At 71.5% G+C, this 54,679-nt stretch carries 55 protein-coding genes, 1 tRNA gene and 1 pseudogene (1 of these 57 cut by a window edge); 31 read left to right on the top strand and 26 right to left on the bottom strand.

The genetic code is table 11. From position 1 onward, the window contains the following. The 4 genes and pseudogenes from ptsP to MFF64_RS38585 form a co-directional block, all read left to right on the top strand. Window positions 1-1,925, top strand: partial view of a phosphoenolpyruvate--protein phosphotransferase gene (ptsP, locus tag MFF64_RS14395; protein ID WP_099903063.1) — the 3' portion only. The gene continues 622 nt to the left of window position 1, outside the view; the window shows 1,925 of its 2,547 coding nt (coding positions 623-2,547); the start codon falls outside the window, past its left edge; it ends in the stop codon at window positions 1,923-1,925. Then, complete coding sequence (gene pfkB / locus MFF64_RS14390; protein WP_238191290.1) at window positions 1,922-2,863, top strand: 1-phosphofructokinase; 942 nt, start codon at window positions 1,922-1,924, stop codon at window positions 2,861-2,863. The genes ptsP and pfkB overlap by 4 nt, the downstream gene beginning before the upstream one ends. A gap of 233 nt (window positions 2,864-3,096) precedes the next feature. Next, window positions 3,097-3,738 (top strand): annotated as a pseudogene (locus MFF64_RS38590) (PTS fructose transporter subunit IIB); the annotation flags it as partial. 93 nt (window positions 3,739-3,831) lie between these two features. Then, the gene (locus MFF64_RS38585; protein ID WP_438823076.1) at window positions 3,832-4,821 is read left to right on the top strand and encodes a PTS fructose transporter subunit IIC; all 990 of its coding nucleotides are present in this window, start codon (window positions 3,832-3,834) and stop codon (window positions 4,819-4,821) included. A gap of 175 nt (window positions 4,822-4,996) precedes the next feature. Here MFF64_RS38585 and MFF64_RS14380 read toward each other — a convergent pair whose 3' ends face one another. After that, window positions 4,997-5,662: a response regulator gene (locus tag MFF64_RS14380; protein ID WP_093568141.1), complete on the bottom strand. Its 666-nt coding sequence runs from the start codon at window positions 5,660-5,662 to the stop codon at window positions 4,997-4,999. A gap of 253 nt (window positions 5,663-5,915) precedes the next feature. Between MFF64_RS14380 and MFF64_RS14375 the strand changes: the two genes are divergently transcribed. After that, window positions 5,916-6,743 (top strand): outer membrane protein, encoded by an 828-nt coding sequence (locus MFF64_RS14375; protein ID WP_165795522.1) that lies wholly within the window; start codon window positions 5,916-5,918, stop codon window positions 6,741-6,743. 18 nt (window positions 6,744-6,761) lie between these two features. Here MFF64_RS14375 and MFF64_RS14370 read toward each other — a convergent pair whose 3' ends face one another. The 3 genes from MFF64_RS14370 to MFF64_RS14360 are packed head-to-tail and all read right to left on the bottom strand — an operon-like array spanning window position 6,762 to window position 9,963. Then, complete coding sequence (locus tag MFF64_RS14370) at window positions 6,762-7,214, bottom strand: secondary thiamine-phosphate synthase enzyme YjbQ (protein WP_099899750.1); 453 nt, start codon at window positions 7,212-7,214, stop codon at window positions 6,762-6,764. Further along, window positions 7,211-8,905 carry a cisplatin damage response ATP-dependent DNA ligase gene (locus tag MFF64_RS14365; RefSeq protein WP_099899752.1) on the bottom strand — a complete coding sequence of 565 codons (1,695 nt, stop codon included), beginning with the start codon at window positions 8,903-8,905 and terminating at the stop codon, window positions 7,211-7,213. Before MFF64_RS14365 ends, MFF64_RS14370 begins: the two co-directional genes overlap by 4 nt. Further along, on the bottom strand, window positions 8,902-9,963 hold the full coding sequence (locus tag MFF64_RS14360) for a ligase-associated DNA damage response exonuclease (RefSeq protein WP_099899754.1): 1,062 nt from the start codon (window positions 9,961-9,963) through the stop codon (window positions 8,902-8,904). The genes MFF64_RS14365 and MFF64_RS14360 overlap by 4 nt, the downstream gene beginning before the upstream one ends. A gap of 95 nt (window positions 9,964-10,058) precedes the next feature. On the opposite strand from MFF64_RS14360, the gene MFF64_RS14355 reads away from it, so the two are divergent. Then, window positions 10,059-10,991: a class I SAM-dependent DNA methyltransferase gene (locus MFF64_RS14355; protein ID WP_099899756.1), complete on the top strand. Its 933-nt coding sequence runs from the start codon at window positions 10,059-10,061 to the stop codon at window positions 10,989-10,991. A 127-nt stretch (window positions 10,992-11,118) separates the two neighbouring features. Here MFF64_RS14355 and MFF64_RS14350 read toward each other — a convergent pair whose 3' ends face one another. Together MFF64_RS14350 and MFF64_RS14345 are read right to left on the bottom strand one after the other, a co-directional pair. Next, the gene (locus tag MFF64_RS14350) at window positions 11,119-11,364 is read right to left on the bottom strand and encodes a hypothetical protein (RefSeq protein WP_099899758.1); all 246 of its coding nucleotides are present in this window, start codon (window positions 11,362-11,364) and stop codon (window positions 11,119-11,121) included. A gap of 507 nt (window positions 11,365-11,871) precedes the next feature. After that, window positions 11,872-13,074, bottom strand: coding sequence for a pyridoxal phosphate-dependent aminotransferase (locus MFF64_RS14345; protein ID WP_238191288.1), 1,203 nt, complete (start codon window positions 13,072-13,074; stop codon window positions 11,872-11,874). Window positions 13,075-13,336: 262 nt separating this feature from the next. Between MFF64_RS14345 and MFF64_RS14340 the strand changes: the two genes are divergently transcribed. Then, a complete protein-coding gene (locus MFF64_RS14340) occupies window positions 13,337-14,464 on the top strand; it encodes a helix-turn-helix transcriptional regulator (RefSeq protein ID WP_238191286.1) in 1,128 nt (375 codons plus the stop codon). A gap of 23 nt (window positions 14,465-14,487) precedes the next feature. On the opposite strand, the gene MFF64_RS14335 is transcribed toward MFF64_RS14340, so the two are convergent. From MFF64_RS14335 to MFF64_RS14325, 3 genes are all read right to left on the bottom strand, one after another. Next, complete coding sequence (locus tag MFF64_RS14335; protein ID WP_099905716.1) at window positions 14,488-15,336, bottom strand: DUF1236 domain-containing protein; 849 nt, start codon at window positions 15,334-15,336, stop codon at window positions 14,488-14,490. Between the two features lie 127 nt (window positions 15,337-15,463). Then, complete coding sequence (locus MFF64_RS14330; RefSeq protein WP_099905714.1) at window positions 15,464-16,543, bottom strand: tartrate dehydrogenase; 1,080 nt, start codon at window positions 16,541-16,543, stop codon at window positions 15,464-15,466. Window positions 16,544-16,609: 66 nt separating this feature from the next. Continuing rightward, window positions 16,610-18,430 carry a chloride channel protein gene (locus MFF64_RS14325; protein ID WP_099905712.1) on the bottom strand — a complete coding sequence of 607 codons (1,821 nt, stop codon included), beginning with the start codon at window positions 18,428-18,430 and terminating at the stop codon, window positions 16,610-16,612. Between the two features lie 183 nt (window positions 18,431-18,613). On the opposite strand from MFF64_RS14325, the gene MFF64_RS14320 reads away from it, so the two are divergent. Further along, window positions 18,614-18,690, top strand: a tRNA-His gene (locus tag MFF64_RS14320). 136 nt (window positions 18,691-18,826) lie between these two features. After that, on the top strand, window positions 18,827-19,117 hold the full coding sequence (locus MFF64_RS14315; protein ID WP_099905710.1) for a DUF6894 family protein: 291 nt from the start codon (window positions 18,827-18,829) through the stop codon (window positions 19,115-19,117). Between the two features lie 9 nt (window positions 19,118-19,126). Here MFF64_RS14315 and MFF64_RS14310 read toward each other — a convergent pair whose 3' ends face one another. Continuing rightward, window positions 19,127-19,495 (bottom strand): VanZ family protein, encoded by a 369-nt coding sequence (locus MFF64_RS14310; RefSeq protein WP_099905707.1) that lies wholly within the window; start codon window positions 19,493-19,495, stop codon window positions 19,127-19,129. Between the two features lie 224 nt (window positions 19,496-19,719). Here MFF64_RS14310 and MFF64_RS14305 point away from each other — a divergent pair, with 224 nt between their 5' ends. Next, complete coding sequence (locus tag MFF64_RS14305) at window positions 19,720-19,932, top strand: ribbon-helix-helix protein, CopG family (protein ID WP_099905704.1); 213 nt, start codon at window positions 19,720-19,722, stop codon at window positions 19,930-19,932. Between the two features lie 7 nt (window positions 19,933-19,939). On the opposite strand, the gene MFF64_RS14300 is transcribed toward MFF64_RS14305, so the two are convergent. The 3 genes from MFF64_RS14300 to MFF64_RS14290 form a co-directional block, all read right to left on the bottom strand. Continuing rightward, window positions 19,940-20,128 (bottom strand): hypothetical protein, encoded by a 189-nt coding sequence (locus tag MFF64_RS14300; protein ID WP_238191284.1) that lies wholly within the window; start codon window positions 20,126-20,128, stop codon window positions 19,940-19,942. A 186-nt stretch (window positions 20,129-20,314) separates the two neighbouring features. Further along, window positions 20,315-20,599: a hypothetical protein gene (locus MFF64_RS14295; protein ID WP_099900280.1), complete on the bottom strand. Its 285-nt coding sequence runs from the start codon at window positions 20,597-20,599 to the stop codon at window positions 20,315-20,317. A gap of 468 nt (window positions 20,600-21,067) precedes the next feature. Then, window positions 21,068-21,367 carry a hypothetical protein gene (locus MFF64_RS14290; protein WP_099900276.1) on the bottom strand — a complete coding sequence of 100 codons (300 nt, stop codon included), beginning with the start codon at window positions 21,365-21,367 and terminating at the stop codon, window positions 21,068-21,070. 330 nt (window positions 21,368-21,697) lie between these two features. Between MFF64_RS14290 and MFF64_RS14285 the strand changes: the two genes are divergently transcribed. The 7 genes from MFF64_RS14285 (at window position 21,698) to MFF64_RS14255 (ending at window position 27,019) form a co-directional block, all read left to right on the top strand. Further along, complete coding sequence (locus MFF64_RS14285) at window positions 21,698-22,264, top strand: hypothetical protein (RefSeq protein ID WP_099900274.1); 567 nt, start codon at window positions 21,698-21,700, stop codon at window positions 22,262-22,264. Window positions 22,265-22,362: 98 nt separating this feature from the next. Next, window positions 22,363-22,587, top strand: coding sequence for a hypothetical protein (locus MFF64_RS14280; RefSeq protein ID WP_099900272.1), 225 nt, complete (start codon window positions 22,363-22,365; stop codon window positions 22,585-22,587). 261 nt (window positions 22,588-22,848) lie between these two features. Next, on the top strand, window positions 22,849-23,925 hold the full coding sequence (locus MFF64_RS14275) for a transglycosylase SLT domain-containing protein (RefSeq protein WP_425324309.1): 1,077 nt from the start codon (window positions 22,849-22,851) through the stop codon (window positions 23,923-23,925). A 102-nt stretch (window positions 23,926-24,027) separates the two neighbouring features. Next, window positions 24,028-24,660, top strand: a complete 633-nt coding sequence (locus tag MFF64_RS14270) for a NepR family anti-sigma factor (RefSeq protein ID WP_238191281.1) — start codon at window positions 24,028-24,030, stop codon at window positions 24,658-24,660. Window positions 24,661-24,823: 163 nt separating this feature from the next. Next, the gene (locus MFF64_RS14265; RefSeq protein WP_238191279.1) at window positions 24,824-25,069 is read left to right on the top strand and encodes a hypothetical protein; all 246 of its coding nucleotides are present in this window, start codon (window positions 24,824-24,826) and stop codon (window positions 25,067-25,069) included. A 195-nt stretch (window positions 25,070-25,264) separates the two neighbouring features. Beyond that, entirely contained in the window at window positions 25,265-26,071 is an 807-nt protein-coding gene (locus MFF64_RS14260; protein ID WP_238191277.1) for a transglutaminase-like domain-containing protein, read from the top strand. A gap of 297 nt (window positions 26,072-26,368) precedes the next feature. Further along, window positions 26,369-27,019, top strand: coding sequence for a L,D-transpeptidase (locus MFF64_RS14255; RefSeq protein WP_099905673.1), 651 nt, complete (start codon window positions 26,369-26,371; stop codon window positions 27,017-27,019). 78 nt (window positions 27,020-27,097) lie between these two features. On the opposite strand, the gene MFF64_RS14250 is transcribed toward MFF64_RS14255, so the two are convergent. Next, entirely contained in the window at window positions 27,098-27,409 is a 312-nt protein-coding gene (locus tag MFF64_RS14250) for a hypothetical protein (protein WP_099905681.1), read from the bottom strand. 152 nt (window positions 27,410-27,561) lie between these two features. On the opposite strand from MFF64_RS14250, the gene MFF64_RS14245 reads away from it, so the two are divergent. Beyond that, complete coding sequence (locus tag MFF64_RS14245; protein WP_099905675.1) at window positions 27,562-27,792, top strand: hypothetical protein; 231 nt, start codon at window positions 27,562-27,564, stop codon at window positions 27,790-27,792. Between the two features lie 174 nt (window positions 27,793-27,966). Here MFF64_RS14245 and MFF64_RS14240 read toward each other — a convergent pair whose 3' ends face one another. Further along, a complete protein-coding gene (locus tag MFF64_RS14240; protein WP_099905677.1) occupies window positions 27,967-28,488 on the bottom strand; it encodes a phasin in 522 nt (173 codons plus the stop codon). Between the two features lie 284 nt (window positions 28,489-28,772). Between MFF64_RS14240 and MFF64_RS14235 the strand changes: the two genes are divergently transcribed. The 3 genes from MFF64_RS14235 to MFF64_RS14225 all read left to right on the top strand — a co-directional run bounded on the left by MFF64_RS14235 (window position 28,773) and on the right by MFF64_RS14225 (window position 34,763). Continuing rightward, window positions 28,773-31,712, top strand: a complete 2,940-nt coding sequence (locus tag MFF64_RS14235; protein WP_099905679.1) for a PAS domain-containing sensor histidine kinase — start codon at window positions 28,773-28,775, stop codon at window positions 31,710-31,712. Window positions 31,713-31,774: 62 nt separating this feature from the next. Then, a complete protein-coding gene (locus tag MFF64_RS14230; protein ID WP_238191275.1) occupies window positions 31,775-33,118 on the top strand; it encodes an ABC transporter substrate-binding protein in 1,344 nt (447 codons plus the stop codon). Window positions 33,119-33,398: 280 nt separating this feature from the next. Next, a complete protein-coding gene (locus MFF64_RS14225; RefSeq protein WP_099906132.1) occupies window positions 33,399-34,763 on the top strand; it encodes an MFS family transporter in 1,365 nt (454 codons plus the stop codon). A 167-nt stretch (window positions 34,764-34,930) separates the two neighbouring features. On the opposite strand, the gene msrP is transcribed toward MFF64_RS14225, so the two are convergent. After that, complete coding sequence (gene msrP / locus MFF64_RS14220; protein ID WP_099906130.1) at window positions 34,931-35,905, bottom strand: protein-methionine-sulfoxide reductase catalytic subunit MsrP; 975 nt, start codon at window positions 35,903-35,905, stop codon at window positions 34,931-34,933. A 179-nt stretch (window positions 35,906-36,084) separates the two neighbouring features. On the opposite strand from msrP, the gene MFF64_RS14215 reads away from it, so the two are divergent. The 5 genes from MFF64_RS14215 to MFF64_RS14195 all read left to right on the top strand — a co-directional run bounded on the left by MFF64_RS14215 (window position 36,085) and on the right by MFF64_RS14195 (window position 39,083). Then, a complete protein-coding gene (locus tag MFF64_RS14215) occupies window positions 36,085-36,333 on the top strand; it encodes a hypothetical protein (protein ID WP_099906128.1) in 249 nt (82 codons plus the stop codon). 251 nt (window positions 36,334-36,584) lie between these two features. Beyond that, the gene (soxA, locus tag MFF64_RS14210) at window positions 36,585-37,385 is read left to right on the top strand and encodes a sulfur oxidation c-type cytochrome SoxA (RefSeq protein ID WP_099906126.1); all 801 of its coding nucleotides are present in this window, start codon (window positions 36,585-36,587) and stop codon (window positions 37,383-37,385) included. A gap of 53 nt (window positions 37,386-37,438) precedes the next feature. Beyond that, complete coding sequence (gene nthA / locus MFF64_RS14205; RefSeq protein ID WP_099906124.1) at window positions 37,439-38,098, top strand: nitrile hydratase subunit alpha; 660 nt, start codon at window positions 37,439-37,441, stop codon at window positions 38,096-38,098. Beyond that, the gene (nthB, locus tag MFF64_RS14200) at window positions 38,095-38,769 is read left to right on the top strand and encodes a nitrile hydratase subunit beta (protein WP_099906123.1); all 675 of its coding nucleotides are present in this window, start codon (window positions 38,095-38,097) and stop codon (window positions 38,767-38,769) included. Before nthA ends, nthB begins: the two co-directional genes overlap by 4 nt. An 11-nt stretch (window positions 38,770-38,780) precedes the next feature. Continuing rightward, window positions 38,781-39,083 carry a nitrile hydratase accessory protein gene (locus MFF64_RS14195; RefSeq protein WP_238191273.1) on the top strand — a complete coding sequence of 101 codons (303 nt, stop codon included), beginning with the start codon at window positions 38,781-38,783 and terminating at the stop codon, window positions 39,081-39,083. A 362-nt stretch (window positions 39,084-39,445) separates the two neighbouring features. Here the strand turns inward: MFF64_RS14195 and MFF64_RS14190 are convergent, their stop codons facing one another. The 4 genes from MFF64_RS14190 to MFF64_RS14175 form a co-directional block, all read right to left on the bottom strand. Beyond that, on the bottom strand, window positions 39,446-40,321 hold the full coding sequence (locus tag MFF64_RS14190; protein WP_099904058.1) for an NAD(P)-dependent oxidoreductase: 876 nt from the start codon (window positions 40,319-40,321) through the stop codon (window positions 39,446-39,448). A gap of 78 nt (window positions 40,322-40,399) precedes the next feature. Further along, on the bottom strand, window positions 40,400-40,837 hold the full coding sequence (locus MFF64_RS14185; protein WP_099904060.1) for a tellurite resistance TerB family protein: 438 nt from the start codon (window positions 40,835-40,837) through the stop codon (window positions 40,400-40,402). A gap of 367 nt (window positions 40,838-41,204) precedes the next feature. After that, window positions 41,205-42,335: a zinc-dependent alcohol dehydrogenase family protein gene (locus tag MFF64_RS14180; RefSeq protein ID WP_165795763.1), complete on the bottom strand. Its 1,131-nt coding sequence runs from the start codon at window positions 42,333-42,335 to the stop codon at window positions 41,205-41,207. A gap of 107 nt (window positions 42,336-42,442) precedes the next feature. Continuing rightward, window positions 42,443-42,709: a DUF1127 domain-containing protein gene (locus MFF64_RS14175; protein WP_238191271.1), complete on the bottom strand. Its 267-nt coding sequence runs from the start codon at window positions 42,707-42,709 to the stop codon at window positions 42,443-42,445. 106 nt (window positions 42,710-42,815) lie between these two features. On the opposite strand from MFF64_RS14175, the gene MFF64_RS14170 reads away from it, so the two are divergent. The 3 genes from MFF64_RS14170 to MFF64_RS14160 all read left to right on the top strand — a co-directional run bounded on the left by MFF64_RS14170 (window position 42,816) and on the right by MFF64_RS14160 (window position 46,124). Beyond that, complete coding sequence (locus tag MFF64_RS14170) at window positions 42,816-43,694, top strand: LysR substrate-binding domain-containing protein (protein ID WP_238191269.1); 879 nt, start codon at window positions 42,816-42,818, stop codon at window positions 43,692-43,694. Between the two features lie 373 nt (window positions 43,695-44,067). Further along, window positions 44,068-45,330, top strand: a complete 1,263-nt coding sequence (locus tag MFF64_RS14165) for a porin (protein WP_099899211.1) — start codon at window positions 44,068-44,070, stop codon at window positions 45,328-45,330. A 158-nt stretch (window positions 45,331-45,488) separates the two neighbouring features. Further along, entirely contained in the window at window positions 45,489-46,124 is a 636-nt protein-coding gene (locus MFF64_RS14160) for a LysE family translocator (protein WP_099899193.1), read from the top strand. Window positions 46,125-46,129: 5 nt separating this feature from the next. Here the strand turns inward: MFF64_RS14160 and MFF64_RS14155 are convergent, their stop codons facing one another. From MFF64_RS14155 to MFF64_RS14140, 4 genes are all read right to left on the bottom strand, one after another. Then, complete coding sequence (locus tag MFF64_RS14155; protein WP_238191266.1) at window positions 46,130-47,662, bottom strand: sensor domain-containing diguanylate cyclase; 1,533 nt, start codon at window positions 47,660-47,662, stop codon at window positions 46,130-46,132. A gap of 174 nt (window positions 47,663-47,836) precedes the next feature. After that, window positions 47,837-48,337, bottom strand: coding sequence for a hypothetical protein (locus tag MFF64_RS14150; protein WP_099899195.1), 501 nt, complete (start codon window positions 48,335-48,337; stop codon window positions 47,837-47,839). Between the two features lie 13 nt (window positions 48,338-48,350). Next, window positions 48,351-49,658, bottom strand: coding sequence for a dual-specificity RNA methyltransferase RlmN (gene rlmN, locus MFF64_RS14145; RefSeq protein WP_099899197.1), 1,308 nt, complete (start codon window positions 49,656-49,658; stop codon window positions 48,351-48,353). A 213-nt stretch (window positions 49,659-49,871) separates the two neighbouring features. Continuing rightward, complete coding sequence (locus tag MFF64_RS14140) at window positions 49,872-50,474, bottom strand: invasion associated locus B family protein (RefSeq protein WP_099899199.1); 603 nt, start codon at window positions 50,472-50,474, stop codon at window positions 49,872-49,874. Window positions 50,475-50,648: 174 nt separating this feature from the next. On the opposite strand from MFF64_RS14140, the gene MFF64_RS14135 reads away from it, so the two are divergent. Next, window positions 50,649-51,707: a phosphotransferase gene (locus tag MFF64_RS14135; protein ID WP_099899201.1), complete on the top strand. Its 1,059-nt coding sequence runs from the start codon at window positions 50,649-50,651 to the stop codon at window positions 51,705-51,707. 447 nt (window positions 51,708-52,154) lie between these two features. Here the strand turns inward: MFF64_RS14135 and MFF64_RS14130 are convergent, their stop codons facing one another. Together MFF64_RS14130 and MFF64_RS14125 are read right to left on the bottom strand one after the other, a co-directional pair. Next, window positions 52,155-52,415: a hypothetical protein gene (locus MFF64_RS14130; protein ID WP_099899203.1), complete on the bottom strand. Its 261-nt coding sequence runs from the start codon at window positions 52,413-52,415 to the stop codon at window positions 52,155-52,157. Window positions 52,416-52,634: 219 nt separating this feature from the next. Beyond that, window positions 52,635-53,228 carry a GNAT family N-acetyltransferase gene (locus tag MFF64_RS14125; protein WP_099899205.1) on the bottom strand — a complete coding sequence of 198 codons (594 nt, stop codon included), beginning with the start codon at window positions 53,226-53,228 and terminating at the stop codon, window positions 52,635-52,637. Between the two features lie 196 nt (window positions 53,229-53,424). Between MFF64_RS14125 and zapE the strand changes: the two genes are divergently transcribed. After that, entirely contained in the window at window positions 53,425-54,624 is a 1,200-nt protein-coding gene (zapE, locus tag MFF64_RS14120; protein ID WP_099899207.1) for a cell division protein ZapE, read from the top strand. Window positions 54,625-54,679 lie beyond the last annotated feature (55 nt).

Here is a 54,679-nt window from a genome sequence, read left to right as displayed (position 1 = left end):
TCGCCCTGCTCCAGCTCGGCCTGCGCGCCGGCGACGAGGCGGTGATTTCCGCCGAGGGCGATGACGCGCCCGCAGCTCTCGCCCGGCTCAAGGCCGTGGTCACGGGCCTGTCCGCCGGGGAGAAGGCCGCCGCCGCCCGCGCGGCGGACGCCGCCGCGAGGGCCGCCGCCCCGGTGGCGGGCTGGAACCCGGCCGATCCGTGCCAGGTGATCCCCGGCATCGGCGCGAGCCCGGGCCTCGCCCTCGGGCCGATCCACGTGCTCGGGCCGACGGAGGTCGCGGTGCCGGACGAGCCCGAGCCGCTGACGAGCGGCGGCGACCGGCTGCACGCGGCCCTCGAATCCACGGCGGCCCAGCTCCGGGCGCTCGCCGACGATACCGGCCGGCGCCTCGGAAAGGCCGATGCAGGGATCTTCAAGGCGCAAGCCGACCTCATCGCCGACACCGACCTGATCACGCTGGCCTGCCAGCTGATGGTCGAGGGCCACGGCGTCGCCTTCGCATGGCACCAGGCGGTGGAGCGGATGGCCGGTCAGCTCTCGGCCCTCGGCAACCCCGTGCTGGCGGCCCGCGCGGCGGATCTCCGCGACGTCGGCCGCCGGGTGCTGGCGCAGATCGACCCCGCGCTCCAGTCCGGCCATGCCCTGCCGGACCAGCCCTGCATCCTTCTCAGCCCCGACCTCGCGCCCTCCGACACGGCCGGGCTCGACCCCGCCCGGGTGCTCGGGCTCGCGACCGCGCAAGGCGGCCCGACCTCCCACACCGCGATCCTCGCCCGCACCCTGGGGATTCCGTCCGTGGTGGCGGCCGGGCCCGGCCTGCTCGCGCTCCCGGCGGGCAAGCGCGCGATCCTCGACGGCACCACCGGGCGGCTCTACGTCGATCCGAGCGAGCGCGACCTCGCCTCGGCGCAAGCGTGGCGCGACGCCCTGCGCGCGACGCAGGAGGCGGAGGCCCGCGAGCGCGGCCTGCCGGCCCGCACCCGCGACGGGCACGATCTCGCCGTCGGCGCCAACGTCAACACGCCCGATCAGGTACCCTTCGCCCTGTCGCAGGGCGCCGAGGGCGTCGGCCTGATGCGCACCGAGTTCCTGTTCCTCGAGCGCGGCGACACCCCGGACGAGGACGACCAGTACGCCACCTACCGGGCGATGCTGGAAGCGCTGGATGGCCGCCCGCTGATCGTGCGCGCCCTCGACATCGGCGGCGACAAGCAGGTGCCCCACCTCGCCCTGCCGAAGGAGGAGAACCCCTTCCTCGGCGTGCGCGGCGCCCGGTTGCTCCTGCGCCGACCCGACCTGATGGAGCCGCAGCTGCGCGCCCTCTACCGCGCCGCGAAGGATTGCGTGCCGGCGGGTGCCCCGACCGGCAAGGACGCGCCGCTCTCGATCATGTTCCCGATGATCACCTCGGTGCCCGAGGTGCTGGCCCTGCGCGAGGCCTGCGAGCGGATCCGGGCCGAGATCGGTGCGCCCGAGGTGCCGCTCGGCATCATGATCGAGGTGCCGGCGGCGGCGATCCAGGCCGATGCGCTGGCCGCCCATTGCGACTTCTTCTCGATCGGCACCAACGACCTCACGCAATACGCGCTGGCCATCGACCGTCAGAACACCGAGCTGGCGCCGGAGGCCGACTCGCTCCACCCGGCGGTCCTGCGCCTGGTGCGGATGACCTGCGAGGGCGCCGCCCGGCACGGGCGCTTCGTCGGGGTCTGCGGCGGCATCGCCGGCGATCCGTTCGGGGCGGGCCTCCTCGCGGGCCTCGGCGTGCACGAACTCTCGATGACGCCGCGCGACCTGCCGGCCGTGAAGGCGCGCCTGCGCGCCGCCTCCCTCGCCGATCTGAAGGCACTCGCCGACGAGGCCTGCGCCCAACCCGACGCCGCGTCGGTCCGCGCCCTCGACCGATCGGAGGTGCGGTCGTGACCCGCGTCCTCACCCTCACCCTCAACCCGGCGATCGACCGGACCGTCACCCTCGAGAGGCTGGAGCCGGGCACGGTCCACCGCGCCCAGGCGGTGCGGGACGATGCCGGCGGCAAGGGCATCAACGTGGCGAGCTGCCTCGCCGATTGGGGCATCCCGGTCGCCGCCGCGGGGGTGCTCGGCGCCGACAACGCCACCGCCTTCGAGGCCCTGTTCTCCGCCAAGGGCATCGAGGATCGCTGCGTCTGGGTGCCGGGCGAGACCCGCACCAACCTGAAGCTCGTCGATGCCGCCGGCACCACCGACGTGAACCTGCCGGGCCTCATCCTCGACACCGCGACCCTGCGGGCAGTGCGGGCCCTGCTGGCCGAGGCGGCCGGCCCGGACACCCTCACGGTGCTGGCCGGCAGCCTGCCGGCGGGCGCGGAGCCCGGCCTGTACGCCGCGCTGACGGCGGAGCTGAAGGCCCGGGGCGCCCGGGTGCTGCTCGACGCCTCCGGCCCGGCGCTCGCCGCCGCCCTCGCGGCCGCGACCCTGCCCGACGCGGTCAAGCCGAACCGGCACGAGCTGGAGGAATGGGCCGGCCGCCCCCTCCCCGCCCTCGCCGACGTGGTGGAGGCGGCGCAGGACCTGGTGCGGCGGGGCATCCCGCTCGTGGTGGTGTCGCTCGGGGCGGAGGGCGCGGTGTTCGTGCGCGACGGGGAGGTGCTGCACGCGCAGCCTCCGACGATGGAGGTGGCGAGCACCGTCGGGGCCGGCGACGCCCTGGTGGCCGGTCTCGTGGCCGGCCTCTGCACGGGCTCGAGCCTCGCCGACACCGCCCGCCTGGCGCTGGCCTTCGCGGCCGGCAAGCTGACCCGGAGCGGTGCCCACCTGCCGGGGCGCGAGCGTGTCGAGACGATTGCCAAGACGATCGAGATCCGCGCCCTGACGGCGTGATCCAAGGCCGCGCCATCCGATTCGCGAAGTCATCCTGAGGTGGTGGCGATCGAAGATCGCTGAGCCTCGAAGGAGGCCTCCAGACGTCACGTGATCTCGGGGGCTCTCCTCCGAGGCTGCTGCAAGCAGCAGCGCCTCAGGATGAGGCTCCGGGTGGATGGTTGGAACGACGATCAAGTCGCTCGAAGAATACTTCAGCTGGATATCACAGCAACTCCGAGGAGGAACAACGCATGACCCACTTGGTGGCCGTCGTCGGAGGCGGCGATCTCGGCACCCATGCGGTGCTGGCGGCCGAGGCCCTGCGCCGGGCGGCGGGGCGGCGCAACCAGCGCCTCGACCTCGAGGTCCGCGGCCGCGGCGCGACCGGCGCGCCCCTGAGCGAGGGCGCGATCCAGGGCGCCGACGCGGTGCTCCTCGTCGGCACCGGCGATCTCGGCGAGGGCCGCTTCGGGCGCTTGAGCCGGGCGAAGGCCGCGATCGAGGACGTGCTCACCGACGTCGACGGGGTGATCGACCGGGCGCTTGCGGGCAAAAGCCTCGGCGACAGGAGCCACGGCAGTGCGCCCGAGGCGGGCGGGCCCAAGCGCATCGTTGCCATCACCTCCTGCCCGACCGGCATCGCCCACACCTTCATGGCGGCGGAAGGGATCCAGGCCGCGGCACAGGCGCTCGGCCACGACGCGCGGGTCGAGACGCAAGGGTCGGTCGGCGCCCGCGACGCCCTGACGCCGGACGAGATCGCGGCGGCCGACATCGTGCTGATCGCCGCCGATACCGGGGTCGATCGCGGCCGCTTCTCGGGCAAGCGGGTCTACGCCGCCACCACCAAGGCGGCGATCCGCGACGGCAAGGGCCTGATCGCCACCGCCCTCAAGGACGCCGAGCTGCAAGGAGCCGAGGCCACCGAGTCCGGCCCCGCCCGCCCGGCTGCCGCCGAGAAGAAGGCCGGCGCCTACAAGCACCTGATGACCGGTGTGTCGTTCATGCTGCCCTTCGTGGTGGCGGGCGGCCTGCTGATCGCGCTGGCCTTCGCCTTCGGGGGCATCGACGCGATGTCGCCCGAGAACAAGGGCACCCTCGGCTTCGCGCTCGGCGAGATCGGCGCCAAGGCGGCCTTCGCGCTGATCGTGCCGGCGCTCGCCGGCTACATCGCCTACTCGATCGCCGACCGGCCCGGCATCGCGCCCGGCATGATCGGCGGCATGCTGGCAGCCAACCTCAATGCGGGCTTCCTCGGCGGCATCGTGGCGGGCTTCATCGCCGGCTACACCGTCTCGTTTCTCAGCCGCCACATCCGCCTGCCGAAGAACCTGGAGGGCCTGAAGCCCGTCCTGATCCTGCCGCTGATCGGCACCCTGGTGACCGGCCTCCTGATGGTCTACGTCGTCGGCGTGCCGGTGGCGGCCCTGCTGGCGGCGCTCACCGCCTGGCTCAAGGGCATGCAGGGCGCGAGCGCGCTGCTGCTCGGCCTGATCCTCGGCGCCATGATGGCGGTCGACATGGGCGGGCCGATCAACAAGGCGGCCTACGCCTCCTCCGCCGCCCTGATCTCCTCGGGCATCTATACTCCGATGGCCGCCGTGATGCTCGCCGGCATGACCCCGCCGCTCGGCATCGCCCTCGCCACCCGGCTCTTCCCCGGCCGCTTCACCGCGGCCGAGCGCGAGGCCGGGAGCGCCGCGGCGGTGCTCGGCGCCGCCTTCATCACCGAGGGCGCGATCCCCTTCGCGGCCGCCGACCCGCTGCGGGTGATCCCGGCGCTGGTGGCGGGCTCGGCGGTGGCGGGCGCCCTGTCGATGACCCTCGGGGTCGCGCTTCGCGTGCCCCATGGCGGCCTGTTCGTGCTGCCGATCCCGAACGCGATCACCCCGGTGCTGGGCGCCGTGGTGGCCCTCGTCGCCGGCACCGTGATCACGGCCGTGCTGGTGGGCGTATTCAAGAAGCGGGCGGCCTGAGCGGACGGCCTCGGCGGCGACGGTCCCGGACTGGTCTCGAGCCATCCGGATCGTCGCCGCTCGGGGCATGTCCCGATCGACGACGGCGCGCAGCCGCGGTCCCATGGGTCGTTGCTCGACCTCCGTCGGAACCGGCGAGGCTGCGACGCGAGTCCTGGGGACGTCGTGACGCGCCCTACTCCACCCCGGCCGGGGGCTTCAGCGTCGCGCCGATGCGCGAGGAGACGATCACGGCCTGGGTGCGGCTCTCGACGCCGAGCTTCTGCAGGATCGCCGAGACGTGGGCCTTCACAGTCGCCTCCGAGACGCCGAGCTCGTAGGCGATCTGCTTGTTGAGCAGGCCCTCGGACAGCATCATCAGCACCCGCACCTGCTGCGGCGTCAGGGTGGCGAGGCGGCGCATCAGGTCGGCCGTCTCCTTGTCCTCGGAGGCCGACAGCTCGATGTCGGGCGGCGACCAGTTGCCGCCGGCGAGCACCTGGCCGATCGCCTCGCCGATGCGGTCGACCTCGAGGGATTTCGGGATGAAGCCGGCGGCGCCGAAATCGAGGGCGCGGCGGATCACCACCGGATCCTCGTTGGCCGAGACGATCACCACGGGGATCGCCGGGTGCTGCGCCCGCAGGTAGATCAGGCCGGAGAAGCCCTGCACCCCCGGCATCGTCAGGTCGAGGAGCACGAGGTCGATCTCGGGCTCCCGGTCGAGGATCGCCGTCAGGGGCTCGAGCCCGCTCGCCTCGATGATCCGGGCGCCGGGCATGATCGCCGTCACGGCGCCGCGCAGGGCGCCGCGAAAGAGCGGGTGGTCGTCCGCGACGACGATGGTGGTCTCGGAACCCAACTCACTCCCCGCCACGGCACCCGCGCTCCTTGGCGCTTCTCGGCCTACTTCTTTTGTCTCTATAGCTTTTTTGCCGGGCTTGGAACCGGGCGCCGCGCGATCTCCACGTCGGAGAGAGAATCCGCGGACTGCGCGGACGGCGGTTCCCCGGCGGTCCGCGCCGCACCTCGTCCGACAATGGATCGCATCGGCATTAATTCGCGATTAACCATATTTGCGACTTATCGTCGGTGAGACTATGTTAGAGGCTTCGGTGAAGACATTTCTGGCCGTGATCCCGGCGCTCCTCGCACACGTCACGCTCGCGAACGCCGCGGATCTCCCGTTCCGTGAGACGGTGCTGCGGCCGTCCCTGCCGGCGAGCGAGCCGGCGGGCTGGTCCGGCGCGTATGTCGGCGTCCAGGTCGGCGCGGCCGCGGAGGGTGCCTTCCGCGGCGAGACGTTGGCGCCGCTGCCGACCGTGAGCGGCCGCACCTCCCTCGGCGGCTTCGCCGGCGGCGGCACGGTGGGTTACAACATCCAGCTTCCACCGCACATCCTCGGCGGCGGCGTCGTGCTCGGCATCGAGGCCGATGGCGGCTACGCGTCGTTCCGATCGGAATCCTCGGTCGCGCTGCCCAAGCTCGGCTTCTCGGCGGAGGGCGGCCTCGGTACCGACACCTACTTCGCGACGCTTCGCGGCCGTCTCGGCTACGCCTGGGGGCCCCTGCTCGCCTACGCCACCGGCGGCTGGGCGGTGTCGGAGATCGGCGTCAGCGGCGGCGTCACGGTCCCGGGCTTCTCGGTGCCGTTACCGGTCAAGAACCTGCCCGCCGGCCTGCCGGTCGCCATCCCGGGCGCGATCTCGTTCGGCGGCTTCTCGGCCGCGGGTGGCCGGTCGATGCCGGTCGACGGCTACGTCGTCGGCGCCGGCCTCGAATACGCCGTGATGCCGAACTGGACGGTCAAGTCGGAATACCTCTACGCCGACCTCGACCGCACGGTCGCGGTCCGGGCCGGACCCTACACCGCCCGCTTCAATGCCGGCTTCGACGTGCACCAACTGCGCATCGGCGTGAACCACCGGCTGAACTGGCTCTGAGGGTATGCCGGCGCGGATTCACTGGCCGACGAGGTGCAGCACGATCTCGCGCCGGTGCGGCCGGTCGCGGTGTTCGATCAGGTAGATCCCCTGCCACGTGCCGAGCGCCAGCCTGCCATCGACGAGAGGAACGGTCAGCGCCGCATCGGTCAGAAGGGTGCGGATGTGCGCCGGCATGTCGTCCGGCCCCTCGATGCCGTGGACGTAAGAAGCGTTCCGCGGCGCCAGCCGGTCGAGGGCGGTCATCAGGTCGGTGCGCACGTCCGGGTCGGCATTCTCCTGGATCGTCAGGGAGGCCGAGGTGTGGCGGCAGAACGCCGTGAGCAGCCCGTGCCGCAAGGCCGCCTCGCGCACGAAGCCGGCGACCGCGTCGGTGATCTCGGTGAAGCCCTGGCCCTTCGTGTCGACCACGAGGCGCCCGGTGGCCTGGCGGGTCACGGCGCCGCTGTCCAGCATCTCGACGCGTCTCATTCGGCGATCTCCCGTCCGGGGTGAACTTCCTTCTCGCCGCGGGCCAGGATGCGCTCCAGCGCCTCGATCCGGTCGGCCTCGGCCGGCGGTTTGTCCCAGCGGATGCGGCTGACCCGGGGAAAGCGCATCGCCACGCCCGATTTGTGCCGGGTCGAGCGCTGCACGCCCTCGAAGGCGATCTCCAGCACCAGCCCCTTCGTCACGCCGTACTCGACCTCCCGCACCGGGCCGAAGCGCTTGGTGGTGTGGTTGCGGACGTAGCGGTCGAGCTTGGCCAGCTCCTCGTCGGTGAAGCCGTGATAGGCCTTGCCCACCGGCACCAGCTCCTCCACCCCGTCCGGCGCCTCGCGCCAGACCCCGAACGTGTAGTCGGAATAGAACGACGAGCGCTTCCCGTGGCCGCGCTGGGCGTACATCATCACGGCGTCGACGAGGTAGGGCTCGCGCTTCCACTTCCACCACGGGCCCTTGGGCCGGCCGGGCTGGTAGGGGCTGGTGAGCCGCTTGAGCATCACGCCCTCGATGGCATCCGCATCCGGCCCGGCGCCGACCGAGGCCGGATCGGCCCGGGCGGCGGCGAGGGCCTGCCAGTCCGCGAACGGCACCAGGGGCGAGAGGTCGATGCGGGCATGGTCGAGCCCGGCGACGAAGCGCTCCAGCCGGGCCCGGCGCTCGGCGAAGCCCAACGGCCGCAGGTCCTCCTCGCCCTCGGCCAGGAGGTCGTAGGCGCGGACATGGGCGGGGAAGTCCTGGAGCAGCTTCGGGGTGACGGCCTTCCGGTTCAGGCGCTGCTGCAGCACGTTGAAGCTCTGCACCCGCTCCTCGCGCAGGATCAGCAGCTCGCCGTCGAGGGCGCCCGAGAAGGTGATCGCCTCGGCGAGGTCCGGGAAGGCGCCGGAAATGTCCTCGCCGGTGCGCGAGTAGATTTTCTGGACCTGCCGCCCCTCGCGGTCGCGCCCGCCGGCGAGCTGGACCCGGATGCCGTCCCATTTCCACTCGGCCGAGAACGCGTCCGCGTCGAGCTTCTCCAGATCCGCCTCCTCCTCGATCGGATGCGAGAGCATGGCTGGGCGGAACGGCGCCGGGTTGACCGATTCCGGCGGGCCGGACCGGCCCTCGACCCAGGCGAACAGCTCGAGGTAGGGCGCCTCGAGACCGTGCCAGACCTCCTCGACCGCGTCGGCCTCGTGCCCGCCGAGGCTCGCCACCGCGGTCTTGGCGAGCCGCGCCGACACGCCGACGCGCAATTCCCCGGTGATGAGCTTGAGGAGCGCCCAGCGCCCGGTCTCGTCGAGGGCGTCGAGCCAGGCGGCCAGCCGCGCCGGCAGCTCGCCCTTTCCGATCGTGCCCAGAGCCTCCACCACCTCGGACAGGGTCGGCACCGGCGGGTTGTTGTGGCCCGGGCCCGGCTCGTCCCCTCTCCCCGGCCAGATCAGGGCGGTGGCCTCGGCGAGATCGCCGACGTAGTTGTGCGACATCCGGAACAGCACCGGATCGACCCGCTCCTCGACGAGGCCGCGGATCAGGCCGGGCTTCGCCTCGCGGAAGCTGAGCGATCCGGTCATGGCGGCGAGCGCGTAGCCGCGGTCCGGGTCGGGGGTGTGGCGGAAGAAGTCCTGGAGCAGGCGCAGCTTGGCGTTGCGCCGCGGCTCGTAGGCGAGGCGGTCGAGGAGATGGGCGAAGTCGTTCACGCGGCACTCTCCGCGGCGGGCGTCCCGGCATCCTGCGGCTCGGGCTCCGCCTCGCCCTCGTCGCCGTAGCCGAGCATGTGCAGGGGCTTGGCGCGGATCCCTTGCGTGCCGCACCAATGGACCAGGGCGTCCTCCTGGCCATGGGTGACCCAGACCTCGCCGGCGCCGGTGTCCCGGATGGTGCGGCAGAGGTCGTCCCAGTCCGAATGGTCGGAGATGACGAGCGGCAGCTCGACGCCCTTCTGGCGGGCGCGGGCGCGCACCCGCATCCAGCCCGAGGCGAAGCCGGTGACCGGATCGGGGAACTTGCGCGACCACAGGTCCTGGATCGCGGAGGGCGGGCAGATCACGATCTTGCCGCCGAGCTTCGGCCGCTCCGCCGCCACGACCTTGATCGTCTCGCCGAGCGGGATGCCCTCGCGCCGGTAGAGATCGGTCAGCTTCTCCATCGCGCCGTGGAGGTAGATCGGATCGGAAAAGCCCTCCTCGCGCAGCAGCGCCATCACCCGCTGCGCCTTGCCCAGCGCGTAGGCGCCGACGATGTGGGTGCGCTCGGGAAAGAGCCGGACCGAATCGAGCAGCTTGCGCACCTCGTCGCGGGCCATCGGGTGGCGGAAGACCGGCAGGCCGAAGGTGGCCTCGGTGATGAACACGTCGCAGGGCACGACCTCGAAGCCGAGGCAGGTCGGGTCGCGGGCGCGCTTGTAGTCGCCCGAATTGACGATCCGGCAGCCGCCCTGCTCGATCGCGATCTGGGCCGAGCCGAGGACGTGGCCGGCGGGGTGGAAGCGCACCGTGACGTCGCCGAGGCGGATGGCCTCGCCGAGCCGCGCTTCCTGGCGGGTCTCGCAGAAGTTCTCGCCGTAGCGCACCGCCATGATGCGCAGGGTCTCGGGCGTCGCCAGCACGGCGCCGTGGCCCGCCCTCGCGTGGTCGGCATGGCCGTGGGTGATGAGCGCGCGCGGCACCGGGCGGACCGGATCGACGTGGAAATCACCCGGCGGGCAGTACAGCCCCTCGCGGGTCAGGGTGAGGAGCTCGGTGGGGCGCGGGGCCATTGATCCTCTTGAACGGTGAAGCCTCTTCCCGGCGGCGGAGCCGGGTATATAGGCGGCCCGTCCCGTCCGTCCCGCCCGAGAGAAGCCCCTCAGCGATGCCTGCGCCCGCCCGCTCCTCCGGCGATCTCCTCGCCGACCGCCGCTACGCCTGGGCCGAGGCCGCCCTGGCCGAGGGCGATGCCGGTGCCGCCGCCGACCTCGCGGCCCAGGTGCTGGAACGCGCGCCCGGCTACGGCCCGGCCTGGCTGCTGCTCGGCCGCGCCCGCGCCGCCGACCCGGCTTTGCGGGGAGAGGCCGCGGCGGCGTTCCGCGCCGCGCTCGCCCTCGATCCGGAGGATCCTCTGGGCGCCCGCCTGCATCTGGCGGAACTCGGCGAGGGGGAACTCGATTTGGCGGCCGAGGAGGCGATCTCGCCGGCCTACGTCCGGGCGCTGTTCGACGGCTATGCCGGCCGCTTCGAGCGTCATCTGGTGGAGGGTCTGGGCTATTGTGGCCCGGCGCTGATCCGGGCGGCTCTGGAGCGGCTGCGGGGGCCGGACGTCCAGTTCGGCCACGTCCTCGATCTCGGCTGCGGCACCGGCCTGATGGCCCGGGCCCTCGACGGCATGGCCGGCACGCTCGCCGGCGTCGATCTCTCCCCGGGGATGCTGGCCGAGGCTCGGCGCAGCGGCCTCTATGCCCGTCTGCACGAGGGCGACCTGCGGGACGTCCTGACGACCGAGCCGCCGGAGAGCGCCGACCTCGCGGTGGCGGCGGACGTGTTCATCTACCTGCGGGAGATCGGCCCGGTGCTGCGGGAGACCGCCCGGGTGCTGGTTCCCGACGGCTTGCTCGCCTTCACATTGCAGGGGCATGCAGGCGAGCGCGACGCCGTGCTCGGGGCGGACGGGCGCTACGCGCACGGCGTCGAGAGCCTGCGGGAGGATGCGGCGGCGGCGGGATTGACGGTCGCGCTGCTGGAGCCGGCGGAGATCCGGCGGCAGAACGGAGCGGGCGTGCCGGGGTGGCTGGTGGTGCTGGCGCGGTGAGGCTGCGCCTCACGGGGGTGTCTGCCCAACAGTCCCGCCTCCGAGGTCAATTCGGGGCCGCGCAGCGGAGCCCCGAATGATGAGGGAAATTTGTTGAATCCTGTTGGCGGAGGACCTGAGCGTTCGCTCAGCGCCGGCGTCCGTCACTCGACGCGTCCGACATCAACCGGCCGAGGCCGCGCTGGTCGAGGCGGGCCGGCGCGGCCTCGGCCCTGCGGGGCTGGATCGTGCCGGTGGTCGGCGGATCGATCGCGGCCGCCAGCGCCGGGCTCGGCGCCCGGTCCTTCTCGCGAATCGCGATCCAGTTCGCGGCCGTGGTCAGCGCGGCGATCGCGATGATGACTTTGATTCCGCCGGTGAGGAGGCGCCACATGGCTGGTCGGGACCCACGATCTCGATGGGCCGCCGATCCGACCCGTGCCGGCACTCTGGGCCACAATGCTTAACGCGCGGCCCCTCGCGGCCTCGGCGCGGCCGTCCCACAACGGGAGGCGACGCAGGATCGGAGGGCGGATGCCGATGCCCGAAGGACTCTGGTGGGCCATGCGCCAGGGTCGCGGTTCCTGTTCCCCGAACCCGTGACGCTCCTGCGACTGCTCGGCCCACTGAGCCTCACAGGAATGGGTTGCAGAGAACTGGTCCGCCCCACCCCGTCATCGCCGACCTCTTTGCCGCACAGCCCGGATGGGTTCCGGAAGCCTCCGGGCGCGCCGGCATCGAGGACGGCCCGTGTAAGCCAGACCGGGCCGGGGGAGCAACCGGAATGCGGGCCTCAGGCTTGCGTCTAAACGCGCGGGCTGGAGAGCTTGACCGCGCCGAAGAAAAAACCCCGCGGGCACGGGCCCGCCGGGTCGAATCAGGCGATCCGCCTATGCCCGCTTCAGCGCAGCGAGCCGCAGAAGCGCTGGATGCGGCTGCAGGCCTCTTCCAGGAGCTGGTTCGAGGTCGCGTAGGAGATGCGCAGGTTGGGACCCAGGCCGAAGGCCGAGCCGTGCACCGAGGCGACGCCCTCGGCCATCAGCAGCTCGGTGACGAAATCCTCGTCGGTCTCGATCACCTTGCCCTCCGGCGTGCGCTTGCCGATCAGCTCGGCGCAGGACGGATAGACGTAGAACGCGCCCTCCGGCGTCGGGCAGCGCAGGCCGTTGGTCTGGTTCAGCATCGACACGACGAGGTCGCGCCGGGTCTGGAACGCGGCCCGGAACTGCGCCAGGTGGTCCTGCGGCCCCTCGAGGGCGGCCACCGCCGCCCATTGCGAGATCGTCGCGGCGCCGGAGGTCTGCTGGCCCTGGACGAAGTCCATCGCCTTGATCAGCTGCTCGGGGCCGGCGGCGTAGCCGATGCGCCAGCCGGTCATCGCGTAGGACTTCGAGACGCCGTTCATGGTCAGCGTCCGGTCATACAGAGCCGGCTCGACCTGGGCCGGGGTCACGAAGGTGAAGTCGCCGTAGACCAGGTGCTCGTACATGTCGTCGGTGAGCACCCAGACGTGGGGGTGGCGCACCAGCACGTCGGTCAGGGCCTTCATCTCGGCGTGGCTGTAGGCGGCGCCGGACGGGTTCGAGGGCGAGTTGAGGATCACCCACTTGGTCTTGCTGGTGATCGCCCGCTCCAGCTCCGCGGCCTGGAGCTTGAAGTCCGTCTCCATCGTGGTCTCGGCGAAGACCGGCGTGCCGCCGCACAGGCCGACCATCTCCGGGTAGGACACCCAGTAGGGCCGCGGGATCACCACCTCGTCGCCCGGGTTGAGGGTGGCGAGCAGCGCGTTGTAGATCACCTGCTTGCCGCCGGTGCCGACGATGGTCTGGCTCGGCTTGTAGTCGAGCCCGTTCTCGCGCTTGAACTTCTTGGCGATCGCCTCGCGCAGGGGCACGATGCCGGAGACCGGCGGATACTTGGTCTCGCCCCGGCGGATGGCCTCGACCGCCGCCTGCTTGATGTGCTCGGGCGTGTCGAAATCCGGCTCGCCGACCGACAGGCTGATGACGTCGCGCCCCTGGGCCTTCAGGTCCCGCGCCTTCTGGGTCATCACGATGGTGGCGGAGGGTTTCACGCGCGAGAGGGCGTCGGCCAGAAAGCCCATGATGATCGACTCCAAAGAAGCTTGAAAAATGCCCGGCCGGGCCGAGGTTTGGCCGTCCGGGTCTTCGAGCGGCCGGGACCCTAGTCCCGCACGCCACCGCGGGCAAGCGGCGCTTTGCCCGAAGAAGCGGCTGTCCCGCCTCGCGAAATCGACGGTTTCGGGCTCGGGTTCTGGACTCGCGCGCCGGCGCCGTGACACCGTACCGGACCGGCGCGACAGCTCGGGTCATGCGGAATCGACGGCGATGGGCGAGGCGGAGCGCGTGCGCAGGGTGAGCGAGGAGATCGGCCTCGCGGTCGATCACGCCGCCTGCGACCCCGCGGCCTGGGACGCCGTGATGGCCGAGATCGGCCGCCTCCTGCCCGGGGTGTGGCCGGTGCTCCAGGTCGTCGACGCCGCCGCCGGAACCGGCCTGCCCCTGGTCCAGTGGGGGTGGGACCCCGCGATCATCCAGGCCTACGAGGCACATTTCGGCGCCGTGAACCCGTGGATCTCGGTCGTCCTGTCGACCCCTGCGATGGTGTCGATGCATTCCGAGGAGCGGATGCCGGCCTCGTCCTTGAGCCACACCGAGTTCTATGCCGACTGGCTGTCGCGCCTCGGTGGCATGACGGCGTCGAGCGGGATCAAGCTCATCGACGCCGACGGCCGCCTGGCGGTGCTGAACCTCCAGCACGACCTCGCCCGGGCGACGCGCGAGCACGGCCGGCTCGCCGCCGTGATGGAGCAGATCGGGCCGCGGATGCGCCGGGCGATCGAGACCAACCGGGCCTGCTTCCCAGCCAGCGCCGCCTTCGCGGCCAGGGAGACGCTGCTCGACCGCGTGGCGGACCCGGCCTTCGTGGTGACGCGGGACCTGCGCCTCGTCGAGGCGAGCCGCGCCGGCCAGGCCCTGCTGGCCGCGGGCGACGTCCTGCGGGTCGGCGCCCTCGACCGGATCCAGGTGCGGGATCCGCGCCTCTCCGCGGCGATGGCCCGCGAGGCGGCCCTGGCCTACGGCGGCGCCCCGGCGCACGGGATCCCGCCGGGCCCGGTGCGGATCGGCGCGGAGACGTGGCAGGTCACGGCGATCGGCCTGCGCCAGGACCTGCGCGGCGTCCTCGGGATGGCACGGCTGCTGATGCCGGACCAGCTCGCCCTCCTGGTGCTTCGCCGGGCCGCGGCCGCGGGCGACGGGCAGGACCGGCTGGCCGAGCTCGGGCTCTCGCCGGCGGAGGCGCGGCTCGCGCTCCTGATGGACGGGTCCCGCTCCCTGGTCCAGGCTGCGGAGAGCCTCGGCATCCGTCACGAGACCGCCCGCTCGCAGCTGCGCCAGGTCTTCGCCAAGCTCGGAGTGTCGCGGCAAGCCGAACTCGCGGTGTTCATCCTCCGGCTCAAGCAAGGCGCCTGAGCCGGAGGCATTGTTCGGGCGCCTCAGCCCGGGATCACGTCCACGATCTCGTAGGTGTCCGGATCGATGATGACGATGTCGTCCTGCACCAGCACGTAGCGGAAGCCGCGATAGGCCGGCACCAGCGTGAGGATCGCCGGCGGCAGGGCGTGCAGCGTCACCGAGCGCGGCACCGCGGTGCCGACATTGAGGCTGAAATTGACGTTCGTCACCGGCCGCACGCCGGAGCGCACGATGGTCTGGCGGAACTCGGTGCGCTGGGTGGTGTCGAGCCGCGAGACGGCGCCCCGGGCCTCGGACCGACCGCCACCGCCGCGCTCACCGCGTTCTGCTCCGCGCTCGCCCCTCTCGGCACCGCGCTCGCCACGCTCGCCGCGTTCCCCGCCGCGCTCACCCCTCTCGGCACCACGCTCGCCGCGCTCCGCGCCACGCTCGCCACCCTGCTCGGCGCCGCGTCCACCGCGCTCGCCCTGCTCGGCCCCGCGCCCGCCGGCGCCCGGCTGAGCGCCCTCGCCACCGGCCCGGCCGCCGGCACCGCCCGGCTGCTGGCCGGCACCGCCCGCCGGTCCGACTCCGCCGCCCGGCTGGGCGGCTCCGGCGCCACCGCGAGGTCCGGCCGCACCGCCGGCCCCACCGCCGGCCCCCACGCCCGCGCCGCCGGCACCACCACCGGCGCCACCGCCCACGCCCGCTCCGCCACCCGCGCCGCCCGCGGCCCCGCCGGCCGCACCCGCACCGCCGCCCCCGGCCCCACCGCCGGCACCGCCCGCGCCGCCCGCGCCACCCTGCGCGAACGCCGTGGCCGCGCCGAGCGCCAGCACGGCGGCCGTCATGGTTCCGCGAAGCACCTTGCCGCGAATCAGCTTGCTCATGACCCTCTCCCAGCACCGCATCCGCGCCGCCGACGGCGTGGGTTGCTGCAGTGCCGGGCCGCAACGGAGAGGTGTGGGAAATGGTTCCGGGGCAGCGCCCGGCTCCGCGGAGCCGGGCACGCCGGCCTCAGCCGATCGCCTCGGCCACCGCGAGCCCGCAGGCCGCCGTGTCGGCATTGCCGCCGAGGTCGCGGGTGCGCAGGGTTCGCTCGGCCAGCACCCGCTCGATGCCCGCGACGATCTCGGCCGCGGCCTCCTTCTCACCGAGATGCTCCAGCATCATCGCGCCGGACCAGATCTGGCCGATCGGGTTGGCGATGCCCTGGCCGGCGATGTCCGGCGCCGAGCCGTGGACCGGCTCGAACAGCGACGGGAAATCCCGGTCCGGGTTGATGTTGCCCGAGGGGGCGATGCCGATCGTGCCGGTGCAGGCCGGGCCGAGGTCGGACAGGATGTCGCCGAAGAGGTTCGAGGCCACCACCACGTCGAACCAGTCCGGATGCAGCACGAAATGGGCGGTCAGAATGTCGATGTGGTACTTGTCCCAGGCGACGTCGGGATAGTGGCGCGCCATCGCCTCGACCCGTTCGTCCCAGTACGGCATGGTGATCGAGATGCCGTTGGACTTGGTGGCCGAAGTCAGGTGCTTCTTCGGCCGGGAGCTCGCCAGGTCGAAGGCGAATTTCAGCACCCGGTCGACGCCGCGGCGGGTGAAGACCGATTCCTGCACGGCGAATTCGCGGTCGGTGCCCTGGAACATCCGGCCGCCGACCGAGGAGTATTCGCCCTCGGTGTTCTCGCGCACGACCCAGAAATCGATGTCGCCCGGCTTGCGGCCGGCGAGCGGGCTCGGCACGCCCGGCATCAGCCGCACCGGGCGCAGGTTGATGTACTGGTCGAACTCGCGCCGGAACAGGATCAGCGAGTTCCACAGCGAGACGTGGTCCGGGATCTTCTCCGGCCAGCCGACGGCGCCGAAGAAGATCGCGTCGTGCCCGCCGATCTGCGCCTTCCAGTCCTCCGGCATCATGCGGCCGTGCTTGGCGTAATAGTCGTAGGACGAGAAGTCGAACCAGTCCTGCTGCAGCGTGAAGCCGTGGCGCTTGGCCGCCTGCTCCAGCACGCGCACGCCCTCCGGCACCGTCTCCTTGCCGATGCCGTCCCCGGGGATCACGGCGATGCGGTAGGTGCGCTGGGCTGACGGCATGGGGGTCTCCTCCTGTTTTGATCGCGTTCCCGCGTCGCGCATCGGGCGGCGCCGGTCAATCGCCGTTCACGCCACCTCTCCGACGCTCGCCCTGCGTTGGCGGTCGAGCTCGTCGCTGTAGCGCTTGAGGGTGTGCTTCTCGCTCAGAATGCCGATCACCCGGGCGGCCTCGCGGCTCTCGACCACTGCCAGCGCCTCGCTCTCGGCCTTGTCGAACAGGGCGACCGCCTCCTTGGCGTTCATCTGCGGCACCAGAACCTGGTCGCGGTAGCGCAAGAGGTCGGCGACCCTCGTCTCGGCGGCCTTGTCGTCGATCGGTGCGGCATGGGCCTCGGCCACCAGCACGATGCCGGCATAGAGCCCGGCCTCGTCGACGGCGACCACCTGGGTGCCGGAACCGAGCGGGAAGGCGCGCCGGAACGCCGCCAGGGTGGTGTCGCTGCGCACCGTGCGCACCTCGCGCCGCATCAGCTGGCCCACCGTCAGGGTGCGGATCCAGCCGACGTCGTGGGCGCTGCGGATCGACTCGCCGCGCAGGTGGAAGCGCCACGTCGCGAAGGAATAGCCGAAGGTCTTTCGCACGGTGAGCGAGGAGGCGATCACCGCCACCAGCACCAGGCTGGCGATGGGAAAGTCGCCCGTCACCTCGAGCGCCAGGAACGTCATCGTCATCGGCCCGCCGATCACCGCGACGGCGAGCGCGCTCATCCCCACCACCGCGTAGGTCACCGGCGGCAGCACCATGGCGACGAGGGGCGGGGCCAGCATCACGAAGATCTTGCCGGCGAGCGCGCCGAGAAAGAGCGAGGCGAAGAACAGCCCGCCCCGAAACCCCGTGCCGATCGAGATCGCCGAGGCCAGGGCCTTGGCGAGGAACAGGAAGATCAGCCCCGCCGCGCCGATCGCCGCGCCATCCTCCGCCAGGTTGAGGTGGAGCGCCCCGTGGCCGGCGGAGAGCACCTGCGGCGTCGCGACGAGCGCCAGCGCTCCGACCGCGAGACCGCCGAGGACCGGCCTAGCCAGCGGCGGCACCTTCGTGCGGCGCACCCCCTCCTCCACCAGCGTGACGCCCTGCATGATCAGGATGCCGAGCCCGGCGCAGATCAGCCCGAGGCCCAGCGTCGGCAGGTAGTCGGCCGGACCGACCGGCGGGGTGGCCCCGAGGGTGATGACCGTCTGGTGCCCGAGGATCGCCCGCGACACGAAGGCGCCGGCGAGTGCCGCCGTCACCACCGGGGTGAGCGAGGCGATGGCGTAGGTGCCGATGATCAGCTCGAAGGCGTAGAACGCCCCCGTGAGCGGCGCTCCGAACGCCGCCGCGATGGCGGCCGCCGCGGCGCATCCCACCAAGATCCGCATGTCGTTGCGGCGCAATTCGAAGCTGAGGCCGAGCCGCGAGGCGAACCCGCCGGAGATCTGGGTGTAGCCGGCCTCGAGTCCGACGGACGCGCCGCAGCCGTTCGAGATCAGGTTCTGCACCGCCACCAGCACGGAATCCCGCAGCGAGAGGCGGCCGCCATGGAGCGCGTTGGCCTCGATCGGGTCGATCACCGGGCTGCCCGGCACCCGCCGCACGCGCCCGCCGAGCCAGACCGCCAGGCCGAGCAGCGCGCCGCCGAGGGCCGGCACGCCGAGTGCCACCACTGGCGGCACGTGAGGCGTCGCGCTCAAGCGCTCGTCGAGATCGAGGCCGAACAGCAGCTCGTGGGCTCCTTGCGCCGCCCAGCTCATGGCGCTGACAAGCAGCCCCGACACGCAGCCGACCAGGGCGGCGAGCAGGATCAGGCCGATCTCGCCGCCGCGCACCCAGGCGCGCAGCGCGCCTGGCGCCAGCACGAGGGCGCTCTCCGTGAGGGAGCGGCGGACCGTCTCGGATTTCGGCGTCATCGGACCGTCGGGGCGGGCTGGCGGGGATTGGCGGGCGCCTGCCGGGGTTTAGGGCGCCGGAGCCGGCCGGTCGACCGGCATCCCGGGTGGCGCCTGCACGGTTTCCCACCCTTTCCGACGCGAAAGCCGCGGATCGGCGCTTGCCACGGCGCTCCGGCCGGACTACACAGCCCCCCGTCGCGAGCCGCCATAGCTCAGTTGGTTAGAGCGCTAGATTGTGGATCTAGAGGTCCCCCGTTCGAGCCGGGGTGGCGGTACCACGGACTCCCATGGATCGAGGCCCGGGCGCAACACGCGCCGGTTGAGCGGATCGATCCTGACCAATCCTTTCAAATTTGTTAAAGCACTGGCCAGCTGGTCTGTGCACAGCTCTCCCCGGAACGAGGGGAGGACGGTGTGCAGCGCTACTTCTTCGATCTGAGTGCCGGTGCCTGGCAGTGCCAGGACGATATTGGGCTTATTCTCTGCAGCCAGGACGAGATTCGCAGCGAGGCGACCCGGACGGCGATCGAGTTCGCCGGGGCCGGCCTGCCCGGTGCCGATCTCTCCGATCTGAAGGTCCGGGTCCGCGACCGGACGGGCGACCCCGTCATGACCGTGAGTCTCGCCCTCACCGTGCGCGGGCCGGAGGAGCCGGTGCGGTTGGCGTCGCGGCCGCCCCGGCCCCGCATGGTGCGGGCGGCCTGACGAAGGATCCTACCCGGCCGCGATCCTGCGGCCGGCGAGGGTGCGCGCGGCGGCAAGCCCGAGCAGGGCGCCGCCCGCGCTCGCCGCGAAGTCGATGATCTGCGCGGTGCGGCCCGGGACCCAGATCTGCCCGATCTCGAGGATGCCCGCCAGGACCGCGAGAGCGAGCCCGAGCCGCCAGGCCGGCACGCGGGGGAAGCCGAATCCGAGGAGGCCGGCCGTGCCCGCATAGGCGAAGAGATGCTCCACCTGGCCGGCCGCGCCGGTGCGCAGCTCCCAGTCCTTGGGGATCCAGGACAGCCAGACCAGCACCGGCAGGCAGGCGAGGCCCACCATCCCGGCGATGCGCCTCAGCTCCGGCCGCGCGATCGGTCCCATGCCGTCTCTCCTCCGCCCAGATTCATGCCGCCCAACTCGCCGCTCAACTCGTCCCGGCTTACCGCCGATCGTCCGCCGGACGGCGCCGGTCGGGCAAGAGCGCCATCCGGTGCGGCACCCACCCCCTGCCCGCTCCGTCGGGCAGCCCGCGGGGTCATCCGATGGCCGTAGGCGGAACGATCCGCGCTGCGGCGCGATACCCGGGAGACAGCCGGAGGTGCCCGATGACCGAGACCGCCGAGACGTCCCTTCCACCCGGCGATGCCCAGCGCGAGAGCGTCCGGGACGAGGAGGCGTTCCACATTCCCGACGACCTCGCGCGAGCGCTGACCGAGTTCGCGGCCGTGGAGCAGCTCTCCCGCGGCGAGGCGATCTGCCTCATCCTGCGGGAGTACCTGCGGGCGAAGGGCTACCTGAAAGGGGCGCCCTCCGCCTGACCCATCGTCAGGCTGCGCCGCGCAGCTGGATCTCCAGGCGGCCGATATCCTCCATCAGCCGCTCGACCGTCCGCTGGATCTCGCTGTCTCCGGGCGATGCCCGCAAGGCATCGGAGGCCGCCACGAGCGAATCGCGCTTGGCCTGCAGCGCGTAGGCGATCTGGGCCCTGGCCATCTCGGGTGTCCTGTCGGCCATGTCTCTCCTCCCTTCCTCTCCAACTGAGCGGCGCGGCGCGCCGAAGGATCGTCGAGCCAACGCGTCCGGCGCGGCCGGGATGCCGCTGCGACCGCTCTGCGACGATCCGGGCCCGTGACGCGAAGCGCAGGCCCCTCAGAAGAGGAGCCTGCGCAGGTATCGGGGTCTGGCGGCGGGGATCCCGCGTCAGCAGTCGTTGGCCTGCTGTGCGGCCGTCTTCTCGCCCTTGGACTGTCGGCTGACGTCGGCCGGCGAGGTCGCGGTCTGCGAGCCGAGATTCTGCATCGCCCCGACCGTGCCGGGCGATTCGGCCCGCGCGCCGGGCGTGACCGAAGCGGTCGAGGGCGGATCGACGTTCGAACTCTTGTCCATCTTCTGCGCGGTCTGCCCAGGCGCGCAGGGACCGGCGGCCGCACCGAGCGTTCCGGCGAGCAGGAAGAGTCCGGCACCGAGCGCGGTAAAGCGTGTCATCGAATTTCCTCCGAGGGTTGTTGTCTCCGCTCAACACGGGCCGCACAGGACCGGTTCCTCACCCCGTTCCTCGCCCATTGGGCTGCGGCACGCGGTTCCCACCTTCGCGTCCGCGCCAATTCGAACCCTGGATCGAAAGCGGTGCCCGGGGTGCAGCGCTGCCACTCGTTGCGATCGCCCACGGAACCGAAAATATCGCTTGCCTTTTGTGCGGCGCACGCTAGTTTGTGCATCGCACGGTCGCGATGGCGTCGCGGCCTTGCTGCCCTCTTTGGGCGTTTCCTCCCTAGACTTCGGGCCGCTCGCGAGAGCGGCCTTTTTTCTTGGGGCCGATTTTCCTGGTGCCGCCGGCCGGCGTTCCAGACGACACCGCGGGCGTTTCATGACCGCAAACGCAGCGAGGGGCCGCGCGGCGCGGCCCCTCGACGACGACATGTCAGGATGGTCGGTTCGGTGAGTGCCGGCGCCTCAGCTCGGCAGCGCTCCGGCCGGACGCGACTGCGCGTAGAGGCTCGCTCCCGCATCGGCCCCGACGACACGCACCAGGGCGGCCTCGTCGCAGGTGCCGGCGATGCGCAGGCCGAGCTGGTGCAGGTGGTCCTTGTCGGTGCAGTAGGCCGCCAGCCGCGCCCGTCCGGTCTCCGGCATGCGCGAGACCAGGGCATCCACGTCGTCCTCGCTGGCGCGATGCAGGACGGCCAGGAGTTCGAGCGGGATCGGATAGCGTGCGAACGCCGTGGGCAGCGGGCGGGTCTGAGCTTGCGGCATGGATCACCTCGATGCGGTCAGGTTCGCCCGATCCTCCGACGAACATGGTTAGCGATCGGTTAAGGACCGCCCAATACTCTCCGCGGCCATTGCCGAAGAGAAATGCGGCGGTTGCCATCGATCCCGTCGGGCCTTCAGACGCGGCGCCAAGTCGCAACAATTAACAACATGCGACGATCAGGTCGGCGATTCCGCTCCCGTTACGGCGTCACACCTCACCACGGTAAGGTAGCGCGACGTGCCATGATAGGCATAACGTATGGAGCAACCTTTCGCGCGAAAGATTGTAGTGGACGTCCCGCGCATATTGCCGGACCGGACTGACAGGTAATGAACGAAGAGACCAGCACGGAGACTGTTTCCGCCGAGGCCGTGCGCCACAGCCTCGACGGCTGCCTGGGTGCGCCCGCGTTCCGGCGCTCGCAGAAGCTGGCCGCCTTCCTGAGCTACATCGTCGAGGAGGAGCTGGCCGGGCGAGGCGAGGCCATCAAGGCCTACACCATCGCCACCCAGGCCCTCGGCCGGGCCGACAGCTTCGACCCGAGCAACGATCCGAGCGTACGGGTCGAGGCCGGCCGCCTGCGCCGTGTCCTCGACGAAGTCTATGCCGACGAAGGCCGGCAATGGCCGGTCCGGATCCTGGTGCCGGTCGGTGCCTACCGTCCGATCTTCGAGCCTCAGGCGGCGGCTGTGGCCGAGCCGGCGCAAGCGCCGCCTCCGGCGCCGGTCCGGGTGCCGACCGCGGCGGCCATGGGGCCGACGCGGAGCATCGGCACCCAGGCCCTGGCGCTGTTCGAGACCCGCGGCCAGGCCGTGCTGGCCCTGCTCCTCGCGGTGATCGCGTTCCTGCTCGCCGTCGAGGTCGCACTGGAGATCTACGCCCTCACCCATATCTGACCGCGATCACGCCTGGGCTGAGATCACATCGGTGACGGAACCGGATCACGCCTCGTGCTGTTCAGTGACGTCGATGATGTGACGCAAGGGAGACTGCCATGCGCAAGATGATCGCCTGCACCGTGCTGGCCCTGGCTCTGGCCGGGTTCGCCGGCGCCGCGGAGGCGAAGGGCTGCATCAAGGGCGCGGTCGTCGGCGGCATCGCCGGCCACGCGGTCGGCCACACTTTCGCGGGCGCGGCCGCGGGCTGCGCCATCGGCCGCCACCAGGCCAACAAGCGCCAGCGCGACCGCGACACGGCCGGTCAGCCCGCCACTCGCTGAGCACAAGGCCTGCTGCTGCGCTGCACCATCGTGCGCCGCAGTCACCGACCCGGTCCCGCAGGTCGAGCTTGGCCGTAAAGAGGCCTGAATGCTCGGATCACCGTACGGCGAAGCTTGTGTGAAACGACGCTGAGCTGTGCGAGCGTCGCCGTTTTATCGCCACATCTCACCGGCTTCTTGCGCCTCAGAGGCGTGGAAACCGGGGCGAACCATCACATGCGACGTCGAGCGGACGGACCTGCACAGCGCGGCGGCCTGCGGATGGCGGGGGCCCAGGGGAACGTTCTGTCGGGGCACGTCCTCTCGGGAGATGTGCTTTCGCTCGGTGCTCGCGCCGCCCACGGGGGCGTGCCGGTCATGGCGCGGACGCTGCTCGCGGCGGGGTGCTTCGCCGCGGGCCTCTCCGCGCTGCTGCACCAGTACGGCGCCGATCTGATGGCGGCCCGCCCGGCCGTCACCATGATGGCCGACCTCCTGGTGATGCCGACCCCCAAGATCCAGACCGTCAAGACCCAGCCGGCCGCCCGCGAGACCGCCACGATGGCACCTCTTCGCGAGCCGGTGCACGACCTCGACACCGCCCTCGGCTCGGCCGGCGTCGACCGGGTCTCCTACGACGACCTCCTGGCCGCCAGCACTGGGGGCGACCCCAACGAGGTGCTGAGCTTCGGCCCGATGCGGATCCGCCGCCACCTCGTCCAGACCATCGTGCGGGCCGCCGCGACCGTGCGCACCGACCCGGTGCTGCTGATGGCGGTGGCCGACAAGGAATCGAGCTTCCTGACCGAGGTCCAGGCGCGGACCTCGTCGGCCACCGGCCTCTACCAGTTCATCGAGCGCACCTGGCTGCAGGTGATGCGGGAATTCGGCGCCCAGCACGGCTACGCGCGCGAGGCGGGGCTGATCGGCGAGGACAACGGCGTCGCCGATTCGTCCGAGCGCGCGCGCATCCTCGACCTGCGCCGCGATCCCTCCCTCTCCGCCCTGATGGCCGGCGAGATGCTGAAGCGCGATGCGGCCCGCATCGCCGCCCGGATCGGCCGCGAGCTCACCCTTGGCGAGACCTACCTCGCCCACTTCCTCGGGCCGGACGACGCCGAGCGCTTCATGGCCAAGGTGGTCGAGGAGCCGAAGGCCGAGGCCGCCGCCCTGCTGCCGAAGCCCGCCAAGGCGAACCGCCCGATCTTCTACGAGCGCGTCGGCCGCCGGAAGGCCCGCAGCCTCACGGTGGCGCAGGTCCACGACAAGTTCGAGGCGATGATGAGCACCCGCGGCGCCCGCTATCGCGACGTCGGCGCCCTGATGGGCGTGATGGCCTACGCCGCCGATACCCCCTGAGAGCTTACGAAAAAGCCTCGCCGGCGCGCCTCCTGCTGGGGAAACCTCGCCGCGCGTCAGGATTTATTCTCCTGATCGAGATGAGCGAATCAGGAGGTGACGATGGGCGCGGCGGGCGCCGGGTGCCGGTCGGGCGGCACGCAACTCACACCCACCCTCTCCCTCGACGCCCTCGGGGCGGGCCTCGCCGCGGCCTATGACGGCTTGGTGGCCGAGGCAGTGCCGGAGCGGCTGAGCGCCCTGCTGCGCCAGCTGGAGGCGCGCGAGGCGGAGTCGGGCCTGGGGATCGGCCGCGTGATGCGGCCGGGCGACGACGGGAACGATTCCGCCGGATGTCCGGCCGGGATCCCCGCCGGCCGTCTGGCCCTTCTGGTCGGTGACGTGCCGGGGGCGGGCGAGGCCGCCATGCTCCTGGGGCGCGCGGGCCTCGAGACGATCCGCTGCCTCGACCCTGATGCCGGGCTTGATTCCTTGCGCCTGCATGGCGGCGAGGTCGCCCTGGTGTTGATCGGCCTGCCGACCGAGCGCGACGGCGCCCTCGACGGGGCGGGGCTCGCCCGGGCCGTCGCGACGCTCTGGCCGACCATCCACCTCGTCGTGGCGCAGCCGCCGCGGACCGAGGCCCACGTGCCCCTGGGGCAGCTGCCGCCGCAGGCGGTGCCGCTCGAGCGTGCGCCGGACCTGCTGGCCCTTGCCGAGCACGCGGCGCGCACGCCGCGTCCACCGGTAGCGTAAGGCAGACCTCTCCCCCGTCGGACGGTTTCCCCTTCCGGCGGATTTGATCGGCGCGGCGCTCGTGCCTTAGTGTCGGTGTGACGGGCCGGGTGGACGAGAGCCGCGCGGCCTCCAGGAGATCGCGGGCCGGGAGAACCGGCCAAACAGATCGGGGGATTTGGAGATGAAGACGAACGAGCGCGACAGCTACCGGGCCGAGTACGCCGCGACGGCGGGACAGCAGGCCGCCTTCTTCCGCGAGCAGGCGGAGCGCCACCGCCGACAGGCCGAGCAGGCGCGGGTCTTCGCCGAGCTGAGCCCCAGCGAGGAGAGCCTGGAGCAGAGCCGGCGAGCCGAGCGGCTCGAGACCTTGGGCCGCCACGACGACACGATGGCGGAAGCGTTCGAGGCCCGGGCCCGGCGCGGCTGACGCGGGAGCGCGGCCCATGCCCGGCACACCGGCGACGGGCGGTTTCGCGCGCATCTGGTCGCGGATTGACCTGGGCGGCGAAACTTCGCTCAGCTCCTGCCGATTCTTCGGGCAGCCCGCGGCGACGCCAGGGCCTTACCCTATGTTGTCTCGATGGCATCGGCCGATCGGCAGCATCAGGGAGCCAGCACCGTCATGAGGATCAGGGCCGGGTACGCAATCACCTTCGATTCCCCGGCTCCGACGCCGATGCTGCTGATGCTCAGCGTGCATCCCTCGCGGCTCGGCGACTGCCTCACCTCGCCGGCGATCCGCTTCGACCCGCCGATCCCGGCGCGGGACTACCCCGACCGCTACGGCAACACTTGCACCCGCATCGTCGCACCGCCGGGGCGGCTGACCATCTCGGCCGACTTCCTGATCGAGGATAGCGGCTGGCCGGACGATTATGCGCCGGACGCGGTGCAGCATCCGGTGCAGGACCTGCCCGACGAGGTGATGGTCTACCTGCTCGGCAGCCGCTACTGCGACACCGACAAGCTGTCGAACACCGCCTGGCAGCTCTTCGGCCATACCCCCGAGGGCTGGGCCCGGGTGCAGGCCATCGTCGATTACGTCCACAACCACATCCGCTTCGACTACCAGCGCGCCGATTCGACCCGCAGCGCCCTCGACGGCTTCAACCAGCGCGAGGGCGTCTGCCGCGACTTCGCGCACCTGGCCGTCACCTTCTGCCGCTGCATGAACATCCCGGCACGCTACTGCACCGGTTATCTCGGCGATATCGGCGTGCCGGCAGTGCCCGACCCGATGGACTTCTCGGCCTGGTTCGAGGTGTATCTGGGCGGGCGCTGGTACACGTTCGACGCGCGCCACAACAAGCCGCGGATCGGCCGCATCGTCATGGCCCGGGGCCGCGACGCCACCGACGTGGCGATCTCGACCAATTTCGGCCCCTCGCTGCTCGCGGGTTTCCAGGTCCATACCGACGAGGTGATCTGATACCGCAGCACCTTCGAACGGACGCGCTCGAAGGTGCCAGGCAAACCCGAACGGGCGCCGGCGCTGATGCGACGGTCGCCTTCGCAGCGACGCGTCGATGCGAAGGCGCGAGGGTCTGACTCATCCGATCGGTGGTGGAGCCCCATCGCTCGGATGCCGCCGAACCGGTCAACCGGCCATGAACCGTTCCACCGAACTCGGTACTCCACCTTCGCCGTTAGCGTCGCTTTAACCGGGAACCACTGGGCCGGGACAGCATTGTACAGCAAAGGTAACTGCTGAGGTAAGGCTCCGGCCATGAAGATCTTCGCTACCGCCCTGGCGGGCGCTCTGAGCGTGTGCGTGCTTGCCTCCGCGCCGGCCAAGGCCGCGCCCTACGACCCCTTCGACGCCAATCCCGGCGAGGATTACTACGCGAGCCAGCCCTACGGCGCGCCGAGCTACCGCACGCAGGGCTATTACGGTCAGGGCCAGTCCGCCGGCAGCACCGATCAGGCGCAGGTCGCCCCGATCCCGCGGGAGCTGGTGCCGTTCGACGGCCGCTACGCGCCGGGCACGATCGTGGTCTCGACCGCCGAGCGCCGGCTCTACCTCGTCCTGGGCGACGGCATGGCCCTGCGCTACGGGGTCGGCGTCGGCCGCCCGGGCTTCACCTGGTCGGGCACGAAGACGATCACCGCGAAGCGCGAATGGCCGTCCTGGACGCCCCCGAAGGAGATGCTGGCCCGCCGCCCCGACCTGCCGCGCTACATGGCCGGCGGCATCGACAACCCGCTCGGCGCCCGCGCCATGTATATCGGCGGCACCCTCTACCGCATCCACGGCTCGAACGAGCCCGACACGATCGGTCAGGCCGTCTCCTCCGGTTGCATCCGCATGACCAACGACGACGTCACCGACCTGTATTCGCGGGTCAAGGTCGGCGCCAAGGTGGTGGTGCTGAACTAGAGCCGACCAAGCTGGCCCCGCCAGGGTCCCTCGCAGCGATCCCGGACAGGGCCGCCACTCGGCGGCCCTTCTGCTGTATCAGGGCGCCACGCGACCCGGGGCGGGCGGCTGCGGCGCGCTGAAGCTTGCGAGCGGCACGTCGCAGAAGCAGCGGGCGCCGAGCGGCCGCGGGCCGGGCAGCGGGCAGGAATAGGGCCGCGGGCCGGTGAGGCCGCGCTGCACCGCATCGCAATTGTAGCCGACTGCGCGCCGCGGCGGCGGGCGCTCGTACCGATCGTAGCCGTAGCCGGGCGGCGTATCCTCCCGATAGTACTGCGCGTGAGCCGAGCCGGCCAGGACCGCGACCAAAAGGACGGCCGACGACAGGCCGGCGCGAACGAACCCTCGCATCATTGCGTTCCTCTCTGGCGGGGAATTACCCCGCGTGACGCCGCGAGCGGGGCGCCCCGGTGCCGCATCGGTAGCCGAACCGCCCCGGTCCGGCAAATCGGGGCCGGTGCAACCCGGTCCCACGCCTCGTGATCGAGCCAGGGAGTTCCGCCGTGACCAGCTCGGCCCAGTGGCAGCGCACCCTCGACGCCGTCCTCGAACTCGCGGAGGACATCGCCCGCATTTCGCCCGATTGCGCCGACCGGGCGATGCAGATCGTCCGGCTGATCCGCGCCTGCGACCCGCCGGTCCGCCGGGTGGGCGACCTCGATGGCGATGACGGGCTGGAGGAGATGGAGTTCGGCATCGGCCCGCTGCACCGCAGCAAAACGTCCGATGCATGAGGACCGATCCGGCCCGGAAAGCCCTGCCGTCCACGGGGAGAAAGCCCGCGCCTCTTTCTCCCCTGGATGGCCCGGAGGAATGACAAGCGGGCGTCACTTCCGCGACGCAACAAAAAGGCCGCGCCCCTCGCGGAGCGCGGCCGTCGCCGTCCCGAGCCGGTCCGGAGGCGCGTCTTAGGACGCGGCGTCCTTGGCGGCGTTGGTGGCCTGGTCGGTGGCGCTGCGAGCCGCGTCGGCGCCCTTCTGCATGGTCTGGCGCGCCTGCTCGGCGCCCTGCTGCATGGCGTTGCGGGCGTGCTCGGCGCCCTGCTGCATCGCCTGCTTGGCGTTCTCGGCGCTCTGCTGCATCGCGTTCTGGGCGAGACCGCCGAACTCGCGGGCCTGCGTCTGCATGGCGGCGAACTGGCTGCGCACGAACTCGGCCTGATGCTGCATCGCCTCCTGCACGTCCTTCGAGCGGACGAGCTTCTGGGCGAGGTCGAACGCGGCGTTCACGTTCTGCTCGGCGAAGGAGAAGCCGCGGGTCGAGGCGTCCTGGGCGTTGGTGCGGGCCATCTCGGCCGAGCCCTGGAGCGTGTCGGCGGTCTTGCGCGCCGCGCCGAGGAAGGAATCGAACGCCTTGCGGGCCTGCTCGACGCTCTTCTCCGCGAAGTCCCGCATCTCGGTCGGGATCTCGTAGTTCGGGGTCTGGGTCATGTTCGTCTCCTCAATGTTTGGCGCGGCCCCTGGCGCGGCACGCTGTGGGCCCGGCACGTTTGTGCACTGCACAATAGCATGCTTCGGGCGAATTGCCACCTTTTCGAGCGTCGTTAAGGTTGACGGTGAGATAACGCTGCGACTGCGCATTTCGTGCCGGTGCGGGAAAGGGTCAGTTGGTTTAAAGCAGTGGGGCGGGTCCGGTTCTCGCATGGGGCCGGTCGCGGGGCCGGTCGCGGGGCCGGTCGCTGGGTCAGGCGCGGCGCGTTGCGTGGGGAGAGGCAGTGGGTCGGAACGTGCTCTTCGAGACGACGATCGAGGCCCTGCGGGCCGTTCCGGCCTTCGGGCAGCGGATCGCCGGCGACGATCGCGCGTTCCTGCTCCTCGACCGCACCGCCACGCAGCTGCTCCATGCCTCGCCGGCCGCCGCCGCGTTCCGCGACGCGATCGCGGATCGGGACGGGAGGATCGACCCGTCCCTGGGCCTCCCAGCGCAACTGCGCGGATCGTTGAGCCTGCCCGTCGGGACCCCGCAGCCGCGGCTCGAGCGCCTGCGCCTCGCCGGACGCCTCGCCCCGCCCCTGCTCTGCGCCTGCCTGCCCGCCGCCCTGCCGGATGGCGAGCCCGTCTTCGCCGTCGCGATCCTCGACCCGCTGCCCGCGCGCCGCCCCCGCCGTGCACCGGCGTCGACGGTTCCCGCCGCCGTGCCGAGCCCGGATCCCGAGCCCGCCCCCGAGCTGGTGGAGCCCAAACCCCATCCCGCGCCTGGCCCCGCCCTTCGCTTCCTGTGGCGCAGCGACGCCCGCGGCTGCCTCGTCGAGGTGACGGGGCGGCTGCCCGAGACCATCGGCGCCTCCCCAGTCGGCCGGAGCTGGGACGACCTGCTCGCCGGCCCGGTCGAGGCCGAGCCGGCCCTCGGCGAAGCCCTGGCGCAGCGCAACACCTTCCGGGCCGTGCCGGTGCGCTGGCGCATCGCCGGGACCCGGGACGCCGTCATGGTCGATCTCTCGGGGGCGCCCCGCCTCGGCGCCGGCCGTGCCTTCGCGGGCTTCAGCGGCTTCGGGGTGGTCCATCCGGAGCGGGTCGTCCCGGCGGCCGACCGGCCGGACGCCGCCGAGCCGAAGCCGCTCCGCCCGACCCTGCGCGAGCGCGCCGCGGCGGTGATCGCCGTCGGACGCCTGCCCACCGGGGAGCCGATCGCGCCGCCGCAGGCTGCCCCCGAGGCCGCAACGCGACCCGACCCGGCTCCCGCACCGGCGCCGGATCCGGACACGCCCGACCTCGCCTCCCTCGCCGGGGCGACCATGGCGGAATTCGCCGGCCTGATGGCGGCGCCCTTCGCGCATCTCGGGATGAGCTGGGGCTTCGGCACGCGCCCGTTCCCTCCGTCGGCGGGGGTGCCCGACGCGACGGCGCAGGCTGCGCGGTCCGAGCCGTCGCCGCTCCGGGACTCGTCGCAGGAGGATGCGCCGCCCCTCCCGGCGGCCCCCCTCGCGTCTCCGCCGGAGGATCCCTCCCCGCCGGCCGAGCCCGCGGCGGAGGAGCGGCCGCGCACCGCCTCCCTCTCCCTCAACGAGCACGCGGCGTTCCGGGAGATCGCCCGGGCGCTCGGCGCGCGCTTCGCCGGCGATCCGGAGGGGGTCGAACCGGTGCCGTCCTCGCCCCCGGCCCAGCCCATCGCGCCGGCCCGGGGCGCCGTGACCCCGTTCCGCGGGGCGCAGGCGCTCGCCCGGCTGCCCGAGCGCGGCGCCGAGGCGGCGCTGGCCCGCCTCGTCGAGCGGCTGCCGGTCGGCCTCCTGGTCCATCGTGGCGACGAGGTGCTGCTCGCCAACCGCCACCTTCTGGCCCTGTCGGGCTACGACAGCCCCGAGGCTCTGGCGGCGGCCGGCGGTCCGGGGGTGATCTTTCGCGGCCGCGATCCGTCCGCCTCGCCCGGCCCCGGCGAGGGGGTGCCGGTCGCGCTGGCGACCCGGGCCGGCGGCAGCGTGCCGGTCGGCGTCAGCGTCGGCGCGATCGAGTGGGACGGCGCGCCCGCGAGCCTGCTGACGATCCGGCGCCTGCCGGACGCCGATCCAGCCCAGTCCCTGGCGGCGGCCGAGGCCCACCTCGCCCACCGCGACGCGCATCTGCGCGAGACCACGGCGATCCTCGACGCGGTCACAGACGGCGTGGTGGTGCTCGACGAGGAGGGCCGCATCGTCGGGATGAACCGGGGCGCGCAGGCCCTGCTCGGCGCCGATCCGCGCGAGGTCGCGGGCGAACCCCTGATCGGCCTGTTCTCTCCCGAGAGCCGGCCGGCGGCCCAGGCCGCCCTGCTGCGGGCCAGCGCGGGCGCCACCGCGACGACCGGCGACGAGGTGATGGCGCGGGGACCGGACGGCCCGCTGCCGCTCCTTCTCACCCTCGCGCCCGTGGCGAGCGGGCCGCCGCGCCGCGTCGCCGCGGTCCTGCGCGACGTCTCGGCCTCCCGGCGCACCGAGGCCGAGCTGGTGCGCGCCCGCCGCGAGGCCGAGCGGGCCAGCGCCCAGAAATCCGACTTCCTGGCCACGATCAGCCACGAGGTCCGCACCCCGCTCAACGCCATCATCGGCTTCGCCGAGGTGATGCTGGAGGAGCAGTTCGGCCCCGTCGGCAGCGACCGCTACCGCGATTACCTGCGCGACATCCGCGCCTCCGGCGAGCACGTGGTCAGCCTGGTCAACGACCTCCTCGATCTCGCCAAGATCGAGGCCGGCCACCTCGACCTCGCCTTCGCGGGCGTCGCTCTCAACGATCTCGTGGCGGCGTCGGTTGCCCTGATGCAGCCCCAGGCCGCCCGTCAGCGGGTGGTGATGCGCACGAGCTTCGCCCCCGGCCTGCCGGCGGTGCTGGCCGATCAGCGCTCGTTGCGCCAGGCCGCCCTCAACGTGATCTCGAACGCGATCAAGTTCACCGATGCGGGCGGGCAGGTGATCGTCTCGACGGCGGTGACCGACCGGGGCGGCGTGGCCCTGCGGGTGCGCGACACCGGCATCGGCATGAGCCCGGAGGAGATCGAGACCGCGCTCCAGCCGTTCCGCCAGATCGCCACCGCCCAGCGCCGCGGCGGCGGCACGGGCCTCGGCCTGCCGCTGACCAAGGCCCTCGTCGAGGCCAACCGCGCCGCACTGACGATCACCAGTCGCAAGGGCGAGGGCACGCTGGTCGAGGTGCTGTTCCCGGCCGCCCGGGTGCTCGAATCCTGAGCTATCGCCCGGGCGGTCCCGGGCGTAGGCTCCGCCGGCTCAAGCCCCGTCAGGACCCGGCCATGCCGCCCCGCCCCGCCGTCATCGCCGCCCTCCTCGGCCTTCTCGCCGGCCCCGCCGCCGCGGCGGAGGGCCTGCCGCTGACCGTGCTGACCGAACGCACCGGCCCCATGGCCGCCTCGGGCACGCCCCTGGCGAACGGGCTGACCGACTATCTCACCATGCTCGACCGGCGCGACGGCGGCGTCGGCGGCACCCGCCTGGCCGTGGAGGAATGCGAGACCGGGGGCGAGCCGGCACGGGCGCTGGCCTGCTACGAGGCGGCGGTCGCCCGCGGCAGCGTCGCGCTCGTGCCCGGCAGCGCCGACGCGGCCCTGGCGCTGCTGCCGCGCCTCGCCTCCGACCGGATGCCCCTCGTCGCCGCCGGCTACGGCCCGGCCGCGATGGCGCGGGGCGACGTGCTGCCCTGGGCCTTCGCGCCGCCGGCCACGGTCTGGGATTCCCTGAGCGCGGCGCTCGTGCATCTCGCGCAAGGTGGCAGCGAGGACAGTCCGCAGGGCCGCAGCCTCGCCTATGTCCACCGCGACAGCCCGGCCGGGCGCGAGCCGGAGCCGGTGCTGCGGGCGCTCGCCGCCGAGGCCGGCCTCGCCTTCCGGGCCTACGCGTTGCCGGACGGAGCCTCATCGGACGAGAACACGGCTCCCTGGCGCGCCATCCGGGCGGCGGATCCCGACACCGTGATCCTCGACGCCACCGCCGGCCTCTCCGGCACCCCCCTGCGGGACGCGGCCGCGGCGGGGCTGCCCCTCAACCGCGTCGTCACGGTGGGCTGGACTGGCGAGGACGACCTGCTGCGGCCGGGGGCCGGCACCCGGGACCTCACCGCCAAGGGCCTGCGCACCGTGACCTGGCACGCGCCGGGCGACAGCTTCCCGGCCTTCGACCAGATCGACCTCCTGGTGATCGATGCCGGGCTGTCGCGCACGCCCAAGGAGGAGAGCGCCGGCCCGCTCTACAACCGCGGCGTCTATGCCGGGGTGATCCTGGCCGAGGGCATCCGCAACGCGCAAGCCCTCGCCGGCAAGCGGCGGATCGACGGATCCGAGATGCGCCGCGGGCTCGAGGCGATCAACCTCGATCCGGTGCGCTGGAAGGAGCTCGGCCTCGTCGGCTTCGCCCGCCGCATCCGCCTGTCCTGCAGCGACCATAGCGGCCGCCGTCCGCTCACCGTGCAGGAATGGACCGGTGCCCGCTGGGTGCAGGTCGGCGACGAGATCCCGCCGCCGCGCGAGCGCCTGAGCCCTCACCTCGACGCCGCCGTGGCGGCCCTGGCCGAGCGCGTCGCCGCCGAGACCGGGACCGCCGGTGCGAAGCCCCGAGAGACGTGCCCGGCCGGCCAGCAATAAGTCTTCGCGAGATTGCTGCATTGCAGCAGGACGTCTGCCCTGTTCCGGTTGGTTTCCATCCACCGTCCGGACGTCTCTCAAGGCACAGGATTCTGTCGGAGCGACCTTGCGTCAGGACCCTATCCTTGGGACAGATGGTGGCGACAACGCGAAAATGCGGGAATGGTGCGGTGCGGGGCTGTACCCCGGCCCGGCATTCTCCTAGTCGGTGCACGGCGCGATGCCCCAACGGCCCGCGCACGCCGCCATCGCTCACCCCCGGGAGGAGATAGACCCCGCGATGACCACCACCGCCCAGAGCCGGCCCGGGGCCGCGCGGCCGCCCGCCGCCGACAGCCTCGCTTCATCGAACCCGACCATCGCGGCCTACGACAACAAGGCCCGCATCAAGGCCATCATCGGCTCCTCGTCGGGCAACCTCGTCGAGTGGTACGATTTCTACGCCTATGCCTTCACGGCGATCTACTTCAAGGACGTGTTCTTCCCGGGCGCCGACCCGACGGTGCAGCTCATCAACACCGCGGCGGTGTTCGCCATCGGCTTCCTGATGCGGCCGATCGGCGGCTGGGTGTTCGGCCGCGTCGCCGACCGTTACGGCCGCAAGACCTCGATGCTGATCTCCGTGATGATGATGTGCGCCGGCTCGCTCGTCATCGCGATCCTGCCGACCTACGCGCAGATCGGGATCTTCGCGCCGGTCCTTCTGCTGCTCGCCCGCATGGCGCAAGGCCTCTCGGTCGGCGGCGAGTACGGCACCTCGGCGACCTACATGAGCGAGGTGGCGCTCAAGGGGAAGCGCGGCTTCTACGGCTCATTCCAGTACGTCACGCTGATCGGCGGCCAGCTCCTCGCCTCGCTCGTCGTGGTGCTGGTGACGCTCTCCCTCGACGACAAGGCGATGACTGCCTGGGGCTGGCGCATCCCGTTCTTCATCGGTGCCGCGGCCGCCGTGGTGGCCCTCTACCTGCGGCGCTCGCTGCACGAGACCTCGACCGCCGAGACCCGCACCTCGCGCGAGGCCGGCAGCATGGCGTCCATCTGGCGCAACCATCGCCGCGCCTTCCTCACCGTGCTCGGCTACACCGCCGGCGGCTCGCTGATCTTCTATACCTTCACCACGTACATGCAGAAGTACCTGGTGAACACGACGCACATGGACAAGAAGACCGCCAACCTGGTGATGACGGCGGTGCTGTTCACCTACATGGTGGCGCAACCCTTCTTCGGCATGTTCGCCGACAAGTTCGGCCGCAAGACTGCGATGCTGCTGTTCGGCGGCCTCACCACGCTGCTGACGGTGCCGCTGCTGCACGCGATCGCCGACGCCCAGAACCCGATCGTGGCCTACCTGCTGATCACCGCGGCGCTGATGTGCGTCTCGTTCTACACCTCGATCAGTGGCCTCGTCAAAGCCGAGATGTTCCCGGCTGAGGTGCGCGCGCTCGGCGTCGGGCTGTCCTACGCCATCGCCAACGCGATCTTCGGCGGCTCGGCGGAGTTCGTGGCCCTGACCTTCAAGGAGGCCGGCTACGAGACCACCTTCTACTGGTACGTGACGGCGATGTGCGCCGTGGCGTTCCTGGTCTCGCTCCAGATGCCCGACAGCCGCCGCTCCGGCTACCTTCAGGGCGACGGGACCGCGTGAGACCAAGCTGACGGCGTGCTCTGGTCGAGCGATCGCCGGCGCCCCGCCTCCCTCAGGGGCATTCCGGGCTCCGCTGCGCGGCCCCGGGATGACGACGAAGGGGGAGAAAGGCGGTCGTGAGAACTCTGGAAGGGCCGGCGCGTCGTGGGGTGCGCCGGCCTTCTTCGTCAGGCGAACAGGCGCTCCTTCTCGAGCCCCTTGTACAGGTCGGCGACCTGGGCGCCGTAGCCGTTGTAGATCAGCGTCGGCACCCGCTCGTCGGTGCCCAGCACCCGCTCGCTCGCCTGGCTCCAGCGTGGATGCGGCACCGCCGGGTTCACGTTGGCCCAGAAGCCGTATTCCGAGGCCTGAAGGCCCTCCCAGAAGGTCTTGGGCCGCTCCGCCGTGAAGGTGATGCGATTGATCGACTTCACCGACTTGAAGCCGTACTTCCACGGCACGGCGAGGCGCAGGGGCGCGCCGAACTGGTTGAGCAGCGGCTTGCCGTAGACGCCGGTCACCATGAAGGCGAGTTCGTTGTTGGCCTCGGCCAGCGTCAGGCCTTCGGTGTAGGGCCAGGGATAGAAGAAGGCCCGCTGGCCCGGCGCCATCGCCTTGTCCAGGAATGTCTGCATCTGGATGTACCTGGCATCGCCGGTCGGCTTGGCGAGCGCCACCAGGGCGGCGAGCGGGAAGCCGGTCCATGGCACCGCCATCGACCACGCCTCGACGCAGCGGTGGCGATAGAGCCGCTCCTCCAGCGCCATCTTGCGCACCAGGTCCTCGAAGCCGATTTCGAACGGCCTCTCGACGAGGCCGTCGATCTTGATCGTCCAGGGCTGGACCTTCAGCGCGTTGGAGCCCGGCGTGACGGTCTTGTTGGTGCCGTACTCATAGAAGTTGTTGTAATCGGCGCTGTAGCGCTCCGGCGTCACCGGGCGGTCGAGGATGTAGGCCGGGTTCTGCTTGGCCGGATAGAGATCGGCGGTCTTCACCGCGCCCGTCCCCTCCCCCGGCATTGCGGCGAGAGCCGGCCCGCCGGCGAGCGACGCCGCGGCCATCCCGAGGCTGCCGCCCAACAGCGCCCGGCGGTTGAGGAAGATCGATTCAGGCGTGGCGAGGCGCTCGGGCATCTCCCAGCCGCGCTTGACCTTGATGTGCATGACGTCGTTCCCTGAAGGTCCGAGTGTTGCAGCGGACATCGGGGCGAACGGTCCGCTACGCAAGTCACGGTTCAGCGAGGCTGGCGCCTCGTGTCGGCGAGGCTGCGCCAGGGTGGGAAACCGGGCTGCCACCGCAGCGGGAACGGCGACAGCGGCGCGGCAGCGTGCGATAGAGCCTGATGCCCGCCAAGAAGCCGCCCGCGAAGAAGCCGAAACACACCGCCTTCACCGTCGCCGTCTCGGCCGCCGACGACGGTACCAGCGCCCCGGGCCTGCGGGTCTACGTTGCCATGGCGACCGGCCCCCTCGCCGCCGTGACCGCCGTGCAGGCGGTGATGCCGGAAGCGGCAGTGGAGCTGAGCGGCACCCTCTCGGACCGCCTCGCCGCCCGGCTGAAGCTGAAGCCGGGGGAGGTTCGGCCGATCTGATTCCGCCGCACCTTCGAACGGACGCGTTCGAAGGTGCAAGGCAAGCCCGAATGGGCCCCGGCGCTGATGCGCCGGTCGCCTTCGCATCGACCCGTCGATGCGAAGGCGCAAGGGTATGAGACATCTTGCACCGTCGCGCGGGCGCAAGAGGATTGATCGCCGTCGATCCATCGCGGAGCGATGACGGACGAGTCCCGCGTGCGGGCGCGCCCGTTCCCATGCGCGCCCGTTCCCATGTAGATTGTCGCGCCATGAGGGACGCAGCCAGGACACGCGCAACCATCGGACGAACCGTCGCCGGCCTCGCCCTCGTCACGCTGCTCCTCGGCGGGGCCTCGGCGCAAGGCATCCCGCCCGCCGAGCGCCGCTCCGGCTTCGACCAGATGGCGCCCGAGACCCGGGCGATGCAGGCCGACGACACCGCCAATCCGGGCATGCTCTGGGTTCAGGACGGGGCGGAGCTGTTTACCCGGCCTCCCGCCCCCGATGCTCGGCCGTGCGCCGGCTGCCACACCAAATCGGCTCTGCGCGGCGTCGCTGCCCGCTACCCGGCCTGGGACGAGGCGACGGCGCGGCCCGTCGACATCGAGGGCCGGATCACTCTCTGCCGGACCCGCCACCAGGCCGCGACGCCGCTGCCGCGGGAGGGACACGACCTCCTGGCGCTCACCGCCTATCTGGGCCACCTCTCCCGCGGGCTGCCGGTGGCGCCCCCGGACGATCCGCGTCTCGCACCGGCCCGGGCCGAGGGGCGAAAGCTCTTCGAGACGCCGATGGGCCAGCTCGGCTTCTCCTGTGCCGGCTGCCACGACGACCATTGGGGCCGGCGCCTCGGCGCCGCGACGATCCCGCAGGGACACCCGAACGGCTATCCGCTCTACCGGCTCGAATGGCAGGATCTCGGCTCGCTGGAACGGCGCCTGCGCAACTGCCTGACCGGCATGCGGGCCGAGCCGTTCACGCCCGGCTCGGCGGAGGCGGTGGCACTGACCCTCTACCTGATGCAGCGCGCCGCGCCTTTGCCCGTGGAGAGCCCTGCCGTGCGCCCGTGACGGTGGCGGCGTGAGGGCGAGGCGCGTATCCTCGAGGCCCCGGGAGGCCCCGCATGGCGCAAGACCACGATCATCACGACCATCATCACGACCACGACCACGACCACCCGCACGGCAGCGAATTGTCGCCGATGGACCTGCGGGTGCGCGCCCTCGAATCGATCCTGGTCGAGAAGGGCTACGTCGATCCCGCTGCCCTCGACACCCTGATCGAGACCTACGAGACCAAGGTCGGGCCGCATAACGGCGCCCGGGTGGTGGCGCGGGCCTGGGTCGATCCCGCCTTCAAGGCGCGTCTCCTGGCCGATGGCAGCGCCGCGATGCGCGAGCTCGATGTCGGCGGTCGCGGCGGCGAGCACATGGTGGTGGTCGAGAACACGCCGGAGGAGCACAACCTCGTCGTCTGCACCCTGTGCTCCTGCTATCCCTGGCCGGTGCTCGGCCTGCCGCCGGTCTGGTACAAGTCGCCGCCGTACCGCTCCCGCGCTGTCATCGACCCGCGCGGGGTGCTGGCCGAGTTCGGCACCGAACTGCCCGCCGCGACGCGGATCCGCGTCTGGGACTCGACCGCGGAGCTCCGCTACATGGTGCTGCCGATGCGTCCCCCGGGCACCGACCACCTCGACGAGGCGGCGCTCGCCGACCTCGTCACCCGCGATTCGATGATTGGCACCGGGCTTCCCTTGAGCCCCGACCAGGTGGTGCACGCATGAACGGCGGACAGGATCTCGGCGGCATGCAGGGCTTCGGCCCGCTGGGTCTCGAGGCGGACGAGCCCTGGTTCCACGCTCCGTGGGAGCGGCGGGTCTTCGCGATGGCGATGGCGATGGGGCTGACCGGCACCTGGAACCTCGACGCCAGCCGCGCCGCCCGCGAATCGCTGCCTCCCGGCGAATACCTGACCTCCAGCTACTACCGGATCTGGTTCCGGGCCCTGGAGAAGCAGGTGCAGCAGCACGGCCTCGTCGAGGCCGGCGAGCTCGCCGCCGGTGCCGCGATGACGCCGCCGGCCCCGGTCGCCCGGGTGCTCAAGGCCGAGGAGGTGGCACCACTCTTCGCCCGCGGCTTCCCGAGCGACCGCCCGGTGGCCCATCCTGCCCGTTTCGCGGTCGGAGACGAGGTGCGGGCCAAGATCGTCAACCCGACCGGCCATACCCGCCTGCCGCGCTACGTCCGCGGCCGCACCGGCACGGTCGAGCGGCTCCATGGCGGCTTCGTCTTCCCGGATTCCAACGCCGCCTTCGCCGGCGAGGCGCCGCAATGGCTCTACACCGTGCGCTTCGCCGGGACCGAGCTGTGGGGCGAGGACGCGGAGCCGGGCCTGACCGTCTCGGTCAACGCGTTCGAGAGCTACCTCGAACCCGCCCGGGGCGACGCCGCATGAGCCGCCCGCAGATGAGCCGTCCACCTGAGCCCCCGGTCTTCGCCGCCCCCTGGGAGGCGCAGACCTTCGCGCTGGTGGTGTCGCTGCACGATGCCGGCCTGTTCACCTGGTCGGACTGGGCGCAGGCCCTCGGCCGGCACGGCGACCGCACGGCGGATTACGCGCTGTGGCTGGAGACGATCGAGGCGTTGATCGCCGAGCGCGGCCTGACCAGCGCGGCGGCCCTGGAGGCGCGCCGCGCGGCCTTCGCCCGTGCGGCGGCGGCGACGCCGCACGGGGAGCCGATCCTGCTGGAGAACGATCCGGGGGTGTGAAGAGGCCGATGGTCTCGCATCTCTACAGTAATACCTTCGCGCCTTGCCATCGACACGTAGATGGCAAGGCGTCCGGCGCATCAGCGCCGGCGCCCGTTCGAGCTTGCCTTGCGTCTCTGAACGAGTCCGTTCGAAGGCGCGGCGGTATAACCCTTCGGCTTTCCGGATCCGTTCCGGACCTGCGCGCATGCAGAGTCAGCGGAATGCGACCCCGGAACCAGCACAGGAAATCGCGAAGCGTCCTTACGTCTGCAACGTTGCAGCATAGAGAACCGCTTTGCGGAACTTCGCCTCCTGGACCCGGATCTCTTTCCGCTTCGCCTCGGTCGTGCGGGAAAGGGCGGCGGGAGTACCGTCGAGTACTATCTCTGCCCCGCCCGCCGCGCCGACACGGTCGCCAAAGCCGCCAGATCCTTCTCCCCGTCGCCATGCGCGAGCGCATCGAGCAGGCTGTCGCGCAGGACGCTGGCGAGCGGCATCGGAACCCGGGCGGTCTCCGCGGCGGCAAGGGCCAGTCGCACGTCCTTGGCGCCGAGCGCCAGCCCGAAGCCCGGCGGCTCATACCGGCCGGCGGCGATCGAGGCGCCGTAGTTCTTGTAGACCGGGGCGGCGAAGATCGTGCTGGTGAGAAGGTCGAGCAGGTCGGCGGCCGCAACCCCGTGCGCCTCGGTCAGCGCCGCCGCCTCGCCCATCGCCTCGATCGCCGCGACGATCATCATGTTGCCGGCGAGCTTGACCGCGTTGGCGCGGGCCGGCGTCTCGCCGAAGCGCCAGGTCTTCGCCCCCATCGCGTCGAGGAGCGGCTGCGCCCGCGCGATCGCGTCCTCCGGGCCGGCCGCCAGGATGTTGAGCTTGCCGAGTTCCGCCACGTCGGGCCGGCCGAAGACCGGCGCCGAGACGTAAGGCACCCCCGCCCGGCCGTGCACCGCCGCCAGTTCCTCGGCGAGAGCGACCGAGATGGTGCTGGTGCCAATATGGACGCCCGGCTTCCCGGCCTGGTCGAGCAGGCCGCCTTCGACGATGACGGCGCGGAGCGCGGCATCGTCGGCCAGCATCGTCACCGCGGCGTCGCCCCGAAACGCCTCGGCGGGGGTCGCCACCGGCACGGCGCCGTGGGTGCGCAGCTCTTCCGCCGCCTGGGGAGAGCGGTTCCACACCCGGACCCGGTGACCGGCCCTGACTAGGTTGAGCGCCATCGGCCGGCCCATCCGGCCGAGCCCGAGAAATCCGACATCCATCGCGACACGCTCCCCACCCTGACGATGGGGATGAGATATGGCGGGCCTGCCCGGTGTCAGGCCCTCACACGCCCGACCTCACACCCCCAGGAGGACCGCCTTCTCGACGCCGAGCACCTCGGCGATGTCGTCGAGGGCCTTGTGCTCCAGTTCGCTGATGCCGCCCTGGTCGGCGACGTCGGCGGCGATGAGGAAGACGTCCTGGCGCTGCTCCAGCGGCCGGTCGGCGATGGCGCCGACGAAGCGCAGGTTCTCGAGCCGTCCGGCCCGGCTCTTCGCCCGGGCGATCGCCTCGTGCAGTTCCTGCTCCAGCTTCAGCACGCCGTAGGACTTGTGCAGGATCGGGTTGTTGCTGAGGTCGGCGAGCGCCGTCTCGATCTCCTCCTCGTCGATCTCCTGGTCGGCCAGGATCACGGTAGCAGCCGCCGAACAGGCGGCGTGGAGGAAGGCGGTGTCGCCGGCATAGGACATGACGACCCGGCCGAACCGGGAGAAGGCATCCTGAAACAGCCCCATGGCACGTCCTTAGGTAAAAAATCCCTCGGGCCGCAGTGAGCGGCCCCTCGTTGCATTCTCCCATCGATGCATGGGCGCGCGCCCCGGGACAAGGGCAGCACGGCTGCGTTTCGCGCCGGACGCGATGACGTGCCGAGGTCTAGGCAAGAAAAGCCGCCAGCGTGCTCCATCCGACACGCTTGTCCCAGCCGCGAACGCTGCGATGCGGCCTCGTCGGGATCACGGCGCGATTGGCGCCGTGACAGCAAGACCCTGTCGGGCTCTGCTCGACGAAACTGCCATCCGGCGTCGTCATCACGCGGCCGCGAAGCGGAGCCCGCAATGCTCCGGAGGGTGTCGGCTCCACCGGGCAGGGCGGAACAGCCTCCTACATCGCGATCACCTGCCGGATCGCCTCGCCGCGATCCAGCCGGTCGAAGCCCTCGTTGATCTGGTCGAGGGTGAGGGTGCCGGTCATCAGCTTGTTCACCGGCAGGCGGCCCTGCCGATACATCGCGATGTAACGCGGGATGTCCCGGGCCGGGACGCAGGAGCCCATGTAGCTGCCACGCACCACCCGCTCCTCGCCGACGAGCCCGACCGGCGGCAGGGTGAAGCTGTGGTTCGGATTGGCGAGGCCGGCGGTGGCCGTGGTGCCGCCGCGGCGCGTGATCCGGTAGGCGGTGTCGAAGGCCTTGACCGAGCCGGCCATCTCCAGCGCGACGTCGACGCCGCCATCGGTGGCGTCGCGGATCGCCGCGACCGCGTCGGGGTCTGAAGCCAGGAACGTGTCGGTGGCGCCCAGCTCCCGGGCGACCCGGAGCTTGTCCTCGGAGAGATCGACCGCGACGACGCGGCCCGCCCCGCAGGCCACGGCACCGATCAGCGCCGAGAGACCGACGCCGCCGAGGCCCACCACCGCGACGCTCTGGCCCATCCGCACCTGGCAGGTATTCACCACGGCGCCGACACCGGTCATCACCGCGCAGCCGAACAGGGCGGCCTCGACGAGCGGCACCTCGGGATCGATCTTCACGATCGAGCGGCGCGAGATCACCGCGTACTCTCCGAAGGCCGAGACGCCGCTGTGATGGCTCACCTCGGCCCCGTCGCAGCGGATGCGCTTGGCGCCGGACAGCAGCGTGCCGCTGGCATTGGCGGCGTTGCCGGGCTCGCACAGGGCGCCGCGCCCCTCGCGGCAGGGCGCGCAGCCGCCGCAGGTCGGCACGAAGGACATCACCACGTGGTCGCCGCGCTTGAGGTCGGTGACGCCGGGCCCGGGCTCCTCGACGATGCCCGAGGCCTCGTGCCCGAGCGCCACCGGCACCGGCCGGACCCGGTCGCCGTTGATGACCGAGAGATCGGAATGGCACAGGCCGGCACCGGCGATCTTCACCAGCACCTCGTCCGGCCCCGGCGGATCGAGCTCGATCGTCTCGATGCGCAGCGGACGGGTCTCGGCATAGGGCCGCCCGACGGGGGCATGGTGCAGGATGGCGGCGCGGACGCGTAGGGACACGGTTGATCCTCCCGGCGGGGCGTCTTCCGGCCCCGGTGGGAGCAGGCTGGCAGCGGTGCCGCGGCCGGTCAACCGGCCGCGGGCGCCGAAAGTCAGGCCGCTCGTGCTCAGGCCGCGTCGTCTACACCGGCCTGCCAGAACGGGCGGCGCGCCTCGGCACGCGCCTCCGCACGGGAGAGGCCGACATCGGCCAGGGTCTCGTCGGTCATGAAGGGCAGCTCGCGCGCCAGGTGGCGACGGGCGGCCCAGCGCCGGAACCAGGCTTGCAGGATCGCCACGCCGGCGAGGCGCGGTTCGTGCGCATGGCTCACGGTCAGCACCCGCGGAGCGCCGGCGACGCGGTGCATCGGAAACGGGATGACGGTGGCGGCCACGGCAGATCTCCTCCTGTGTCGGGCACCGTAGAGGTACCCGGAACACCCGCCGCCGTATATTGAGTTCTTCAGCGCGCTTCGTGCGCGAAACTCACAGAAGTCCGCCATGCGCCACCTGCCGCCCCTCTCCTCCCTGCGGGCCTTCGAGGCCGCGGCGCGTCTCGGATCGGTCACGAAGGCGGCGAACGAGCTCGGCCGCACCCACGGGGCGGTGTCGCGCCAGGTGCGGGCCTTGCAGGAGCAGGCCGGCACCGCCCTGTTCGAAAAGGCCGGCACGGGCCTGCGGCTCACCCCCGCCGGCGAGGCGTTCCGGACGGTGGTGACGGGGGTGCTCGACGACCTGGAGCGGGGCTACCTGCGCCTGCGCGATGCCGGGCGCGGCGCCACCGTCCACCTCGCCTGCGGGGCGACCTTCGCGATGCGCTGGCTGGTGCCGCGCCTGTCGGGCTTCTACCGCGAGCGGCCGACGGTGCAGGTGCGCCTCTCGATGACCTCGGCCCGGGAGACCCGCGACGACGGCGCCGACCTGGTGCTGAGCTGGGACCGGCTCGCCCATCCGATCCGCGACGAAGCGCGCGCGATCCGCCTCGGCGACGTGGCCTTCGGGGTGGTCTGCGCGCCCGGTTACACGATCCGGGTCGAGGGCGGGCGGCTCGCCGCCGAGACCCGGATCGTCCACGAATACACGCCGCATTCCTGGCCGGCCTGGGAGGCGACGACGGGCAAGCGCGTCGCGGCGGAGCGGGACATCGCCTTCCCGCATAACGGCCTGTGCATCGAGGCCGCCCTGTCGGGCCTCGGCGTCGCCCTGGTGGAGCAGGTGCTGGTGCGCGACGACCTCGCGGCGGGCCGCCTGGTCGCGCCGAGCGGCTTCCACCGCTTCGCGAACGGCTTCGCCGCCGTGCCGGCGGCGGACCGGCCGCTCTCGCCAGCCGCCTCGGCCTTCATCGACTGGCTGCGGCGGATGCTGGCGGAGGAGGCGTGATCTCCCCGGCCCTGCCACTCTCCGCGCTTCTCACCGCACCCTCCGCTGCCGCGGACGGATGCCGCGAAAGGCTCCGGGCTCACGAAAGCGGCACATCCGGGGCGGGCGCATTCGACATGCCGCAACGCCAACGTGTCGCGCGACAACGTCAATCCTACGTGGGTCAAGTATCCACTCGCGTTGCGCGAAAGACACGGCCCCGGATACACCTTCGCAACAGAGCGTAGATTGCCTAATTTTTGAGCAAACGCCCAACAAAAGGTTTTGCCACGTTGCCGCCACACTGCCAGCTTGGCCGCAGTTGGCCCCGGCCACAATTGGCCTCGCCGCACTCGGCACTGGCCAAACCTGGCCTCAGATGGACTTTTCGACCGTGGCAATGCGCTTCACCCTCAGCAGCCTGACCGTCGCCCTGCTGTCGACCGGGTCCGCCCTGGCCGCCGACCTGGCCGCCCCGGCCCCTGCCCCGGTGGCCGTTGTCGAGCCCTGCAAGGCGACCCTGTCGCTGCCGGCCTATGGCGGCATCATCAAGCCGAACCCGAACCCGTCCTGCTTCACGCTCGGCGGCTTCGGCGACATCTATGTCGGCGGCGCGATCACCGGCTACGCCTATACCCAGACCAATCCCTTCCCGTTCTCGGCCGCGCCGCTGCCGAGCGACCGGGCGGCACGGGTCGACTTCACCAACATCCAGGGCTGGATCCAGAAGGCCGACGGGCCGTTCCAGTTCTACGTCCAGGCCGGCGCCTACGCGATCCCGGCCCTCGGCTTCCTCAACTACAGCGCCCTCGACCAGACCGACCTGCTGTTCACGCCGCTGCCGGTCGCCTTCGGCAAGTACGTGTTCAACGACAACTGGTCGATCCAGGGCGGCCGGATGCCGACCCTGATCGGGACCGAGGCGCCGTTCACCTTCCAGAACCTGAACATCTCCCGCGGTCTCCTGTTCAACCAGGAGAACATCATCAACCACGGCGTGCAGGTGAACTACAGCGACGGCCCGTGGTCCGCCTCGGTGGCCGGCACCGACGGGTTCTTCTCCGGCAACATCAGCTGGCTCACTGGCGCCGTCACCTACAAGCTCGACGACAACAACTCCTTCGGCATCAACGGCGGCCTCAACCTCGACCGCACCGACGTGCTGTCGCGCAGCCTGCGCTATTCCTTCGCGACGCCGCTGTTCCAGCAGAACAGCGGGATCCTGTCGATCAACTACACGTACTCGAACGGGCCGTGGACGATCACGCCCTACTTCCAGTACACGAACGTCGCGCGCGACTTCAAGATCGGCATCACCGAGGGCGCCTCGACTTATGGCGGCGCGGTCCTGGCGAGCTACGCCTTCACCGACAACTTCGCGCTCGCCGGCCGCGTCGAGTACATCAGCCAGACGGGCACCCCGTTCTCGGGCGGCACCAGCCTGCTCTACGGCGCGGGCAGCTCGGCCCTGTCCTTCACGATCACCCCGACCTTCACCTTCGACCGCTTCTTCGTCCGCGGCGAGTACTCGCGGGTCCAGCTCTACGACATCACCCGCGGCGACCTCGCCTTCGGCACGCTCGGCTCCGGCTTCGGCCGCACCGGCAACCGCACCTCGCAGGATCGCTACATGATCGAGGGCGGCATCACCTTCTGACGCCTCCCCGATCACCCGGCGTCCCCCGCGCCCGCCCGGCACCCCCGGGCGGGCGCACGTCGTTTCGCGGGCTCGCGCCGGACCTTGGACCGCCTTTCCCGGCTTGCGCGCGACCCGGGGGCGGATACAGACCGGGGCAGCCTCCGCGGAGCCGTCCGATGAGCTTCCTGCCCGATACCCCGACGCTCCTGGCCTATCTCGCCGCCTGCCTGGTGCTGTTCGTCACGCCTGGGCCCGACATGAGCCTGACGCTCGCCCGCACCATCGGGTCGGGGCGGCGGGCCGGCATCGTGACGGTGCTGGGCACGAGCCTCGGCACCCTGATCCACACGCTGGCCGCCGTGCTCGGCATCTCGGCCCTGATCGCCGCCTCGGCCACCGCCTTCACGGTGCTGAAGGTGGTGGGCGCGCTCTACCTCGCCTGGCTGGCGATCGACGCCCTGCGCCGCGGCTCGGCCCTGAACGTCCGGGCCGAGCCGGTGCGGGGCGGCCTGTGGCGCACCTTCTGCCTCGGGCTCGGCGTGAACCTGACCAACCCCAAGGTGGTGCTGTTCTTCCTGACCTTCCTGCCGCAATTCGTGCGCGCCGACGCCCCCGACCCGACCGGTCAGCTCGCCTTCCTGGGCCTGGCCTTCATCGCCCTGTCCCTGCCGCTGGGGATCCTGATGGTGCTCGGCGCCGCCCGGGTCACCGGCGCGCTCCAAGCACGGCCGCGGTTGATGCGGGGGATCGACTGGCTCTTCGCCGGGCTGTTCGGCACCTTCGCGGCCCGCATCCTGCTCACGGTGCGCTGAACGGATCAGGAGGCGGCAACGTCCGACGCCGCGACCAGGCGCAGAGGGGCGGCCAAGGGGCGCGCCTCGGCCCGGCAGGTGCGGTTGCGGCCCGCCCCCTTGGCGGCGTAGAGCGCCGTGTCCGCCGCCCGGTGGAGCTCGGCCTGCGAGCCGCCGGCGGCCTCGGCGAGCCCGATGCTCACCGTCACCGCACCGGCCGGAAGGCCGGCCGACGCCACCGCCAGGGTCGCCACCTCGTCGTGCAGGCGCGCGGCGACCTGCGCCGCCCCCTCCGCGTCGGTCTCCGGCAGGATCACGCCGAATTCCTCGCCGCCGATCCGGCAGGCGAGGTCGTGCGGCCGGTGGATGCAGGCCGACAGGCAGCGCGCCAGCCCGCGCAGGATCTCGTCGCCGACCGCGTGCCCGTAGCGGTCGTTGAAGCGCTTGAAATGATCGGCGTCGACGATCAGCAGCCCGACGGGCCGATCGCTGCGGGACGCGGCCCTCAGCGCCAGGTGCAGAGCTTCGTCGAAGCGGCGCCGGTTCGGCAACCCGGTCAGCCCGTCGGTCATCGAGAGGCGGGCGAGCGCGGCCTCGACCGCCTCGCGGCGGCGCAGCTCCCGTCCGCACAGCAGGGCGAGCAGGACCGCGAGGCCGAACAGGGCGAGGAGCGTGACGCCGATCATCAGCGCCTTGGCGCGCCACCCGGCCTCGATCTCTTCCGTGCTCAGGCCGATCGACAGGATGAGCGGCAGCTCGCCGACCTGCGTGAAGGTGAAGAGCCGGTGGACGCCGTCGCGGTTGGCCCGCTCGGCGAAGCTCCCGTCCCGCTCGCGGATGAAACGCTGGAAGTTCGATGCCCCGGAGACGTCGGACCCGACGTCGCGCACGTCGTAGGGGAAGCGCACGATCCGGATGCCGTCCTGGCGGATCAGGTTGATGGCGCTGTTCGGCCCGAGGCCGATCTTCGCGAGCATCTGGGTGAAGTGCGACAGCTTCAGCGTGGCGACCGCGACGCCGCCGAACGACCCGTCCGGCTTGTTGACGCGCCGGCTGAACGCGACCGTGTAGGCGCCCGACATCCGCGACTGGTACGGCTTGCTGATGTAGAGCCCGGCCTCCGGATCCCGCTGATGGACCTGGACGTAGTCACGGTCGAGGAACGTCCCGCCGGCATTCGCGGGGAAACGCGAGTTCAGGATGCCGTGGCCATGCTCGTCGAACAGCACGAGGACTCCCATCCCCTCGGCGGTCACGACGCGGTCGAACAGCAGCAGCTGCCGCAGGCTCTCCGGCGCAGTGGCGACGAGAGGATTCTCGACCTTGGCGATCATGCCCCGCAATGCCAGGTCCATGATCTCGACGTTGCGCACGATGTCGGTCTCGATCACCTGCAGCAGGTTCTGGGAGGTTTCCGCCGCCCGGGCCCAGATCTCCCGTCGCAGCTCGTACAGCATGAAGCCGGAGACGAGCAGCATGCCGAGGGGGGCCAGCACGCCGAGCACGACCCAGACCCGGACGGTCTTGATCGTGGCGAGGAGGCGGCGCGGCGACGGCATCGGCGGAATTCTTTCGGGAAGGTCCCCTCAGGAACTCGACCGTGCCTCCGCGACTCTGAACGAGCCTCTCACGAACCAGGCAATCCCGGAGTTCTTCCACAGCGACCGCGAGCCGAAGACTGCGTTAACATGTGAGATCACCGAGACGGACACGCCGGCAGGATGGGTGTCGGGTCACTGCCGCCGCGGCGCGGCCCACATCGTCGCCGGCCCGCGCCCGGCGAAACGCCCGGCGGCGAGCCAGTAGACCAGGCCGGCGATGCCGCCGGCGCAGAACAGGATCGCCGTGACCCGGCCCTCCCCAGCCCCTGCCGGCCCGGCGCCGCCGCGCATCAGCCAGGGCAGGAGGGCGGTGAGGAGGCCGGTGGCGCCGCCGTACCAGGCGAGCGAGCGCCAGCCCAGCACCTCGCCGACGATGGCGTTGAGGACCGGCGGCACCGCGACGAGGAGCAGGATCGCCCGGCCGAGATTCACCGCCCCCTCGATCATCGCGGGGTCCGGCGCGTAGCCCTCGGCGAGATCCGACAGCACGGCCTCGAGCCCCGACAGGCCGAGAGTTCCCAGGAGATCGCGCAGGACCGGGTCCATCACGACGCCGATCCCGAGGGCGAGGCCGCCGCAGGCGATCGCCATCAGGAGCGCGGTCGCGACGGCGAGGAGACGGCCGAGGGACATCGTTCGTCCCGCCTCAGTCGTCGTCGTGGCCTGCGGCGTAGACGCCTTCCGCGCCGATGCCCTCCTCCAGCATCAGCCGGGCGCGGGCGCGCAGCTTCTCGGTCTCGCTCTTGAGCTGGCCGCAGGCCGCCAGGATGTCGCGGCCGCGCGGCGTGCGCACCGGCGAGGCGTAGCCGGCATTGAACACGATCTCCGAGAAGCGCTCGATCCGCTCCCAGTCCGAGCACTCGTACTTGGAGCCGGGCCAGGGATTGAACGGGATCAGGTTGATCTTGGCCGGGATCCCCTTGAGCAGGCGCACCAGCTCCTTCGCCTCGGCGTCGGAATCGTTGACGCCCTTGAGCATCACGTACTCGAAGGTGATGCGGCGGGCATTCGACACGCCCGGATAGTCGCGGCAGGCCTGAAGCAGGTCGCGGATCGGGTATTTGCGGTTGAGCGGGACCAGCTCGTTGCGCAGGTCGTCGCGCACCGCGTGCAGCGAGATCGCCAGCATGGCGTTGGCCTCGAGGCCGAGGCGCTCGAATTGCGGCACCACGCCGGAGGTCGAGACGGTGATGCGGCGGCGCGACAGGCCCAGGCCCTCGTGGTCGCTCATCACGCCGACCGCGTCGATGACGTTGTCGACGTTGTAGAGTGGCTCGCCCATGCCCATGAACACGATGTTCGACACGAAGCGCGAGCCGTCGACCGGCACGAAGGCGCCCTTCGGCGGGGTCCTGCCCGGCCAGTCGCCGAGGCGGTCGCGGGCCACCACCAGCTGCGAGACGATCTCCTGGCACGACAGGTTGCGCACCAGGCGCTGCGTGCCGGTGTGGCAGAACGAGCAGGTCAGGGTGCAGCCGACCTGAGACGAGACGCAGAGCGTGCCGCGGTCGTTGGCCGGGATGTAGACGCACTCGATCTCGGCGCCACGGTTGTGATCGTGCCGGCCGGTCGGCGGCATGCGGATCAGCCACTTGCGGGTGCCATCGCGCGACACCTGCTCGCTCACCACTTCGGGCCGGTCGAGAGTGTGGATGCCGGCGAGCTGGTTCTTCAGCACCTTGCTGACATTGGTCATCTCGTCGAAGGACGAGGCTCCGCGCACGTTGATCCAGTGCCAGAGCTGGCCGGCACGCATGCGCTGCTCGCGCTCGGGCACGCCCAGACCCGCGAGGCGCCCCTTCAAGGCTTCGCGGGTGAGGCCGACGAGAGAGGTCGGGCCGGTGGTCTCCAGCGCCTCGGGACGGATCTCGGGCGTCTTCTCGATCGCCGGGGCTTGTGCTGCTGGTACGGCGCCATTCCCGCGCCGGGCGGTGTCGAACGACGCCGTCGCCATGATATCGCAGACCTTCGAGTGAAACGGATTACAGCGGCATATAGGGGTATTCGGGCCGGAACGCGATGGGGCGGCGGTGAATCCCCGGGAAACGAGGCGTGTCAGCAGAGACTCAGCGGAGAAGGAGCGGAGCAGGATCTCCCTCCCTCTCCCGTGTGGGAGAGGGGATCCCGCGCCCGTCCTATGACGCTGTATTTACAGGATATTCTCTGACTACTTGCACTCCTCGCGGGTGCGCTTCATCGCCTCGCCGAAGCCGTCGAGGGCGTATTCGTCGGTCGAGGCATTGCCGCGCTGCGAGACGGCCTTGACGATGACCTTCTTGCCCCGGCCCATCTCGGCCACGACCTTGGTCTCGTCGGCCGGGTTCTGCACCCAGGCATTGGCGCCCTTCACCACCAGCGCGTAGCGGGCCGAGCCGATCGCCAGGCTGGGATCGGAGGCGCTGGAGGCGGGGGTTGGCACCGCGCCGTTCGCCGCGGCGGTGGTGGTGGCCTGGCCGCTGCCGGGCTTCGGCGCGAAGCCCAGCATCACCGCGACCTCGTTGTTGACCTTCTCGCCCTTGCGCACGGTGACGAAGAGATAGGCCGGATCGCGCTTGAGGCTCTTCGGCAGGCGGACCTGCGGCTGGCTGATGGCGTAGCAGATGCGCGACTTGCCCTCGCCGGCGGCGAAGACGTTCCAGTCGCCGAAGGTGCCGATCGGGCTGGCCTGGAGGCTCGGGGGCGCGGCCTCCGCCTTGGGCTTCGGCTTGGCGGAGGCGGGCAGAGCGAAGGCGAACAGGCCGAGGGCGGCGAGGAGGGATGCGCGAATCATGCGGGCACTCTAGTCGCGGGGGGTACGCTTGCCCACCCGATTGCCGGAAAATGCGGCGAAATCAGTGGGGTACAGAGCCGCGCCGACGAATTGCTGCACTGCAGGAATGACCCGCGGCCACCGGTGGGGCATGGTCCGGCCAGGAAACGCACGCTGAGAGGCCGCGAAGGTCGCATGACTGCCCCATCCCCGTCGGATCTGCCCGAGACCATCCCGGTGCGCGAGGCGCACCGCTTCCCGACCGAGGCGCTGGAAGCGTTCCTCGCCCAGCAGGGGCTGGGGCGGCTGAACGAGCTGCGCCAGATGCGCGGCGGGCAGTCGAACCCGACCTTCCTGGTGATGGCCGAGGCCGGCGAGTACGTGCTGCGCAAGCAGCCGCCGGGCAAGCTCCTGCCCTCCGCCCACGCGGTCGACCGGGAGTTCCGGGTGCTGCAGGCGCTCTCCCGCACCGACGTGCCGGTGCCGCAGGCGGTGGCCTATTGCGCCGATCCGGGCGTCATCGGCACGCCGTTCTACCTGATGGAGCGGCTGCACGGCCGGGTGTTCTGGGACCCGATGCTGCCGGAATTGCCGCGCGAGGAGCGGGCGGGGATCTATTACGGCATGAACGAGGCGCTGGCGCGCCTCCACCTCGTCGATCCGGCGGCGATCGGCCTGTCCGATTTCGGTCGCGCCGGCAATTACTTCCAGCGCCAGATCGAGCGCTGGTCGAAGCAGTGGGTGGCCTCGAAGACCCGCGAGAACGTCGCGATCGACCGCCTGGCCGAGTGGCTGCCGGCCCACATCCCGGCCGACAGCGACGAGACCCGGATCGTCCACGGCGATTTCCGCCTCGACAACATGATCTTCCACAAGACCGAGCCGCGGGTGATCGGCATCATCGACTGGGAGCTGGCCACGCTCGGCCATCCGCTCGCCGATCTCGGCTATAACTGCATCGCCTACAACACTGCACCCACCGCCTATCGCGGCGTGCTCGGGCGCGACCTTCCCGCCCTCGGCATTCCGACCCAGGACGAGTACGTGCGGCGCTACTGCGAGCGCACCGGGCGCAGCGACGGCATCACCCCGTTCCACGTCGCCTTCGCGCTGTTCCGCCTGGCCGTGATCCTGGAGGGCGTGCTCGCCCGCGCCCAGGCCGGCAACGCCTCCAGCGACGAGGCGAGCCAGAAGGGCGCGCTCGGCATCGCTCTTGCCGAGCGGGGCTGGGAGCTGGCGCAGAGTCAGGCTTGACGAAAGCGCTTTCGCCAAGTCAAGTCTTGGCTCTCAGCAGAAGGATGGCAGACGATGGTTCGCGCTCTCGCACAGATGGGGTCCCCCACCCGGTGACGGGAGCGCACGCTCGATGTCTGCAGGCAACCCCGTCGGCGCGAGCCCTCGGGTTTTTCTGTGTCCGAACACGGCTGCTGCGCCCTCGCAGAAGAGGAAAGGTCATGTCCACGAACGACGTCCGGTGCGAGCTGTCCCGCCATCGGCTCGTGCAGGTGACCTGCCTGCCGGAGCGGTTCGCCCGCGTCGGCGGAGACGTGAAGCTGAAGGAAGAGGGCGGCCGGCAGGACGGCTGGCGGGTCGCCACGAGCTATCCGGGGGCGCGGCTCAGCCACGAGGTGCTGATGGAGCGCAGCCAGGACTACATGCGCACCCGCGCCGCCTCGGACATCCGATTGTTAGGGCGGGCTGTTACATTCCAGCGTTGCTCGTGCCGGCGGTGCCCTCGCGCTCCCGCCGCCGCTGGAGGCGGGTGACGCCGTAGATCGTCGCGAGCCGCAGGCGGGCGGAGCGGACCGGGGCTGCGCTGCGCTCCGCCTGGACCGCCGCGATGGTGCGGAGGGCCGCCGCCACGGAGCGCTCTAAGTTCGATTGAATTTGACTCGACTGAATCTGGTTCGACTGGATCTCGGCGGCGGTCTCCTGGCCGCGCGTGGTACGGGCGGACTGCATCCGGTTGTCCCCTCCTGCTGTCTTGCCTCCGGTTTGAGCAACACAATCCGGCATGGACGGGGCCGGATGGTGGCGAGTCCAGGCCTCGATTAAGACTTTATTCATCTCTCCACAGATCGTTGCCGCCTCCCGGACTCGTCCGAGTTCCGCATCTCGGCTCCTGGACAAGTCCGGGATGCGTCACGGTCGGCGACGATTCGGTTTCCCGGCCGGAGGGCGTCAGACGACCGGCACGATCGGCCACGTTGCCGAGCAAGCTGCCGAGGCGGCCGCCGCGACATCGAACAGGCCCTCCACGCCCTCGCGCCAGAGCGAGAAGAGCGTGGGCGGGCTGAGCGCCAGGACGGCGTGGACCTCGCGGCCGCCCGAGCGGAGTTCGGCGCCGAGGCGCTGGGCCAGCGCCCGCATCCCTCGGTTGCCGGGCAGGCAGCGCAGGTGCAGCCGGCGCGTGCCGCCGTTGCGGGCGGCCTGGGCCAGGCGTGCGCCGAGGGCGGCGCCGAGCCCGCGGCCGCGATGGCCAGGCGCCACCGCGAAGGCGATCTCGGCCTCTGCGGTAGCGCCCGCGGGGCGCAGCTCGCCGACGCCGCGCAGGATCCCGTCCGTGAAGGCGCCGAAGATCAGGCCTTTGGCAGCGACGGCGTGCGATGCGTAGGCCGCCGCTCTGGCCTCGCTCACAGCGCCCATGAAGCGGTCGAAGCGGGAATCCGGGTCGAGGCCGCGGAACAGGGTGACGACCGCGTCGCGGTCGGTGGACCAGAGGCGCCTGACCAGGGTGCCAGCGGGCAGTTGAGTGCGCAGGGGGTGATCTTGCATTCTCGAGGTGCACTCCGAACAGGGGACGGCGCGATCTCGAGCGTTTCCTCATCCCGGCCGAGACCGGGATTGTGCAATGCAGCAGGTCGGTGCGCCGTTCCGATGCTGCACGGCGCAACGGCCGTGCTGCCGGCGCATGCGGCCGCCTTGATCTCACCGCATTGCGCGGACCGGCCCCGCGCGATAAGCCCCGCCGGTGACCCAAAGCCCCGTTCCCGCCGCCCGCGGCCCGGTCGCCGCCCGCTACGACGCCCTGGTCGAGTCGGGCGCGATCGAGCGCGATCCCGCCCAGACCGACCTCGTCTCCCGCCTCGACGGGCTGATCCGTGACCTCGCGGAGGTGCCACCGCCCGCGAGCCCCGGCGTCCTCGGCCGGCTGTTCGGCCGAAAGCCCGAGCCGATCGCCGGGCCGCGCGGCCTCTACGTCTGGGGTCTGGTCGGCCGCGGCAAGACCATGCTGATGGACCTCTTCCACGAGGCGGCCCCTCCCCCGAAGCGCCGGGTGCATTTCCACGCCTTCATGGGTGACGTGCACGAGCGCATCCACCGCCACCGCCAGGCGGTGAAGCAGGGTACCGCCAGGGGCGACGACCCGATCCCGGTGGTGGCCGAGGCGCTCGCGGCCGAGGCGCGCCTGCTCTGCTTCGACGAGTTCACCGTCACCGACATCGCCGACGCGATGATCCTCGGGCGTCTCTTCACCGCGCTGTTCGCCCGCGGCGTGGTGATGGTGGCGACCTCCAACGTCGAGCCCGACCGGCTCTACGAGGGCGGGCTCAACCGCGCCCTGTTCCTGCCCTTCATCGACCAGCTCAAGGAGCGGGTCGCGGTGGTGCGGCTCGATTCGCGCACCGATTTCCGCCTGGAGAAGCTCGGCGGCAGCCCGGTCTACCACGTGCCGGCGGACGAGGCGGCCGCGCAAGCGCTCACCGGCGCGTTCCGGGCCCTGTCCGGCGAGCCGCAGGGGCGGCCGACGACGATCCAGGTCAAGGGCCACGACGTGGCGATCCCCGAGGCCGCCGGCGGCGTCGCCCGCTTCACCTTCGCGGATCTCTGCGCCCGGCCGCTCGGCGCCGCCGACTACCTGGCTTTGGCCGAGCGCTTCCACACCGTGATCGTGGAAGAGATCCCGGTGATGGACATGCCCCAGCGCAACGAGGCCAAGCGCTTCATCATCCTGGTCGACGCGCTCTACGACACCCGCACCAAGCTGCTGGCCTCCGCGGCCGCCGAGCCGACCGGTCTGTACCTCGCCGATTCCGGCCGCGAGGCGTTCGAGTTCGAGCGCACGGTCTCGCGCCTGATCGAGATGCGCTCGGAGGAATACCTCGCCCTGCCGCATGGCCGGCCGGATTCGGAAGCCTCGGGCAGCACGACGGGGCTGGTGGAGACGTAGTACCGCCGCACCTTCGAACGGACGCGTTCGACGGTGCCAGGCAAGCCCGAACGGG

The organism is Methylobacterium frigidaeris (genome assembly GCF_022179185.1).
Lineage (GTDB): Bacteria > Pseudomonadota > Alphaproteobacteria > Rhizobiales > Beijerinckiaceae > Methylobacterium > Methylobacterium frigidaeris.
Note: the sequence above shows the minus strand (reverse complement) of the source record. Positions and strands in the feature narration are given on the sequence as shown.

Coding starts and splice junctions, on each gene's coding strand:
- MFF64_RS14370 (WP_099899750.1), bottom strand. CDS start 7,214: ATGAGACGCGTCGAGATGCTGGACAGCGGCGCCGTGACCCGCCAGGCC.
- MFF64_RS14195 (WP_238191273.1), top strand. CDS start 38,781: ATGAGCCGTCCACCTGAGCCCCCGGTCTTCGCCGCCCCCTGGGAGGCG.
- MFF64_RS14305 (WP_099905704.1), top strand. CDS start 19,720: ATGACCGAGACCGCCGAGACGTCCCTTCCACCCGGCGATGCCCAGCGC.
- MFF64_RS14285 (WP_099900274.1), top strand. CDS start 21,698: ATGAACGAAGAGACCAGCACGGAGACTGTTTCCGCCGAGGCCGTGCGC.
- MFF64_RS14260 (WP_238191277.1), top strand. CDS start 25,265: ATGAGGATCAGGGCCGGGTACGCAATCACCTTCGATTCCCCGGCTCCG.
- MFF64_RS14255 (WP_099905673.1), top strand. CDS start 26,369: ATGAAGATCTTCGCTACCGCCCTGGCGGGCGCTCTGAGCGTGTGCGTG.
- nthB (WP_099906123.1), top strand. CDS start 38,095: ATGAACGGCGGACAGGATCTCGGCGGCATGCAGGGCTTCGGCCCGCTG.
- MFF64_RS14155 (WP_238191266.1), bottom strand. CDS start 47,662: ATGCCGTCGCCGCGCCGCCTCCTCGCCACGATCAAGACCGTCCGGGTC.
- MFF64_RS14295 (WP_099900280.1), bottom strand. CDS start 20,599: ATGACACGCTTTACCGCGCTCGGTGCCGGACTCTTCCTGCTCGCCGGA.
- MFF64_RS14270 (WP_238191281.1), top strand. CDS start 24,028: ATGGGCGCGGCGGGCGCCGGGTGCCGGTCGGGCGGCACGCAACTCACA.
- nthA (WP_099906124.1), top strand. CDS start 37,439: ATGGCGCAAGACCACGATCATCACGACCATCATCACGACCACGACCAC.
- MFF64_RS14345 (WP_238191288.1), bottom strand. CDS start 13,074: ATGGGCTTTCTGGCCGACGCCCTCTCGCGCGTGAAACCCTCCGCCACC.
- MFF64_RS14265 (WP_238191279.1), top strand. CDS start 24,824: ATGAAGACGAACGAGCGCGACAGCTACCGGGCCGAGTACGCCGCGACG.
- msrP (WP_099906130.1), bottom strand. CDS start 35,905: ATGCACATCAAGGTCAAGCGCGGCTGGGAGATGCCCGAGCGCCTCGCC.
- MFF64_RS14290 (WP_099900276.1), bottom strand. CDS start 21,367: ATGCCGCAAGCTCAGACCCGCCCGCTGCCCACGGCGTTCGCACGCTAT.
- MFF64_RS14125 (WP_099899205.1), bottom strand. CDS start 53,228: ATGCAAGATCACCCCCTGCGCACTCAACTGCCCGCTGGCACCCTGGTC.
- soxA (WP_099906126.1), top strand. CDS start 36,585: ATGAGGGACGCAGCCAGGACACGCGCAACCATCGGACGAACCGTCGCC.
- MFF64_RS14140 (WP_099899199.1), bottom strand. CDS start 50,474: ATGATTCGCGCATCCCTCCTCGCCGCCCTCGGCCTGTTCGCCTTCGCT.
- MFF64_RS14350 (WP_099899758.1), bottom strand. CDS start 11,364: ATGTGGCGCCTCCTCACCGGCGGAATCAAAGTCATCATCGCGATCGCC.
- MFF64_RS14240 (WP_099905677.1), bottom strand. CDS start 28,488: ATGACCCAGACCCCGAACTACGAGATCCCGACCGAGATGCGGGACTTC.
- MFF64_RS14135 (WP_099899201.1), top strand. CDS start 50,649: ATGACTGCCCCATCCCCGTCGGATCTGCCCGAGACCATCCCGGTGCGC.
- MFF64_RS14150 (WP_099899195.1), bottom strand. CDS start 48,337: ATGTCCCTCGGCCGTCTCCTCGCCGTCGCGACCGCGCTCCTGATGGCG.
- MFF64_RS14190 (WP_099904058.1), bottom strand. CDS start 40,321: ATGGATGTCGGATTTCTCGGGCTCGGCCGGATGGGCCGGCCGATGGCG.
- MFF64_RS14215 (WP_099906128.1), top strand. CDS start 36,085: ATGCCCGCCAAGAAGCCGCCCGCGAAGAAGCCGAAACACACCGCCTTC.
- MFF64_RS14185 (WP_099904060.1), bottom strand. CDS start 40,837: ATGGGGCTGTTTCAGGATGCCTTCTCCCGGTTCGGCCGGGTCGTCATG.
- MFF64_RS14325 (WP_099905712.1), bottom strand. CDS start 18,430: ATGACGCCGAAATCCGAGACGGTCCGCCGCTCCCTCACGGAGAGCGCC.
- MFF64_RS14360 (WP_099899754.1), bottom strand. CDS start 9,963: ATGGCCCCGCGCCCCACCGAGCTCCTCACCCTGACCCGCGAGGGGCTG.
- MFF64_RS14250 (WP_099905681.1), bottom strand. CDS start 27,409: ATGCGAGGGTTCGTTCGCGCCGGCCTGTCGTCGGCCGTCCTTTTGGTC.
- MFF64_RS14355 (WP_099899756.1), top strand. CDS start 10,059: ATGCCTGCGCCCGCCCGCTCCTCCGGCGATCTCCTCGCCGACCGCCGC.
- MFF64_RS14230 (WP_238191275.1), top strand. CDS start 31,775: ATGCCGCCCCGCCCCGCCGTCATCGCCGCCCTCCTCGGCCTTCTCGCC.
- MFF64_RS14275 (WP_425324309.1), top strand. CDS start 22,849: ATGGCGGGGGCCCAGGGGAACGTTCTGTCGGGGCACGTCCTCTCGGGA.
- MFF64_RS14160 (WP_099899193.1), top strand. CDS start 45,489: ATGAGCTTCCTGCCCGATACCCCGACGCTCCTGGCCTATCTCGCCGCC.
- MFF64_RS14310 (WP_099905707.1), bottom strand. CDS start 19,495: ATGGGACCGATCGCGCGGCCGGAGCTGAGGCGCATCGCCGGGATGGTG.
- MFF64_RS14280 (WP_099900272.1), top strand. CDS start 22,363: ATGCGCAAGATGATCGCCTGCACCGTGCTGGCCCTGGCTCTGGCCGGG.
- MFF64_RS14330 (WP_099905714.1), bottom strand. CDS start 16,543: ATGCCGTCAGCCCAGCGCACCTACCGCATCGCCGTGATCCCCGGGGAC.
- rlmN (WP_099899197.1), bottom strand. CDS start 49,658: ATGGCGACGGCGTCGTTCGACACCGCCCGGCGCGGGAATGGCGCCGTA.
- MFF64_RS14225 (WP_099906132.1), top strand. CDS start 33,399: ATGACCACCACCGCCCAGAGCCGGCCCGGGGCCGCGCGGCCGCCCGCC.
- MFF64_RS38585 (WP_438823076.1), top strand. CDS start 3,832: ATGACCGGTGTGTCGTTCATGCTGCCCTTCGTGGTGGCGGGCGGCCTG.
- MFF64_RS14335 (WP_099905716.1), bottom strand. CDS start 15,336: ATGAGCAAGCTGATTCGCGGCAAGGTGCTTCGCGGAACCATGACGGCC.
- MFF64_RS14300 (WP_238191284.1), bottom strand. CDS start 20,128: ATGGCCGACAGGACACCCGAGATGGCCAGGGCCCAGATCGCCTACGCG.
- MFF64_RS14170 (WP_238191269.1), top strand. CDS start 42,816: ATGCGCCACCTGCCGCCCCTCTCCTCCCTGCGGGCCTTCGAGGCCGCG.
- MFF64_RS14130 (WP_099899203.1), bottom strand. CDS start 52,415: ATGCAGTCCGCCCGTACCACGCGCGGCCAGGAGACCGCCGCCGAGATC.